Annotated in this window: 40 protein-coding genes, 1 tRNA gene and 1 pseudogene (2 of these 42 only partly in view); 19 read left to right on the top strand and 23 right to left on the bottom strand. The window is 72.1% G+C overall.

Annotation, left to right across the window (positions count from 1 at the left end; translation table 11 throughout):
* Positions 1–337 carry the end of an RNA polymerase sigma-70 factor gene (locus ACFVFH_RS27950; protein WP_383773560.1) on the top strand. It extends 590 nt beyond the left edge of the window, so only the last 337 of its 927 coding nucleotides appear in the window; the start codon falls outside the window, past its left edge; it ends in the stop codon at positions 335–337.
* 253 nt (positions 338–590) lie between these two features.
* On the opposite strand, the gene ACFVFH_RS27945 is transcribed toward ACFVFH_RS27950, so the two are convergent.
* Complete coding sequence (locus ACFVFH_RS27945; protein WP_383773558.1) at positions 591–1373, bottom strand: isoprenyl transferase; 783 nt, start codon at positions 1371–1373, stop codon at positions 591–593.
* A gap of 323 nt (positions 1374–1696) precedes the next feature.
* On the opposite strand from ACFVFH_RS27945, the gene ACFVFH_RS27940 reads away from it, so the two are divergent.
* Positions 1697–2104: a YciI family protein gene (locus ACFVFH_RS27940; RefSeq protein ID WP_383773555.1), complete on the top strand. Its 408-nt coding sequence runs from the start codon at positions 1697–1699 to the stop codon at positions 2102–2104.
* 18 nt (positions 2105–2122) lie between these two features.
* Entirely contained in the window at positions 2123–3268 is a 1146-nt protein-coding gene (locus ACFVFH_RS27935; protein WP_383773682.1) for an RNA polymerase sigma factor, read from the top strand.
* A gap of 121 nt (positions 3269–3389) precedes the next feature.
* Here the strand turns inward: ACFVFH_RS27935 and ACFVFH_RS27930 are convergent, their stop codons facing one another.
* From ACFVFH_RS27930 to eccD, 11 genes are all read right to left on the bottom strand, one after another.
* Positions 3390–3950, bottom strand: a complete 561-nt coding sequence (locus ACFVFH_RS27930; RefSeq protein ID WP_383773553.1) for a DoxX family protein — start codon at positions 3948–3950, stop codon at positions 3390–3392.
* A gap of 599 nt (positions 3951–4549) precedes the next feature.
* Positions 4550–6151, bottom strand: a complete 1602-nt coding sequence (locus ACFVFH_RS27925; protein WP_383773551.1) for a hypothetical protein — start codon at positions 6149–6151, stop codon at positions 4550–4552.
* A gap of 50 nt (positions 6152–6201) precedes the next feature.
* Complete coding sequence (locus ACFVFH_RS27920) at positions 6202–20853, bottom strand: hypothetical protein (RefSeq protein WP_383773549.1); 14652 nt, start codon at positions 20851–20853, stop codon at positions 6202–6204.
* A gap of 25 nt (positions 20854–20878) precedes the next feature.
* Positions 20879–21220: a hypothetical protein gene (locus ACFVFH_RS27915; protein WP_383773546.1), complete on the bottom strand. Its 342-nt coding sequence runs from the start codon at positions 21218–21220 to the stop codon at positions 20879–20881.
* On the bottom strand, positions 21213–21725 hold the full coding sequence (locus ACFVFH_RS27910; protein ID WP_383773544.1) for a YbaB/EbfC family nucleoid-associated protein: 513 nt from the start codon (positions 21723–21725) through the stop codon (positions 21213–21215). The genes ACFVFH_RS27915 and ACFVFH_RS27910 overlap by 8 nt, the downstream gene beginning before the upstream one ends.
* Positions 21725–23719 carry a hypothetical protein gene (locus tag ACFVFH_RS27905; RefSeq protein ID WP_383773542.1) on the bottom strand — a complete coding sequence of 665 codons (1995 nt, stop codon included), beginning with the start codon at positions 23717–23719 and terminating at the stop codon, positions 21725–21727. The genes ACFVFH_RS27910 and ACFVFH_RS27905 overlap by 1 nt, the downstream gene beginning before the upstream one ends.
* A 38-nt stretch (positions 23720–23757) precedes the next feature.
* Complete coding sequence (locus ACFVFH_RS27900; RefSeq protein WP_383773540.1) at positions 23758–24210, bottom strand: hypothetical protein; 453 nt, start codon at positions 24208–24210, stop codon at positions 23758–23760.
* Complete coding sequence (locus ACFVFH_RS27895) at positions 24210–24494, bottom strand: WXG100 family type VII secretion target (protein ID WP_383773538.1); 285 nt, start codon at positions 24492–24494, stop codon at positions 24210–24212. The genes ACFVFH_RS27900 and ACFVFH_RS27895 overlap by 1 nt, the downstream gene beginning before the upstream one ends.
* A 40-nt stretch (positions 24495–24534) precedes the next feature.
* Positions 24535–24906 carry a hypothetical protein gene (locus tag ACFVFH_RS27890; RefSeq protein WP_383773536.1) on the bottom strand — a complete coding sequence of 124 codons (372 nt, stop codon included), beginning with the start codon at positions 24904–24906 and terminating at the stop codon, positions 24535–24537.
* A gap of 126 nt (positions 24907–25032) precedes the next feature.
* The gene (eccB, locus tag ACFVFH_RS27885; protein ID WP_383773534.1) at positions 25033–26529 is read right to left on the bottom strand and encodes a type VII secretion protein EccB; all 1497 of its coding nucleotides are present in this window, start codon (positions 26527–26529) and stop codon (positions 25033–25035) included.
* A 7-nt stretch (positions 26530–26536) separates the two neighbouring features.
* Positions 26537–27919: a type VII secretion integral membrane protein EccD gene (gene eccD, locus ACFVFH_RS27880; RefSeq protein WP_383773532.1), complete on the bottom strand. Its 1383-nt coding sequence runs from the start codon at positions 27917–27919 to the stop codon at positions 26537–26539.
* A 211-nt stretch (positions 27920–28130) separates the two neighbouring features.
* On the opposite strand from eccD, the gene eccCa reads away from it, so the two are divergent.
* From eccCa to ACFVFH_RS27855, 5 genes and pseudogenes are all read left to right on the top strand, one after another.
* On the top strand, positions 28131–32021 hold the full coding sequence (gene eccCa / locus ACFVFH_RS27875; RefSeq protein ID WP_383773530.1) for a type VII secretion protein EccCa: 3891 nt from the start codon (positions 28131–28133) through the stop codon (positions 32019–32021).
* Between the two features lie 149 nt (positions 32022–32170).
* The gene (locus ACFVFH_RS27870) at positions 32171–35461 is read left to right on the top strand and encodes a right-handed parallel beta-helix repeat-containing protein (protein ID WP_383773528.1); all 3291 of its coding nucleotides are present in this window, start codon (positions 32171–32173) and stop codon (positions 35459–35461) included.
* Entirely contained in the window at positions 35458–35964 is a 507-nt protein-coding gene (locus tag ACFVFH_RS27865; RefSeq protein ID WP_383773526.1) for a hypothetical protein, read from the top strand. The genes ACFVFH_RS27870 and ACFVFH_RS27865 overlap by 4 nt, the downstream gene beginning before the upstream one ends.
* On the top strand, positions 35961–37247 hold the full coding sequence (locus ACFVFH_RS27860; RefSeq protein ID WP_383773524.1) for a S8 family serine peptidase: 1287 nt from the start codon (positions 35961–35963) through the stop codon (positions 37245–37247). The genes ACFVFH_RS27865 and ACFVFH_RS27860 overlap by 4 nt, the downstream gene beginning before the upstream one ends.
* A 40-nt stretch (positions 37248–37287) precedes the next feature.
* Positions 37288–38091, top strand: a pseudogene (locus ACFVFH_RS27855) (methyltransferase domain-containing protein).
* Between the two features lie 100 nt (positions 38092–38191).
* On the opposite strand, the gene ACFVFH_RS27850 reads toward ACFVFH_RS27855, so the two are convergent.
* A complete protein-coding gene (locus ACFVFH_RS27850) occupies positions 38192–38944 on the bottom strand; it encodes a TioE family transcriptional regulator (RefSeq protein ID WP_383773522.1) in 753 nt (250 codons plus the stop codon).
* Positions 38945–39002: 58 nt separating this feature from the next.
* Between ACFVFH_RS27850 and ACFVFH_RS27845 the strand changes: the two genes are divergently transcribed.
* On the top strand, positions 39003–40205 hold the full coding sequence (locus ACFVFH_RS27845) for an erythromycin esterase family protein (RefSeq protein WP_383773520.1): 1203 nt from the start codon (positions 39003–39005) through the stop codon (positions 40203–40205).
* 232 nt (positions 40206–40437) lie between these two features.
* Here the strand turns inward: ACFVFH_RS27845 and ACFVFH_RS27840 are convergent, their stop codons facing one another.
* Entirely contained in the window at positions 40438–41640 is a 1203-nt protein-coding gene (locus ACFVFH_RS27840; protein ID WP_383773518.1) for an MFS transporter, read from the bottom strand.
* A gap of 56 nt (positions 41641–41696) precedes the next feature.
* On the opposite strand from ACFVFH_RS27840, the gene ACFVFH_RS27835 reads away from it, so the two are divergent.
* Entirely contained in the window at positions 41697–42296 is a 600-nt protein-coding gene (locus ACFVFH_RS27835) for a CGNR zinc finger domain-containing protein (RefSeq protein ID WP_383773516.1), read from the top strand.
* Between the two features lie 250 nt (positions 42297–42546).
* Here ACFVFH_RS27835 and ACFVFH_RS27830 read toward each other — a convergent pair whose 3' ends face one another.
* The 3 genes from ACFVFH_RS27830 to ACFVFH_RS27820 all read right to left on the bottom strand — a co-directional run bounded on the left by ACFVFH_RS27830 (position 42547) and on the right by ACFVFH_RS27820 (position 45006).
* Positions 42547–43509, bottom strand: coding sequence for a nitronate monooxygenase (locus tag ACFVFH_RS27830; protein WP_383773514.1), 963 nt, complete (start codon positions 43507–43509; stop codon positions 42547–42549).
* A 125-nt stretch (positions 43510–43634) separates the two neighbouring features.
* On the bottom strand, positions 43635–44276 hold the full coding sequence (locus tag ACFVFH_RS27825; protein ID WP_383773512.1) for a DUF5701 family protein: 642 nt from the start codon (positions 44274–44276) through the stop codon (positions 43635–43637).
* Between the two features lie 136 nt (positions 44277–44412).
* Positions 44413–45006: an O-methyltransferase gene (locus tag ACFVFH_RS27820; RefSeq protein ID WP_383773510.1), complete on the bottom strand. Its 594-nt coding sequence runs from the start codon at positions 45004–45006 to the stop codon at positions 44413–44415.
* A gap of 130 nt (positions 45007–45136) precedes the next feature.
* Here ACFVFH_RS27820 and ACFVFH_RS27815 point away from each other — a divergent pair, with 130 nt between their 5' ends.
* From ACFVFH_RS27815 to ACFVFH_RS27800, 4 genes are all read left to right on the top strand, one after another.
* A complete protein-coding gene (locus ACFVFH_RS27815; RefSeq protein WP_383773508.1) occupies positions 45137–45979 on the top strand; it encodes an oxidoreductase in 843 nt (280 codons plus the stop codon).
* Between the two features lie 183 nt (positions 45980–46162).
* Complete coding sequence (locus ACFVFH_RS27810) at positions 46163–47326, top strand: hypothetical protein (RefSeq protein ID WP_383773506.1); 1164 nt, start codon at positions 46163–46165, stop codon at positions 47324–47326.
* A gap of 82 nt (positions 47327–47408) precedes the next feature.
* Positions 47409–47480: transfer RNA gene (locus tag ACFVFH_RS27805), tRNA-Pro, on the top strand.
* Between the two features lie 3 nt (positions 47481–47483).
* The gene (locus tag ACFVFH_RS27800) at positions 47484–49781 is read left to right on the top strand and encodes a hypothetical protein (protein ID WP_383773504.1); all 2298 of its coding nucleotides are present in this window, start codon (positions 47484–47486) and stop codon (positions 49779–49781) included.
* Between the two features lie 88 nt (positions 49782–49869).
* Here the strand turns inward: ACFVFH_RS27800 and ACFVFH_RS27795 are convergent, their stop codons facing one another.
* Together ACFVFH_RS27795 and ACFVFH_RS27790 are read right to left on the bottom strand one after the other, a co-directional pair.
* Positions 49870–50088 carry a DUF4287 domain-containing protein gene (locus ACFVFH_RS27795; protein ID WP_383773502.1) on the bottom strand — a complete coding sequence of 73 codons (219 nt, stop codon included), beginning with the start codon at positions 50086–50088 and terminating at the stop codon, positions 49870–49872.
* Positions 50089–50174: 86 nt separating this feature from the next.
* Entirely contained in the window at positions 50175–50864 is a 690-nt protein-coding gene (locus ACFVFH_RS27790) for a DUF998 domain-containing protein (RefSeq protein WP_383773500.1), read from the bottom strand.
* A gap of 121 nt (positions 50865–50985) precedes the next feature.
* On the opposite strand from ACFVFH_RS27790, the gene ACFVFH_RS27785 reads away from it, so the two are divergent.
* Together ACFVFH_RS27785 and ACFVFH_RS27780 are read left to right on the top strand one after the other, a co-directional pair.
* Complete coding sequence (locus tag ACFVFH_RS27785; protein ID WP_383773498.1) at positions 50986–51606, top strand: TetR/AcrR family transcriptional regulator C-terminal domain-containing protein; 621 nt, start codon at positions 50986–50988, stop codon at positions 51604–51606.
* Positions 51607–51752: 146 nt separating this feature from the next.
* A complete protein-coding gene (locus ACFVFH_RS27780) occupies positions 51753–52241 on the top strand; it encodes an HIT family protein (RefSeq protein WP_383773496.1) in 489 nt (162 codons plus the stop codon).
* Between the two features lie 166 nt (positions 52242–52407).
* Here the strand turns inward: ACFVFH_RS27780 and ACFVFH_RS27775 are convergent, their stop codons facing one another.
* Positions 52408–52749 carry a DUF5713 family protein gene (locus tag ACFVFH_RS27775; RefSeq protein WP_383773494.1) on the bottom strand — a complete coding sequence of 114 codons (342 nt, stop codon included), beginning with the start codon at positions 52747–52749 and terminating at the stop codon, positions 52408–52410.
* A 136-nt stretch (positions 52750–52885) separates the two neighbouring features.
* Positions 52886–53230 carry a hypothetical protein gene (locus ACFVFH_RS27770; protein WP_383773492.1) on the bottom strand — a complete coding sequence of 115 codons (345 nt, stop codon included), beginning with the start codon at positions 53228–53230 and terminating at the stop codon, positions 52886–52888.
* On the opposite strand from ACFVFH_RS27770, the gene ACFVFH_RS27765 reads away from it, so the two are divergent.
* Complete coding sequence (locus ACFVFH_RS27765; RefSeq protein WP_383773490.1) at positions 53204–53647, top strand: hypothetical protein; 444 nt, start codon at positions 53204–53206, stop codon at positions 53645–53647. The genes ACFVFH_RS27770 and ACFVFH_RS27765 overlap by 27 nt on opposite strands.
* 803 nt (positions 53648–54450) lie before the next feature.
* Here ACFVFH_RS27765 and ACFVFH_RS27760 read toward each other — a convergent pair.
* Positions 54451–54603 (bottom strand): hypothetical protein, encoded by a 153-nt coding sequence (locus ACFVFH_RS27760; protein ID WP_383773488.1) that lies wholly within the window; start codon positions 54601–54603, stop codon positions 54451–54453.
* A gap of 148 nt (positions 54604–54751) precedes the next feature.
* Here ACFVFH_RS27760 and ACFVFH_RS27755 point away from each other — a divergent pair, with 148 nt between their 5' ends.
* Entirely contained in the window at positions 54752–55750 is a 999-nt protein-coding gene (locus ACFVFH_RS27755) for a hypothetical protein (protein ID WP_383773486.1), read from the top strand.
* A gap of 133 nt (positions 55751–55883) precedes the next feature.
* On the opposite strand, the gene ACFVFH_RS27750 is transcribed toward ACFVFH_RS27755, so the two are convergent.
* Positions 55884–56780, bottom strand: coding sequence for a helix-turn-helix transcriptional regulator (locus ACFVFH_RS27750; protein WP_383773484.1), 897 nt, complete (start codon positions 56778–56780; stop codon positions 55884–55886).
* Between the two features lie 264 nt (positions 56781–57044).
* Between ACFVFH_RS27750 and ACFVFH_RS27745 the strand changes: the two genes are divergently transcribed.
* On the top strand, positions 57045–57671 hold the 5' portion of the coding sequence (locus ACFVFH_RS27745) for a zinc-dependent alcohol dehydrogenase family protein (protein WP_383773482.1). The gene runs 390 nt beyond the window's last position; only the first 627 of its 1017 coding nucleotides appear in the window; the start codon lies at positions 57045–57047; its stop codon lies beyond the right edge, outside the window.

The raw sequence follows: 57671 nt of genomic DNA, 5'->3' as shown, positions 1-57671 counted from the left end.
AACCGGGGACCTGCGGGGTCTTCTCGATGTGCTGGCCCCCGATGTCGTCCTCGTGGGCGACGGGGGTGGCCTCAAGCAGACCTCGCGGCGTCCGACCCTCGGTGCCGACAAGGTGGCCCGCTACATGATGGGGGCTCTCGGCAAGAACAAGCACCGGATCACGATGACTCCCACCGTGGTCAACGGCGGTCCGGCTCTCCTCGTCCGCCAGGACGGCACGATCGACGGTGTGCTGACGGTGCACGTCGAGGACGCCCGCATCACCGGCCTCTACTACGTCCGCAACCCCGAGAAACTGGACCGTGTCGGGGACGAAACGCCGCTCACGCTGCGGTGAAGGGGCGTGGGCGCGTACGGACAGGCGTGGGTGCGTACGGACAGGGGGGCCGCTCCGGTTCCCCGACACCGGTCGGGCGCGGCGGCGTCGGCCGAGCGGGGGGGAGCTCTCCACGGAACGCGATCAAGGAGTGACCGCGGGGTACCCGGGGGGAGCAGGGGGCGCGCCGGTCATCGGCGGGAGGGCCGACGCCCGGGGGCGTCGGCCCCAGGGTGCCTCGACGAGAAGCCGGACGCCCCCGTGACGGCCTCGGTCACTTGCCGAATCGCCGCTCGCGGTTCGCGTACGAGCGCAGTGCGCGCAGGAAGTCCACGTGCCGGAACGCCGGCCAGTAGCAGTCCACCCAGTGCATCTCGGCGTACGCGGACTGCCACAGGAGGAAGCCGGAGAGCCGCTGTTCCCCGGAGGTCCGGATGATGAAGTCGGTGTGGTCGGCCGTGGGCGAGTACAGGTGCCGGGAGATGTCCTCGATCTCGAACCGGTCGACCAGCTCGGCGGGGTCGCCTCCCGCGGCCATGTGCTCCGAGAAGGCGCTCTTCACCGCGTCGACGATCTCCCGTCGGCCGCCGTAGCCGACCGCGACGTCCACCTTGAGCCCGCCGCGCCCCGCCGTCGCGGCGGTCGCCTCCTTGAGCACCCGGGCAGTGGCACCGGGCAGCATGTCGAGCGATCCGATCACCTGGACCTCCCAGGGGCGGCCCTCGGCCGTGATGTCCCGGACGGTCTCCTCGATGATCTCGATCAGCGGGCCGAGCTGCTCGGCGGGGCGCCCGAGGTTGTCGTCGGAGAGCATGAAGAGGGTCACGCGCTCGATTCCGTCGGCGGAGCACCAGCCGAGGAACTCGGTCGTCTTGGCGCCGCCCGCCCGGTACCCCTCCCGGACGTCCGCGTGGCCCGCCTGCCGTGCCCAGCGCCGGTTTCCGTCGAGCATGATCCCGACGTGCTGCGGGCGTGGCAGCCCCGCCAGGGTGGTGGCCAGTCGGCGCTCGTACACCGCTTCGATCGGCCGGCGGAGGAACAGCGGGAGCAGCCTCATGAACCATCTCCATCGCGTTGCGGATACTCGTCGCGGACCTTATCAGGGCTCCGGGACGAGCCCGGCGCGCTCCCTCAACGGCCTTCACCGGAGCGGCAGTTGGAGAGGGGAGCGTGCTGCGGCGGACCGTCGGGGCGAGGGTGCGCGTACGGGTACGGTCCGCCGGGCGGAGAGGGCCCCTCCCGGCCGGCCACCGAACGTGCGCGGGCACACACGAAGAGCCGTCGAAAAAATCTCGACGGTGATGTCGAGAACGCCGGGCCTGCTCCGTCCCCACCATGAAGCGACCACAATGGGGCGCACCCGCACCGAGGAGAACCACCATGGCCAAGTACCTGTTGCTCAAGCACTACCGGGGCGCCCCGACCCCGGTCAATGACGTGCCCATGGACCGCTGGACACCGGAGGAGATCTCGGCCCATATGCGGTACATGGAGGACTTCGCATCCCGGCTCGAAGAGACCGGCGAGTTCGTCGACGGCCAGGCGCTGGCTCCCGGGGGGACCTTCGTGCGGTACGACGGCGAGGGGCGGCCGCCGGTCACCGACGGCCCGTTCGCCGAGACGAAGGATCTCATCGCGGGCTGGATGGTGATCGACGTCGACAGCTACGAGCGAGCGGTCGAGCTGGCCGGGGAGCTGTCGGCGGCCCCCGGTGCCGGTGGGAAGCCGATCCACGAGTGGCTCGAAGTGCGCCCGTTCCTGGGTGCGGCGGCCACCATCACGGAGTGATCTGCGATGCCCCTCGAAGTGGACGAGGCGCTGCTCCGGAGCATCGCCCCGGGGGTGCTCGGCATCCTCGTCCGCCGCGGAGCCGACTTCGCGGCGGCCGAGGACGCCGTGCAGGACGCGCTGGTCGAGGCGTTCCGGGTCTGGCCGTCCGGCCCTCCGCGCGATGCGAAGGGCTGGCTCGTCACCGTGGCCTGGCGCCGGTTCCTGGACGCGAGCCGGGCCGACGCCGCCCGCCGCCGTCGTGAGGAACGCGTCGACGGGGAACCGGTACCGGGGGCCGCTTCGGCGGTGGACGACACGCTCCAGCTCTATTTCCTGTGCGCCCATCCGTCGCTGACGCCGTCGTCCGCGGTGGCGCTCACGCTGCGGGCCGTCGGGGGGCTCACCACCCGCCAGATCGCGCGGGCCTACCTGGTGCCCGAGGCGACCATGGCGCAGCGCATCAGCCGGGCCAAGCGCACCGTCTCCGGGGCACGGTTCGACCGGTCCGGCGATGTCGCCACCGTGCTGCGTGTCCTCTATCTGGTGTTCAACGAGGGCTACTCGGGCGACGTCGACCTCGCGGCCGAAGCCATCCGGCTCACGCGGCAGCTCGCGGCCTTCGTCGATCACCCCGAGGTGGCGGGGCTGCTCGCCCTCATGCTGCTCCACCACGCCCGCCGCGCCGCCCGGACCGCGCCCGACGGCGGTCTGGTGCCGCTGGCCGAGCAGGACCGGGGCCTGTGGGACACCGAGTCGATCGCGGAGGGCGTCGAGATCCTGCAGAAGGCCCTCGCCCGCGACCGGCTGGGCGAATTCCAGGCGCAGGCCGCCATCGCGGCGCTCCACGCCGACGCGCCGACCGCCGGGGAGACCGACTGGGTCCAGATCGTCGAGTGGTACGACGAACTCGCTCGGCTCACCGACAGCCCGGTCGTCCGGCTCAACCGGGCGGTGGCCGTCGGCGAGGCGGACGGACCGCGCGCCGGTCTGGCGTTGCTCGGGTCGCTGGACGACTCACTGCCTCGTTACGCCGCGGTGTCGGCGTACCTCCACGAGCGGGACGGTGACCTGACGGCGGCGGCGCGGTTGTACGCCGAGGCGGCCCGAAAGGCGTTGAACTCCGCCGAGCGCGATCATCTGACGCGCCAGGCCGCCCGGCTCCATGCCGGTGGGCGCCGCTGACGGGGCGCGGGTGCGCCCGGGGCCGGCCGACGAGGGACGCGACGGGGTGGTACCGGGCCGTGCGCACGCGGCCCGTCCCCGGCCGGTCCCTCCTGTCGGCCTCCCCGCGGCCGCCCGTGTTTCACAGGGCCAGCGCGACGGCGGCACCGATGCCGCCGGCGCACAGGGCAACGGCAGCCTCCGTCCAGCCGCCCTTTCCCCAGCGGAACGGTCGGTCGAGGGCGAAGCGGCCGGGTCCGATGGCGGCGACTGCCAGCGCCACGACCGCGATGCACACATTGAGCTCGACGCCGCCTTGTGTGTCCCAGAACCCGTGCGCCGCCGTGACGGTCACCATCGCATTGATCATCACGCCGATCACGGCTGCCGATGCCAGAGGGGTGAACAGCCCGAGTGCCAGGCCGATGCCTCCGAGGAATTCGGATCCGCCGCCGATCGCGGCGTAGACCTGTCCGGGGCGGAAGCCCAGGCCCGAGAAGTACCTGCCGGTCGCGGCAAAGCCCTCACCGCCGAACAGGCCGAAGAGCTTCTGGCTTCCGTGCCCGGCCATGAGAAGGCCGAAGGTGATTCTCAGGAGGAGCAGACCGCAGTCGCCCGCGGAGACGGCGGGCGCTCCCGCCGGCCGGGCACCGCGCTCCGGCGGGGGCGGGGCGCGCAACTTCTCGTTGAGGGTGACGTTCATGGGTGGCTCCCACTCTGCGCTCTTTGTCCGGCGCTCGGGCGTCCCGGCACCATGGGCACGGAGCATCGCGGCGCTGCCGGGAGGGGCTCCGGGCCACAGGAAGCGACCGGGCCGTCGGCCTCTCGGCCGGGCTGCCCGACGTTCACGCGTGGAACCGCGTGACGTCGGCTTGCCCTTCCCATCGTTCCCCCTCTTCCGGCAGGTATCGACCCCGGAGCGGCGGAGTACACGCGCTATCTGCGGATGTGCCGGGCAATGGCCGCCTCCGGTACGGGCCCCGGACGTCGGATCTTCCGCCGGTCCTGGGCCGGGCGCGGTGGCTCCGGGCTGCTCCCCTCCGGAGACGGGAGCAGTCCGAAGCCCGTCCGCGCCGCCCGGTCGGTCGAGCCGGGTGACGTGCCGGTCCCGGGCCTGTCTTCGAGGCGCCGTCGTCCGGCCGGAGGCCGGGCCGTGCGGTGTGTCCGGTGCGTGCGAGCGCAAGGCGCGGGATCGTCCCCGTACAGGGCGTACGGGGACGACTCCGACCACGCGGCGAGCCTGCGTGCCGGACAGCTCACGGCAGGCGTCAGCCCGAAGACGGGTCCCAGGGGCGCCGGTCGTCAGCCGCAGTTCACATAGACCGCGTCCGCCGCGTGGTGCGCGTCCGTCGAGCCGTGGGAGTTCCAGTCCTTGCCTCGGTCGTGGAGCACGACCGCCACCCGGCCCCCGTTGATCTTCACGCTCGGGGCCGCCACCCACTGTCCCTGGTGGTTGACCTGGTCGATCTTGAAGCTCGCGAGCTGCGAACCGGAGGAACTGCTCCCGGCGTGCACGGTGTAGTAGGACGGGGAGCCGCCGACGTGCCGGATGTCACCGGAGCCGGGGATGTGCACGCTGATGCGGCAGGTGCCCGAGGTGACGGCACCGGTGCTGAAGGACCACGTCGCGTAGTTGCCCGCGTCGCTGCCGTCACCCGACATCGGGACGGAACGGAACCGGCCGTTGCAGCCGTTGGACGAGTAGCCGCCGGTCGCGGTCGTCCACTGGTCGTCGTCGTTGGCGACCTTCGAGGATCCGTGCTCGCTGTAGGAGACGCCGGAACCCGAGCAGTGCGGGCCCGCGTAGGCGGAGAACTGCTGGACGGCGGCGGACTTGACGGTGTTTTCGGCTGCGGCGCCCCCGCCGGTGGCCTTGGTGCCGGACCCCTTCTTCGCGGGTGCCTCGTGGCTCCCGGGGGGTGTCGGTCCGTCGGCCACGCTGTCCTTCCCGGCGGAGTCGGCGACGGCATTGTTCTCCGGCGCCGGGGGCACCTTCGCGGTGGAGCCGCCCTTGGTGGCGGGCGCCTTGCCTCCCGGTGCCTTGCCGTCGGGCGACGTAGCGCCGGGAGCCTTGTCGCCGTCCTCGGCGCTGGGGACGTACCCGGACGGGGAGGTGCTCGGACCGTCGTATCCGGCGGCGGCGTTGTGGCCCTTGCCGTCCTTCGGGTCGTCGCCCGAGTTGGCGCCGATGATGAAGGGAGTGGCGAGGAGAACCACTCCGCCGATCGCGGCGGCGGCGACCACGGGACGGGATATGCGGTTCGGGCTCCCCGCTGCCCCGGCGGCCTCTGCGTCGGGCGCCCCGTCGCCCGAACCGCCGGACGCGACGGCGGTGGCGGCCCGGCCGGACCGCAGCCAGGAGAACCGGGCGGGAGCGGCCGCGGTCGGGGCGGCGCCCGTGTCGGCTCCGGCCGCCACGGACGCGGGGGCGGGCACGGCGACCTCTCCGGGCACAGCCGCCCCCTGGGGCACGGCCGCCTCCTCGGACGCAGCGGCTTCCTCGGACGAAGGCGCCTCGGACCGCGGTGCTTCGGCCGACTCCGTCTTCGCCCCGGCGCCGGCCTCGGACCTGGCCTCGGCCTGGGGAGGCTTGGGCGCACTGCTCCCCCGTAGCGCGGAGGCGACGCCCGCCGCCGTCCCGGGCTCGGCCCCAGCCTCCGCCGTGGCAGCGACCGCGGCCTCCGCCTCTGCCTCGGCTTCTGCCGTTGCCTCGGGATCGGGCTTCGGCTGCTGTGCGGGCTTCTCCTCCGGCGCGGCCTGCGACGCGTCCGGCTCCGCACCGATCACGCCGTTGCTGACGGACGCCGTGGCGCGCGCCCGGCCCGCCGCCGGCGCCCCGGCCTCCCCGGGCCCGGACCCCTCGGCACCGCCGGGGGTACCGCCCTGCGTCTCCGTGACTGCCACTGGTGCCACTCCTTCTGCTTCGTCGTCCGTGGTGCTGATGGTCGTGCCGGTCATTCGTCCAGCCCGAGCGCCTCCATGAGGCGCTCGATCTCCTCGACGAGGGTCTCGTCCTCGTTCTCCGGTGCGCGCCGCTGCGCCACCGTTTCCAGGAAGGCTCCCCTGGTCGTGGGGCGGATGAGGCCGATCGCCCGTTCCATCTCCTGGCGGTCCGACCACAGGTCGTAGTCGGCCTCCGAGTCTTCGAGCAGCTCGCCCAGGAAGTTCTCGTGGCGGTCCTCCGCCGACTCGGTCGGATGGTCACGGACGTAGGTGCGCCAGTACCCCCCGATCCGCTGGAGTGCCGCCTCCGCGGCTGCCAGTTGCCCCGCCATGACGCTGATCCTTTCGAGATCCGCCACGGAGGGAACCGTCGCGGGTCCGTCCTCGTCGTCGCGGCGCTCGCGGAGCCAGTCCGCGAGGTCGAAGCCCGCGTTCACCTCGGCCTCGCCGATCGCGGCGAAGACTTCCAGCGGGGTCGCGCCGAGGCCGATGCCCGCCGCGGCGTAGGTCGCGAAGACGGCCGACGTCGCCGTCCGGGTGTTGCCGTCGGTGAAGTACTGGCTCGCCTTGATGTCCGAGGCGATACGGGCGGCCCGCTCGTCGACGCCTTCGGTGGCCGCGGCCCTGACCACCGCCGCGCGGAAGGACTCCAGTCGGGCGCTGCGGGCGGCCGGGCTGCTGCCCTGGAACAGGTCGGCGTCGGCCGACCCGGTCCGGTCCTCCCCTCCGGCGGATCGCAGTCGCCTGGCCACGTCCAGCAGGGCGCCGGGCAGCGATTCGTCCTGCCCGGTGAGCGGTTCGGCCCCGGCCGGGCCGTTCGTGGTGGACGAGGAGTGGTGCGCGCCGTTCCGTTCCTGCCCGGCCGGAGGCGTGGACGGGGGTGCCGCGGGCGCGGGCGCGGGTGTCGTTCCCGCCTCGTGCTCGGCCCACTTCCGCACCGCCACCGGGCCCGCTCGCCGGTCGCCGGTGAGCAGCCTGTCCAGCTCCCCGTGGGTCGCGCGGTGGTCCGCCGCGTACTGCCAGAACCGCTCGATGTCCTCGGCCGTCACCGAAAGGTTCTGGAACCACGCCAGTTCATGGGGTTCGAGGCCGAGTTCCCCGAGGCGGTCGCGCACCGAGGCCGCGAGAGCGGCGGGGGCCTCGCCCTGGAGAAGCCGTGCGGAGACGGTTTGTCCGCCGTCCGTGCCGAGGTGCGGGATGGCGCCGAGCAGTGTGGGGTCGATCCCGAGGTGGTCGGCGAGTTCGAGCACCACGAGGGGGGCCGGTGCCAGGAAGGAAGCGGGGTCGGTGAACAGCGCGGAGGTGTGGAACGCGGCCAGGTGGCGCTGTTCCAGATGGGCCGTCAGCGGGAGCTCACCGGCTTCCCTCGCCGGACCGTCGAGATAGAGCCGTGCGTGATCGGACCGCATGCCGAGGCGGTGGGCCAGGAGCGCGAGCGGGCGGGGGTCCGATCCGTCGTGGAGTGTGACGGACGGACCGCTCTGGCCGAGCCGCCACAGCGCCACGGCGTGCGTGATGTCCGCCAGGGTGAGCAGGTGCAGCGGCACCCCCTGGGAGGCGGACTCCTCGGGAACCCCGGACCAGCGGGCGAAGGCGGCCGATGCCCCTTCGGCCTGCGGCACGGCGCCGAACTGCCGGGCCATCTCGTCGAAGCTGCCGCGCCACCAGTGCCCGGCCACTTGCTCGGCCAGTTGTTCCGGAGTGAGTCCGGACGACCAGAGCTGCCGGGTGTGCTCACCGAACACCGTCGGATCGTGGATCAGCGCCGCCTCCATCACCAGTTCGAGCCGGCGTGGGTGGACTCCGAGAGCGAGGGCCTGGAGCGTGATGTCCTCGGCGACGCCCCTCGGTGTTCCGCGCTCCCAGGACGCGGCCAGCTCCCCGCCCGGTTCCTCGGCGAGCAGTTCCGCCACCGTGTGTCCGGAGCCTCGCAGATGGGAGGCGAGGTCCCACCAGTGCTCGACCCCGATGTCCAGTTCGCTCGTCCGGGCCATGAGCAGTCCCGGGTCGACGCCGCCCAGCAGGCCGGCGAGCTGCCGCACTTCGGCCGCGACGGCACGCGGGTCGCCGAGTCCACGCAGCAGCGCCGCCGCGCTGGTCACCTGGTGGTGGGGCAGGCCGAGTTCCTCCGCGAGGGCGAACAGGTGCGCGGGGTGGACACCGAACGCGGCCGCTGTCGCCGCCATGTGTGCCTCCGGCCGCCACAGCGGCGGCCGCGCACCGGGTCCTTCGGCGGAGTGGATCTCGTAGTCGGCGATCTTCCAGGTGCCGTCGTCGCCTTGCTCGTGGTGGATCTCCAAGCGGACGTCCGGCTCGGGGAACGCCTCCAGAACCAGTCGGCGCGCGTCGGACCGGCCGGGGACGGGGCGGCCGTGGGAGGAGTGCTGGAGCGCGGCCAGCCGCACCCGGTCGGCCGTCCAGCGCCCTCGCAGGTTCTCGGGGATCGTCAGGCTGCTTCCGGCGTTCTCGTGGAAGAGGTGTCCGGTGGCTCCGGCCAGGTCCCGCTCGCTGCGCTCGCGGTCGGCGTGGGGCGCGAGTTCCCGCGCGGTGTGCAGCTGCACGAGGGCGTCGGCACCGGGTTCGTGCGTCAGGGCGCCGGGGCCGTGGAGTTCGAGCGCCGCGGAGGTCATGGCTCGCCAGACGGGTGTGTCGTTCGTGCCCTCGGGCGGCTGCCAGCTCTCCGCATCGAGGATCCGCGGCGCTGAGAGGCGCAGCGCGCCGATTCCGGGGGTGACCAGCGCGGGCAGGTCGTCCGTGCCGCCGCCGGCCGCCGCCTGGTCGATCAGCTCGGTGTCGGGCCCGTGGTCCGGGCCGTCGTACTCGACCGTGAAGCCCAGATACGTCTGGCCGAGGCCCTTGGGGTCGCCGATGAAGAGTGTGGTGTTCTGCACCGCGTCGAGCAGGGGCGCGGGGCTCCGGTCGTTCGGCAGGTGCAGCACGCGGACGAGCATGGTGGTCTGTTCGCCGCTGCGGGAAAGCATCCGGTGCATCCGGTAGTGGGCGCCGTCGGCGGTGTGGAATTCTATGTCGCGCGCCACGGCCAGCAGCTCCTGGGCCCCCGGGCCTCCGTGTCCGGGCTGGTGCCAGGACGGCCGCACCCACTGGTGTTCGCCGTCGAGCACCTGGCCGTGCATCGGCACGCCCTGGATCACGGCGTGCCACAGGTGTCCGCCGGAGGGCAGCAGGGTGAAGGAGCCGGTTTCGAGTGCGTTCCGGTGGGCGGCGCGGACGACGTCGTCCATGGCCCAGTTGCCCCAGTGGTCGGGGAAGAGGGTGTTGAGGCCGGTGACGCCGTCGAGGACGGCGACGGCCGGGCCCGGGGAGGTCAGGACGCCGCGCGTGCGCTGGTTCTGCCAGGACTGGAGTTCGAGGGCGTAGGCGCCGGCGCGCAGGGTGTGGTTGGTCGCCGTTGTCCCCCCGAACTGCTGGTACTTCACCCCCGTCGGGTTCATGGCGCTCTCGTCGTTCTGCCCGCCGACGCGCACATGCCCACCGATGCCCCGGGAGCGGTCGCCGAGCGCGAGGAAGTCCCACAGCCGGTGCGTGGCCAGCGGGGCGCCCCCCTCGGCGAAGGGCGTCGGGTGCGGCTCGTCGAGCGGGTCGGCGAACAGCGCCGGGGCGAGGTCGTCCTGCCGGGGCGAGGGCTCGAAGTCGGTGATGGTGCCGTCGGCCAGGGCGTGGCCGCTGATCCGCACTCCGTGGTGGACTCCTTCGAACTCGCCGTCCGGGCCGATGCGTTGGCGCCGGACCTGTTCGCGGTGCACGTGCTCGGCGGCGGCGGCCGCCTCCTCCAGCGACCAGTGCTCGGGGAACATCATGACGGGCCGGTTCTCCCGGCCGCCCCCGGAGGCGAGGTAGGTGCCGTTGGGGTTGGTGTCGCCGAGCGGGGTGGGACGCAGACGTCCGCTGGTCCCGATGGGCGCCAGGCGGCCGGGCTCCCCGGTGGCCGGGTTGCCGCGCAGTACGCGTTCCGCGACGTCGCGCGGCAGGAGGGACGGCACGTCGTTGTGCGGGCCGGGGCCGAGTCCGGCCTTCTTCCACGCGGTGTCGATCGCCGAGCCGATCAGGCTCAGGTCGCGCGGCATCAGCCGCTGGTTGTGCAGTCGTCCGGTGGTCGTGCTCAGCGGGCTGATGGCGGGCTGCCCGTGGAGGTCACCGATGACCGGGCCGCCCATGAGGGCCCGGTCGACGTAGACGGGGCGCAGGGTGTTCGAGTGCTCGCGGTAGTAGTCCCACGGTCCGAGCAGATGGGTCAGCTCGTGGGCGAAGACGGCGGGGCTGTCGCTGGGCAGCTTCCACTGGCGCGCTTCCATGCGGCCGCCGGGGTCGAGACTGACGTCGACGAGGTGCACGCCTTTGCTGGGGCTCTTGAAGTAGCCGTCCGGGTATCTCTCGACGGGGACGTCGGCGTCGCTGAACTCCACGGTGACATGCAGCAGATCGCCGTTGGGGAGCCGGTAGCGGGGGGCGTTGAGGTAGGTGTCCACGGAACTCTGGGCGACCTGCCGGGCGGCTTGGGCGACGTGCTCCTCACCGGGCTGGTGGATCAGCTTCACGGGGAGGGTGACCTCGGCACGTACGGAGCCGTCGGGGAGCAGGACGCGGCGCGCCCGGAAGGCGCGGCTCGCGATCGGCCCCAGGTAGAAGAGGCGGCCGAACCGGTCCTGGGTCGGGGGCGCGATCTCGACGGTGCCGAGGACGTGGCTCCCGTCCTGGATGCCCGCGGTGTCGTTGGCGCGCCAGGTCTCGACGTGGGCGGCGGCCGCCGCGTCGGGAAGGTTGCGCCAGGCGCGCACGGCCGAGTGCGGTGTGCTGCCGAGCGTCTGCTGATGGACGAGGTAGTGGGCGAAGGCGTCCAGCTCTTCGGTGCCGATGGGGCCGACGGTCCGGTCCGTGGCGCCCGGCGTGGCCAGCAACGACAGGTCGGCCGTGGTGAAGCCGTGGTGCGCCAGGTCGACACGGAACGAGGCCACCGCGGCGTCGATCGCGTCGGGGGCAGCGGCGTGCCGGGCGAGGTGGTGTCCGAGGAGTCCGCCGAAGGGGCGCAGGACGGCGGCGTCGGCACCGAGACCCCGGGTGAGGGCGCGGACGTCGCCGAGACCGGCCCCGTGCCCGAGGGCGGTGGCGAGGTCGACGGCCTGCGGGAGGCTCCCCGCGGCAAGGAGCTCGGTGACGGCTTCGTGGAACGCGGCGGGGGCCGTCCCGCCCGCGGCGTCGGCGGCGCGGGCGAGCCGGGCGAGCGCGCGGGCATCGACGCCCGCGGGGAGTGTGCCGAGCCGGCGGTGGGATTCGAGGTACCAGCGGGCGGCCGCCTCGCGCAGGTGCTCGTCGCTGGTGTGGCCGAGGTGTCCGGGACCGGCGTGCCAGGCCCGGAAGTCGGTGAGGTGGGTACCGGTGGCCGGTCCGGGAACGGACCCGTGCTCGTCCCCGAGGGCGAGGCCGAGGTCGTGCACGGCGGCTGCGAACCGGGCGGCGTCCTGCCGGTCCCGGAGCCGGGCGAGGGCCTCGGGGTGGGTCGCGAACCAGTCGGCGACGGACGTCTGCGGCAGGTTGTCGCCGATCTCCTCCACCAGCCCCTCGGCGTCGTGCAGGCCGTGTCGGCGCAGGAACCGTTCCATGTGGTCCGTCGACGTCCCGTACCGGGCCGCGGCGTCGTGGACCGCGCCCGAGGGTTCGTGGACGGGTGCGGTGAGCCAGTCCACGACCGCCGCGCGGATGCGGCCCGAGTCGCCGTCGCCGGCCAGTTCGGCGAGGGAGGAGCCGTGGCGGCCCAGATGGCCGTCCAGGGCGTCCCAGTGGCTGCGGTCGACGTGCAGATCCTCCAGGTGCTGGTCGAACGCCACGAGCCCCATCACGGGCAGGTCGAACCCCTTGCCCAGCTCGGCGAGCTGCTCGTCGACCTGGAAGGTCGCGTTGAGCACCTCGAAGATGCCCTGGGAGACGGTGCGGCCACCGGTCGGGTCGCCGCCTGTCTCGCCTGTCTCCTTGTCCGTCACCGAGGAACTCTGGGAGATGGATGGGGACGGGGACGCCTCCGTGGGTACGGGGTTCGGAGCCTCGGTCGGTACGGGGTTCGGCGTCACCGTGGGTACAGGGTTCGGTGTCTCCAGCAGCACAGGATTCGGCGTCACCGTGGGAACGGGCTTCGGAGCCTCCACCGGCACGAGGTTCGGCACCTCGGTCACGGTCTCCGGGCCCGGTGTCTGCGCCACCGTTTCCGCCTGGTCCGGCTCGGGCGTCCGCGTCGGTGTCTCCGGCTCCGCCGTCGGCGTCGGCGTCGGCGTCGGCGTCGGCGTCGGCGTCGTTCCACGGTCGACGTACCGGTACGTTCCGTCCTTCAGGTGCAGCAGGACGCCCGTCTTCCACGCCTCCGGCCCCGCCTCGCCGCCCTCGGGCAGGAATGTGTGCAGCTTCCCGTTGTGCGCCACCGTCACCGGCACCTCCCACAGCGCCGCCGCCAGCGCCGGATAGAGGTCGGCCGTGCCATGGTCGGTCAGGGTCTCGCGCCCGCCGTCCCGGCCGGCGGAGATCCACGCGAGGGCCCGTCGCTGCTGCTCGGTCAGCGCCTCTCTCATCGGTGGAACGGCGCCGCGGTCCCGGAACTCCTTCCCCGCCATGGATTCCGGACGGTCGACGAGATCGGCCAGCCCCGCCTCGCGGACGTCCTCCGCGGTGAACGGGTCCGTCAGGTCGGGTGGCACCAGCGCCGCCAGCTCCGTGAAGTACGGCGGGGGCGTGGGGGCGCCGGGGGTCTCGGAGGTGTGCTGTGCCTCGGAGTCGTCGGACGTCTGCGAGGCGTGGGGCGTCCCGGCCACCTGCGGGCGCAGCAGGTCGGCCAGCTCGCGGCGGAGTGCGGGGCCGTTCGCCGGCGGTCCGGCGGGGTGGCCGGCCTGCTTGAGCCCTTCCGCCAGGGCGTTGAAGAAGCCGTGGCCGACGTTCTCCACGTCCACCAGCGGAAGGGTCGTGCCGTCGATCGTGAGCGCGGCCGGGTTGTCGTCGTCGCCCGCGACCTCGGTGAACTCGTCCTCCGGCTTCGCCTTGCCGTGGTCGTGGCGGATCTCCTCCGTGAACGTGGGGGCCGTGGCCGGGGCGTTCGGGTCGCCGCGGAACATCGGGTCGGTGAGGCGACGGATGCGGGCGTACTCCTCGCCTGCCGCGCTCACCTTCTTCGCCAGGTCCTCCAGCTTCTGGTGGCGCTCCCGGAACTCCTTCCCGCTGTCCTCCCAGGCCTTCTTGGCCCGGGTCACGTCTTCGCCCGCGCCGCCGCCCCCAAGGGGCTCGGGGGACGCGTCCGGTGTGTCGGGGTCGTACAGCGGATCGGCCTCACGACGGAGCCTGACGTAGGCGTCGCGCGCGGCGTCCGCCCTCGTCTCCAGCTCCTTCACCTGCCGCCGCTGTTCCCAGTACTCCTTGTAGTTGTCCTCCCATGCCTTCTCGGCCTTGGTCACCGCCTCGGCCGCCTTGGCCTGCTCGGTGCCGAGCTGTTCCAGTTCCAGTTCACGCACCCGCTGGTCGCTCAGCCAGACGAGGACCGTGGCCCCGGTCTTCCCGGACTGGAGGGCGTTGCGGGAGGTGAACGGGCGGCCCAGGGCGCTGTCCTTGATGTGGCGCTGCGCGCCCGCGGCGAGGTGGAAGGTGGCGGGTACGGCGTACAGGTGGCCGTGTCCGGCGGGCGGCTTGAGGTTGAGCCGGGTCTGTTCGGCCTGTCCGATCCGGTGGGTGTCACCGGCGCCGGTACCGATACCGGAGGCGGGGACGCCGGGTGTGGCGGTCAGTTTGCCCGCGCCGGAGGCGGATCCGGAGATGCCGGGTCCGCCGACCGTGGTGATGCCGGTCCCGTCGGACATCTCGGCCCCGGCTCCGGTTCCGGTCAGGTCGTCGAACTTCACCTGGCCGCTGACGGTGATGCGCCGGGCCTTCGAGAAGTCGAGGTGTGTGGCCACGACGAGCGTGGTGTCGACCCCGCCGATCACACTGTTGTCGGTGAGGGTGACGGTGTGCCGGCCGGACTGGGCGTGGCCCGAGGAGAGTGCGGAGGTGAGGGAGATGTCGTTCAGCGCGGTTTCGAGGGCGTCGGACCCGGCGCCGCCGGACTTCACCAGGTCGCTCTCGCGCGTGGCGTGGTTCACCGCTTCGGCCATCCGGCCGCCCTCGTAGGTGTGCTGCGTGGTGTGGCTGCGGTCGTTGCGGTGGGCGCGGGAGACGAGCAGCTTGCCGAGGTCCTGCACCTGGTCCGCACCGATGACCTCGTGGATGTGCAGGCCGCCGTCGCCCTTGAGGGCCGCCGCCTTGTTCAGCTTCGTGGTCCCGGTCAGAAGTTCGGCGGGGTCCGGGCCGCTCTTCGGGGCTTCGACGGTCATCGCGGCCTTGGGCCGCAGGCTCGTGGGGGTGGTCTGCTCGATGTCGCCGTCCCCGTCGGGCTCCAGCATCAGGTACGACTCCGTCGTGGTGACGGTGGCGTTCCAGGTGGCCGGTTCGATGGCGTTGCTGCCGTCGGAGTAGGTGACGGTGACCGTGGTCTTCCACTCGGTCTCCACCACCGCTTTCGGCCCGGGGACGGTGGTGACCTGGGTGACCACTCCGGAGACCGAATCGGCGGCGGTGACGGAGTCGTTGAAGCCGCCTCCGGCGGAGGAGATGAGGCCGCCGGAGCCGCCCGCGCCCCGCAGGGACTCACTGCCGTTGACGCCGTGCGAGTTGGAGTTCGACGAGCCGAAGGACGTCTCCTGGGAGGTGCTGCGGCTCGCTCCCAGCTCGTGGTCGCCGAAGAGCGTGTCGACGACTTCGGGCGTGCCGACGCGTTCGTGGCGGACGGTGATCGCGACGTCCTTGCCCAGGATGTTCAGCTTCCGGACGTGCGCGAGCGCGGAGGTGCGGCCGCGGGAGGTCAGGGTTCCCCCGGTCTGGATGGCGGACCGGGCCGAGCGGGCGGACACCATGGCGTTGATGGTCTGCCGGGTCTGTTCGGCGATGCCCGCCTTCTCCAGTGACTCCCCGAGCTTCTTCAGCCCGGCGGCGTCCTGCGGGGCGTTGTGGGCGAAGGCACCACGGCTCGCCCCGTCGAGGTCGCTACGACTGTGCCACTTCACGCCGGGCAGGGCGCCCTCCGGGACCGGGCCCAGGCCGTCGTCGATCAGGGCGGCCTTCATGGCGTCGCGTTCCCGGATCAGCCCGACCCAGCCGCCCGGCTTGCGGATCACCTGGGTCGAGTCGGAGCGGGTGCTCCCGAAGGGGCGGCCGAAGAGGCCCAGCGGCTTGTGGCGGGCACCGACCCGGTAGTCGGTGTCGGCGACGACCAGGACCCAACGGTCGTTGCCCAGGACCTGGTTGAGATCGCGTGTCGATGTGGTGGAGGAGCCGGTGCTCCGGGACCAGAACTTCTGCAGCCAGGTGTGGGAGGTTGCGCCCTGGCCGGTGAAATGTGCGGCACCGGCCGCCTCCAGCCCTGCGAACATGCCGGTGGTGCCGAGGGTGCCGCCCCACGAGCGGCCGCGCGTGTGGCCGAACGCCTGCTCCAGCGCGGTGTTCATCTCGGGCGACGCGGTGAACGGGGTGCCCACCACCTTCAGGTTGTGGCGGGTTCCGGTGAGCGAGAGGGACTCGTCCCCGCCGAACAGGGTTCCCTTGTCGTGCAGGCTGCCGATGGTGTGGCCGCCCGGCGAGAACACCTGGTCGGAGAGGGCGGTGAGGGAGTGCTGCCCGAAGATCCGCCGGATCCGCTCGGACATCAGGGCTCCGGCGTCGGTCAGCCGCCATGCGTCGCCCGAGGTCTTCCCGGCGAGGTCGAGCGCCGAATCGAGCAGCGTCCGGTCGGGGCGGGCCGAAAGGGTGACGGCTGCCAGCCCCCTGGAGGTGATCTCGTCCGTCTTCGGGTTCCCGACGTCCGGCAGCTCGCTGGATTCCAGGCTCCCGGTGAACCTGCCCCGGTCGGCGTCCGACATCCCGCCGGTCTTCGACAGGCCGTCGGGCACGCCGAAGGTGAACGCGAGCGCGTGCGGGGTGAGCTGTACGGAGGTCTTCCCGTCCGTGGTCCCGCCGATCCCGCCCAGCCCCGCGTGCTCGTACAGCCATTTCACCGCCCGGACGTGCGAGTCCCCGCCGTACCGGGCCAGGGCCCGCATCCCGCCCAGGGTGAGCGCCTGCATGAGGGGCTGCGGAAACGACGAGCGCTCGATCTCGAAGGTCAGCCGGCCGGTGAAGTCGTAGTAGTCGGTGCCCGGTGCGGGCGCGAACAGGTCCTCCCGGGTGGCGGTCCCCCCGGACTTGACCTGTCGGGTGGTTCGCAGCATGCCGCGCGCGCCGATGCCTCCGGTGCCCGTGTTGATGGGTGTGCCGAGTTCGTCCTTCGCGTTCTGCCGGGCGGCGAAGGTGGCTTCGAGGCCCACGCCCAGGGTGTGCGTGATCTGCTGGCCGGTGTCGAACCGTTCCCCACCGCCGGTCGCCTCGGTCGAGGTGCGGCGTGCGCTGCCCACGTAGGCCGGATCGTCGAGGTCGGCCCGGACCGTGAGGGCGTAGCCCCGGTCCTTCGTGAACGTCGAGCCGAGGAGAACGACCCGGATGCCCTCCGCGGTGGCTGCCTGGTGCATGCCTTCCCGCAGTCCCTGCTTGGAGAGGGCGGCCATCAGGGTGCGGGTGTTGGCCACGGCGTTGACGGAGGCCCTGCCGCGCCGGAAGAGCCTCTTGAACCAGCTCCGGTGCTGGTCGGCCGCGGCGACCTGGGCCCGGGTCGCGAGGGGCAGGCCGGGGTCGGCCTTTTTCAGGTCGTCGAGGAGTGAGTCGACGAGCTTCTGCTCGGGGGTGCGGACGTCGTTGGCCGCGGCCTCCGGGGCACGGGAAGGCGTGCCGACGTGGATCTCGCCCGGCCGCCCGGGGCCGAGCATGGTGACCTTTCCGTCGTCCCCGTTCCAGTAGGCGGGCTTCTCCGGGGCGTTGACACCGACGCGCAGTCCGTCCTGGTTGTCCCAGCCCGCCAGCCGCTGGGCCTCGCCGACCGGCATCCGGACCAGGCTGCCGACCGTGAACGTCTGGTGCGTGCCGTCCGGCATCCGTACCGTGACCAGCGATTCACGCAGGACGAGCACCGTCCGGACGTCCTTCGGGGAACGCTCGCCGTGCTTGGCGTTGGCGGCTCCGCCGAGGTTGGCCGTGTTGCGTGAGGAGTGGCTGTAGCCGAACGTCAGGCCCGCCTGGATGCGCGGTGCGGCGAAGGCCTCGGAGAAGCCGGTGGGGTCCGCCTGGCCGCCCACGAACAGGGAGGCGTCCAGGTTGTGGTCGCGGTGGACGCTGCTCTCGTTCTTCTGTGTGAACTGTCCGGTGTCACGCAGTTCGAAGTCGGCTCCGGTGTCGATCACCCAGTGGCGCTTGGGTACTGGCCGGCCGATGGTGACGGTGCCGGACGCCGAGCCGTCGGTCTTGTGCAGACGCAGCGGCGGAACGGGGTCGCGGCCGTCGATCTGGGTGAGGTGTTCGGCCGAGAAATGGTGCACGACGGCCTGGTAGTTGCCGCTGCCGACCGGGGAGTCGGTGTGCTGGAGCACCCAGTCGGTCATGGCGTCGAGGTTGAAGTACGACTCGGTGTGCTCGATGGTCGCCCGTTCGCCGGACTCCGTGGTGAACTTCAGCGGCACCCGGTCCTTGCGCGGGTCGGGCCGGGCACTGGTGGTGTGCGCCTCGGGGATCCGGACGACCATGCCGTTCGGCACCGTGTGCGTGATGGTCTGCGCGCCGTGGTGGGCGCCCGGCGGGCCGGCGGACTCGGTGACGGGGATGTCGTGGAGGGTCAGCTCGTACGTGACCTGGGTGCCCAGCTTGACGGACGCGCCGTGGCTGCGGGTCTCGCGCTGCGACAGCAGTTGGGTGTTGAGGTTGGAGTCCCGGCTGGTGGTCATTCCGGGCGTGACGGTGATCCGGCCCACCACGTTCGCCCCGATCGCGAGGGAGACCGGGGCCTGGACGGTGCTCGTATCGGAGAAGGACGGGCCTTCGGTCTGCTGGGACCGTTGGACGGTGTCGAACTTGACGGGGTCGGTGGGGGCGTCCTCGTCCTCCGGGACGACCTTCCACTCGTTCTGGTCGGGGATCGCCTTGACGCGCAGTTCGCGCTTCCGGCCGTCGGTGGTGGTGACGGTGAAGCGTCGGCCGTCGCCGAGGAAGGTGTGCGGCTGGTCCGCGAGGGCGAGTGCCAGGGTGTCCGGGGCCTGGAGGGTGACACCGGCCTTGTCCGCCAGTTCTCCGGCGAGCTGTACGGGGTCCTTGCTGCTGTGGTCGAGCTGGACGGCGAGGTGCCCGCCGACCGCGCCGCGGAAGGGGACTTGTCCGTCCGCGTCCAGGTACGTCGAGACGTCGACGAGGAAGCCGGGGACGTGGATGGGCTTCGTCGTGCCGTCGGAGTTGGTGAGGACGAGGGCGGGCGCGAGGGGCGTGGTCGGCGCGGAGCCGTCCGGTGAGCCGTTGTCGTCGCCGTTGGCGTTGTTGTCGTTGTCGTTGGCGTTGTTGTTGTCGTCGACGTGGTCGGCGGCGTTGTCGAGGGCTTGGTCGTTGTCGGTGACCGGGATCGGTCCGCCGCTGGGATCGGTCTGCTCGACGGGGCCGGGGGCCGCCTCCGGTACGGACTCCGATGTCGATGTCGGCACCAGGGTCGGTGTCGGTGGTGCCGCCGGCCCGACCGTCTCGACGACGAGCCCGTTCGTGGACGTCCCGAGGGTCTGGGTGGCCGTCGGCACGGGCATCGGGGCGCTGTGGTTGGGCGTCAGGTTCCTGAGGTCGGAGGAGACGGCATTCGATTGCGTGGGCCGCGGGACGAGGGGCGTCTGCACTGGCGCCTTCGAGCCGCTCCCGGGCGCCGGTACGGAAGGTGCGGGATTCGACACCGTCTGTGCCTGTGCCTGCGGTGTCAGCTGCGTCGTCGCCCGCGGCGGCGTCTGGACCGGGGGCGTGGTCTGCGGGACCGCCTGAGGCACTTCCTGGGCGACCGTCTGCGTCTGCGTCACGACGGGCGAGGGTGTCGGAGGCACCGTCGCCTCCGAGGAGTTCGTGGACGTCGGCGTCGGTGTGGATGTCGTGGACGACGTGGATGCGGTCGGCGTCGGCGCCGTGGCCGTCTGCGGATCCGGGGTCGTGTCCGCCTGCGGCTCCGGATCCGGTCCGGTGCTGCTTCCCGTGGTCGCCCGGTCCGCCGCGCCCTGGGCGTCCGGTACCGACGTGTCGTTCGGGGTGAGCTTCGGCCCGTACTCCCCCGGAACGTTGTCCAGGGTGTCGAGCTTCGTGTTCAGGCCCTTGAGGAAGTTGGCGATCGGCGAGTTCGAGTGGGCGAGGAACGGATGCACGACCGTGTGCCGCATCGCGTGGCTGAACGCGTTCGGCGCGACGCCGGAGACGAACGTCTCCCAGCTCGTGGTGAACGTGCCCTGCGTCATCAGGTTGTACGTACCCTCGGCCAGATTCTGGGCCCCCGCCTCGACGGCCGCCGATGTGCCGTACAGGCCCGCCGCGAAGCCGAACTTCTGCATCCTGCTCAGCGTCTCGGACATCGCCTTCGAGCTGAGGGACTTCGCGATGTCCCCGGTGATGGTGTGCGACAGAGTCGTGAGCGCCGCGTCGTCGATCTGGCCACCGATGCTCTTGCTCAGGTCGTCGGCGATGTTCTTGGACACCTGGTGCGCGGTCAGGTCCGTGGACCAGTGCTTGTTGAGGGAGCTCGCCCAGCTCTTGCCGACGTTCCGCGCCGCGTCCCCCGTCAGCCCGTTGAACCCGTGCTTGGCGAAGGCGTTCCCGACCTTGTCGACGAAACTGTCCGGGACCAGCTTCCCGGTGCCCTTGTCGAGGTTCTTCACCAGCTCCCCGTCGACCCCGCCGAGGATGTTGCCGAGGGCGTGCGCAAGCCCCTTGTTCGCGCCCGTCTTTCCGGCCAGCGTGTCGAGGTGGTGGCCGATCTGCTCGCCCAGCCACTTCGCCCCGTCGCTGCCGACGATCTTGCCGATCTTCTTGCCGAGCGCACCGCCGATCGGGTTGAAGACGCCGCCGAACACGCCCTGGAGGGCACCGAATCCGAGCGTGCTCTTGGTCGCGTCCCAGTCCCAGTCCTTGCGGTTCCCCTGTCCCTTCTGGATCAGCTGAATGGCCACGTCCATCGCGGCGCCGATGGCGACACTGATGGCGGTGTGGATCAGAATGCTTCTGATCAGCGACTTGATGACGGCCTTGGCGATCATCATGAGTGCCATCTCGGCGATCACGGTCATGGCATGGGCGACCGCGTTCAGGCCGGGGATCCAGCTCACCGCTGCCTCGAAGGCCATCTCGATCATCAGCTCGATGACCTGGGCGAGGATCATCCACTTCGCGTACTCCGCCTGGTTGGCGGTGTCCCGGGCGATCTTGGCGAGGTTCTGGGCCTGGTCGGCACAGGCGTTCAGGATCGACGTGTTGCCGCCGCCGGAGAGGTACTCGGCGTACTGGGCGAACTGGTCGGCTGCCTTGCCGGAGAAATTCGCCTTGATGTAGCTCTCGGCGCCGACGAGATAGGTCTGGAGGTCGTCGAAGTTGCCGACCAGTGCGTCGTAGTAGTCGGCGACCTCCCGCAGCAGGTCCTCGTTGATGGACGGCCACTTCTCGCCCGAGAAGACCAGAAGCAGCGTCTGCGCCTCCGGGGACGGGGTCAGCACGGGCGCCGCCCCGTGGTGGTGCGCGTCACTGGTCCCCTCCAGCCGCCTTCCAGTCCTTGGCGAGCACGGCGGCCTGCTCCTCGGCGTCGCCGAAGAGCTTCTTCACGTCCTGCCCGGTCTGGCCCAGCCGGGTGACCAGGATGTCCAGCATCTTCAGGGTGTCGGTCAGCGGCGGCATGCCCGTCGCAATCTGCTCCAGGTACTGCTTCGACGAGTCGTCCTCGCCGGTGCCGCCGCCCCGGGTGTTGAGGTCGTTGATGGTGTCGACGTTGGCATGTGCCTTGGCCAGGGCCGCGCCGAGGTTCTCGTAGTCGGCGAACCCCTTCCAGGTGGCGTCGCCGGCCTTCAGCTCGTTGCCGTCAGCCATCGCTCGCGCCTCCCCGCGGGCCGGCCGCCCCGCCCAGGTTCTTCGTCATCTCCCGGATCGGGGCGAGGAGTTCCTCGATGGGCGAGCCCGCCAGCATCGAGTGGCGCATCTCGGCGCCCTTGCCGCGCAGCGGCTCGAATGCCTCGCGCGCGGCCTCGGTGCCCTCGGCCTGTGCCCTGCCGATCAGTTCCGTCAGGGTCTTGCCGAGGCGGGCCGGGTCCATCCGCCGGTAGTCCTCGTTGTGGAACTTGATCTCGCGGACCTCTCCCTGGATGCCCACGGTGACACTGATGGCGCGGTCCTTGGAGCGCACGGTGGAGGTACGGGCGGCCAGCTCGCGCTGGACGGACGCGAGCTTCTCGGTGTGCGCGCGGACCTGTTGCTGCATCTCGCCGAACTGCTCCTGGAGCGTCGAGCCGAGGACCGATTCGAACTGCTCGCGGGCGGAGCGTGGGCGCTGTGCGGAGCCGCCGTTCCCGACGCCGCCGCCGTTCTGATCCGTCATCAGCCGATCACCCCCGTGGTGGAGCACTCCTGGGTGCCCCATGTGTCCTCGTCCTCGTCCAGGTAGCTCTTGCGTTCCCGGTGCTGTTCCTGTCCGGCCGGAGCCCCGCCACCGCCGGGCGGCGGCATGGCCGGGGACTGGGACGAGGTGCGCCGCCCGGTCGCGGCGGTCTCCTGTGCGGCCTTCACGTCGGGTTCGGTGGAGGTGGTCCTGACCCGCCCGGCGCCCGGCGCGACCTCCTCGCCGGTGAGCGGGTTGCGCCGAGTTTCGGAGAAGGTCCCGTCGGCGTTCCGCATCTTCAGCGTTCCGCCCTTGCCGGCGTTCCGCAGCAGTTCCTCGCTGCCGGAGCTGCGCACCTGCTCCCGGGCGCGTTGGAGCGACTGCTCGTACTGGCGCTGCTGGGCCAGTGCCTGTTTGCGCTCGGCCTCCTGCTGTGCGCGCTGCTGCTGGAACTGGCGCTCCTGGGCCTGGGCCTCCTGCTGGAGGTTGCGGCGCTGCTGCTGTTGCTGCCGCCGCAGCTCCTCCTCGGTGGTCCCGCCGGACGGCACCTTGGTCCCCGGTGGCACCTTGACGGTGCTGCCGTCGGGGTTCTTCAGCACCTGCCCGTTCGGGCCGGTGACGGTGCCGTCCTTGTTGACCTTGGAGCCGGGGGGCAGGTTGTCCGCGTCGTAGGTGGTGCCGAGCTGGTCGGCCTGCTTCTTGAGGTCGTCAAGCTGCTTCTGGGTGCCACCGGGCGGGGGGACCTGTGCGTTCGGGCCGTTCTTCAGCTCGTCGGCCTGCTTGTTCAGGTCGTCCGTCTGCTTCTTCAGCGCGTTCTGCTGGTCCTCGGACTGCTTCTTGAGGTCGTTCTGCTGGTCCTCGGACTGCTTCTTCAGCTCGTCCTGCTGGTCCTTCAGGTCCTGTTGCTGCTGGTCCTTCTGCTTCGTCAGCTGGTCCTGCTGGGTCTGGAGCTGCTTCTCCTGGTCCTTCGCCTGCTGTTCCAGCTTCTTCTGCTCGTCTTCGAGCTGCTTCTTCGCCTTGTCGATCTCGCTGTTGCCGGAGCCCGACCCCGAGTACGGCGTGATCCAGGTCGGCGCCTGGAGGTCACGGATCTCGTCCGCGGCCTTCTGATAGGCGCCGTCGAGCGCGTTGCCCTGCTCGCCGGCCGCCGGGTCGAGCATCTGGCCGACGTGGCCGAGCCAGCCCTGTTTCCCCGCCGCCTCCATACGGTCCCAGAACCCCTGGTCATGGGGGTCGCCGAAGGCCACGTGCGTCGGAGTGTCGGTGTCGCTGATCAGCATGTCGAGCGTCAGCATCAGCACCGCGACGAGCCAGAGCGGCCGGATGTGGTTGACCGGCATGGACTCCGGTGTGTTGAGCCACGCCTCGTGCGCCGCGCGCAGTCGCTCCGTGCTGGTCTGGAGCTGGGTGCGCGCCGCGTCGATCTCCTTCGTCCAGTCGGGCTTGGTCAGCTGCCGCACGATCTGGGTCAGCTCGCCCCCGATACCGGCCAGGATGTTCTTGAGCGACCCCGCCGCGCTGCCCTGGAACTCCGAGTCCGGGACGTCGATGCCGTCGCCCAGCTTCGCCAGCTGCTGCGCCCACTGGTCGAGCAGCTGCTGGACGCCGCGCACGGCCATGCCCGCGTCGTCGAAGCTGTGCAGCTTGATGACGTCGCTCCCGCCCTCGGTCAGGGCGGGTTCGAGGAACTGGAAGGGCTCATGGACGAACTTGTACAGCGGTGTGTCCGCGTCGTTGCTGCCGACCAGGCGGCTGAGCGTCAGGCCCATCTGGATGTGACGCTCCACCTTGGTCGCCGGCGGCGTCCAGGTGAAACTCCAGTAGAAGTCGTAGCCGTCCGGGCCGAAGTACGGGTCGTTGTCCGTGGTGTTGACCGCGTGCTTCTCGAACCAGCTGTTGTGGCCGTCGCCGCTGCCGCCGATGTCCATGCGGCTGGTCGGCGTGGCCGTGGTGTAGGTGGAGAGCACCGACTCCCAGTTGTAGTCCTTGCCCACGTGCCACGCTCACCCTTCCGTGATTCTGCCGCTGTCCGCTACAGCGTGGACGTGGATCCGCTGCCGCCCGGCGCGGAGCCGCCGAACTGGGCCAGCGCGTCCTTGGTCACCGTGTCGAACGCGGTCTTGCTGATGTCGGAGGCGCTGTCCTCGCCGCCCTTGAGCGCGAGGTCGACCTTGCCGAGGTCGAAGTAGAGCTTCGTCATGCCGACGTTGAAGTTGTCGAGCTGGGTCTTGAGCTGGCTGCTGAACGTGGCGAACCGGTCCTGGAGCAGCGCCGCGCTCGTCACGCCCTTGCCCGAACCCGCGTAGATGCGGTCGAAGGTGGCACCGCCGGCGGTCGTGTCGCCGGCGAAACCGCGGAGCATCTGGACGGCGTGATTGGTCTTCAGGTCTTCCAGGAACGCGTTGACGTGCTGATCCGCGAGCCCCTGCAGATATCCCTCGGTGACCTTGTAGGTCCCGGTCCCGCCTTGTTCGCCGTCGCCCATCAGAACTGTCCGCTGCCGTTGAGGTCCGCCTCGATCTGGGCGTCGATCATCTGCTGCAGGGCCTGCGAGCCCTGGCCGAAGGCGTGGTTCATGTCGGCGGTGGCGGTGTCGACGTAGTTCTGGAAGTCGAGCCAGGCGGTGGCGGTGGCACCGGTGAACGAGCCGGCCAGGGGGGTGATCTGGTCCTTCATGTCGTTCAGCGCCTGCACCATCGAGGTGTTGGCGGCCACCATCTCCTCGATGGCCGTGTTGGCGGCGTCCTTGATGAGCTGGACATTGGGCATGGGATCGTCTCCTCGGGGGGTGGAAGGGCCGTGGCCGCTGTCAGTTGCTGCCGCCGCCGAGCGCGGCGTACGTGGCATCGCTCGCGTTGTGGAAGCTGCCCCCGGACTGCCACGCCTGGCCATACCCCTGGGCGTCCATCTCACCGGCCGTCTGGATCTTGTCGGCCGCGGTGAGGCCCTGATGGAGCTGGTCGACCTTGGCCTTGATGTTGGTGTACGCCTGCATCCACTCGTTCAGCTTCGACGAGAAGATGCTGGAGGAGTCGGCCACGTAGGCCAGGCGCACGTCGTCGTGGATCTGCTGGACGGTGCTGCCGGCCTTGGCCATGGCGGCGACGTGGTTCTCCAGCGCGGCCCGGGCCTTGTCGATGTCCTGCTGTTCGCGAGTGTAGGTACCGCCGCCGCCGGCCATGGTGGAACTCCCTCTTCGGATCGCCGAGTTGCGCCACAAGCGCTCATTGAACAGGTCGTCAGACTATACGCACAGAGAGTACTTGTCCCGTGAAACTTTGAATTTTCTTATGCGCACAGACCATGATCACGAACCGGTATCGCATTGTTCACGCAATTGTTTCTCTTTCGACGGAACCGATCCCTCCTCTTCTGTATCCGGCCCCACAACTCTCCCCTTCGAGACCGTCGCCGGGTCCAGAACGGGACCACTCGGAAGAAGACCCAGCAATCGACCCGGAACATCGACGGCCGCACTTCCCGAATATCCGAGTTGTTTCAGCCCAGCTGCCGTGATCGGATAGGAAACGCCCGAATCCGACACCAAATACAGCGAGTTGCCGGTACCCGCCGACGACCGCGCCCTGACCAGCGCCCCCGTCCCCGGGCGCACCCAGGTCCGGTCCACCGGCACGCACGCCGCCGCCACCCCCGGCTGTGCGTCGGGGACCGATCCCGGTACCTCGGCCGCCGGGACCAGGGCCACCGTCGTCGTATGGCCGTCGGCCTGGGGCGTCACCCGGGCGCAGACCTGCTCCCGCGCCGGGTCGACCGGCGAGACCTCGGGCGCCGAGGAGGGCAGCCCGGCCGCCAGTTGCTGCGCCGCCGAGGCCGGGGCCTGGTGGGCCGCCAGGTCGGAGGGGCCGACCGGCCGTTCCGTCACCGCCCGCCCGCCGTACGCCTGGTCCTGGGTCCGGGGATCGCCGTGCACCAGGCGCTGGGCCAGGCCGGTCAGCGGCGCCAGTCCGTCCGTACGCAGCACATAGTGCTGGCCCCCGGCCGAGAACAGCTGCCCGATGCGGGTGGCGCCGCCCGCCAGCCGCGGCCCCGGGCGGCCCCGGTCGGCGATCTCCGGCGGGGCGAGCGCGGGCCCGGCGTCCAGCGCCGTCAGGAACGAGGCGCTCACGGGGACGGGCGTCACACCCGCCCATCCCAGCGCGGCGGCCGTGCCGTGCCGCGTGTCCACGCGGAAGCGGCGGCCGTTCCAGACCAGTTGCCGGCCCTCGCCGGGCGCCGTGACCAGCACGCCCCGGTCGGCGCCGAGCCCGTCCCCCGATTCGGCGGGACCGCCGACGACCACGCTGGTCAGCGGCCCCGTGCCGCCCGCGGCACCGGTCGGCTGCGCTCCGGCACACACCGCCCACATCTCGGGGCCGGGCGCCTCGGGCAGCCCGTCCGGAGCGCCCACGATCCCGATCGGGGTGCCGCGCGGGGCGTCGGCGAGCGACGCGGCCATGGCCTGCTCGACCGTCATCCGGTCCCCGGCCACCAGCCGCGCGGACGCCTCGTTGAGCACCGGGTGGAGCACCCCGCCGACGTTCAGGTAGCGGGCGCCGGTGTCCTTGACGACGACCAGCGCCCCCGGCGTCCGCCAGGACGTCCCGCCGCCCGGCTTGATCAGCCCGTACAGCACCGTCACCACGCAGGCCAGCGCCACCACGAGCGCGCCCCAGCGGATACCCCGCCAGGTCCGCGCGGTCGGGGTGTCGGGTGAGTCGGGGTCGTCCCGCAGCAGGCCGCTGGAGAGCCTGCCCATCACGTACAGATGCGCCTGCACCTGGTCCTTGCGCGACTGCACCGCCATCAGCGCCTCACCCCCGGATTCCGCGCAGCACGCCGAACACCCCGGCGAGCAGCACCGCGAGCGGCAGCAGTGCCAGCGCGCAGAAGGTGTGCAGCAGGTCGGCGCCGCGGCCCCAGTAGGGGACGAGCCGCCGTCCCGGTACCGTCCACGCGGCGATCGCGGTGACGGCGGCGGTCGCGGCGAAGGCGGCGGTGATCTCCAGCCGTCCGGGCAGCCCCAGGTCGATCGCGCGCAGCACGCCGGCCAGGGCCAGTCCGTACGCGCCGGGAATCGCCATCGCGAGCCGGTGTCGCACGGCGCCGACCACCCGTACGTGGAGCAGCAGCAGCGTGCTCAGCACCACGGCGAGCAGCGGGGCCGTCCAGCCGTCCGGGTCGGTGAGCAGTACGGTCTCGCAGGCGGCGGCCACCAGTCCGAGGGCGACGTACATCCCGGTCAGGTACTGGTCGGCCAGCTCGGCCCGCTCGCGTACCTGCTGGGCGGGGAACGGCTCGATGCCCTCCTGCAGTTCGCCCGCGTTGGACGGTAGCGGCGGCATCCGCATCCCGGCGAACCGGAAGGCGAGGCCGGGTACGAACCCGCCCGCCAGGACGACCGCGACGGCCAGCCAGCCGGCGATGTGGGCGCTCGGGATCCCGGCCAGCGCGATCGCACCGGCCGCCGCGACGAACAGGGCCACCGTGAACGCCCCGAGGAAGAGCGGTGCGAAGGCGCCGACCGCGGCCAGCGCGATGATCGCCGCGCCCGCGCCCGCGGTGCCCCCCGCCAGCAGCCGGGGGCCGAGCATGTCCTCGCCGTGCCCGGCGGCCGGGACGAGCGCCCCGGCGACGGCGAGGTAGGGGACGGCCAGCACGCCGAGCGCCGCCCCGGCGCCCGCGTCGCCGACCGCCCGGGAGGCGGCGAGGCCGCCTGCCACCAGCAGCAGCGCGACGGCGGCGGCGGCTCCTGCGCGCCACATCGCGGCGCCCGGCAGCAGGACGGTGAACAGGCCGGCGGCCAGCGCCGCCACGGTGAATCCGATGAGCAGGCGGCGCGTCAGCTCGGGCCGCCAGGTGTCGGGGCGGGCGCGCAGGGTCTCACCGATGCCGTCGACCAAGTCGTCGAAGTCGGCCTCCGGCAGGGTCTCGTGGCGCGCCCTCAGGTAGAGGGTCTCACCGTCCCGCAGCTCCAGGGAGGCCGGGGTGCGTTCCTCGTCGAGGGGGGCCGCACCGAGCCGCTGAAGGCTCCAGCCGCCGTGTTCCAGGCCCTGCTCGTCGAGATCTCCGCCGGCGTACTCGACGAGTACCGGCAGCAGATCGGCGAGCGGGACATCGGCCGGTATGCCTAGTTCGAAGGTTTTCTCCGGACTTCTGACGGTTATCCGGCAGAGCCCGGCGGTCTTGTCGCTCACGGTGCGCGATTCACTCCCGCCTGTATTTCCGATCGGGATTCGACCCGGGAACGACTGCACATTATCGTGAAGTTCGTCATGACTGTACGTTCGTCCGACCACCGATAATCGGCAGCATGAGCCGCCGATTTCGAATCGTCGACACTTCGAGTCGGGAGCCGGTTTGAGCACCGTCACTTTTCGACGGCCCCCGCGCCGGGTGGGCCCGCGCATGCCCGAGGGGGAACTGACGCTCCAGGAGCCCCCGTCCCTCCCGGAGCCCCAGGGCGCCATGAGCGGCATCATCACCTACCTGCCGATGGCGTTGAGTTCGCTCGGCATGGTGCTCATCTTCATCCGCCCCGGTGACGGCAACGGCGTGCTGATGTGGGTGTCGATCGGGATGATGGCGACCTCGGCGGTCGGCATGCTGGTCGCCCAGTTCCTCCGGGCCGCCGGGGACCGCAAGCGCAAGCTGCGCGCCGAACGGCGGGACTATCTCCGCTACCTGACGACCAGTCGGCGCCGCATCCGCAAGGTGGTCGAACAGCAGCGGCGGGCCCAGGAGTGGCGCCACCCGCTGCCACAGGCGCTGTGGTCGGTCGCCCGCACCGGCCGCCTGTGGGAACGGCGCGCCACCCATGACGACTTCGGCGAGGTCCGGATAGGGACCGGCGAGCAGCAGCTCGCCCTCACCCTCGCGCCGCTCTCCACCAAGCCGGTCGAGGACCTGGAACCGCTCTCCGCCCACGCCCTGCGCCGCTTCATCCACACCTACTCGACGGTCGGCGAGCAGCCGGTGGCCGTGCGGCTGCGGTCGTTCGCGAGGGTGCTGCTCACCGCGGCGGACGAGGACCGCCCCACCTCCCGTGCCGCGGCCCGCGCCCTGGTCGCCCAACTCGCCGTGGCACATGCCCCGGAGGACCTGGCGATCGCCGTGGTGGCGGACGGGGACGCACTGCCGTCCTGGTCGTGGGCCAAGTGGCTGCCGCACGTCCAGCACCAGGCGGATGTCGACGGGGTGGGCTCGGCCCGGCTGGTGGCCGAGACGGTCTCCGAGCTGGAACCGCTGCTCGGCGAGGAGTTCGCCGGCCGGCCGTCGTTCGAGCCCGGTGCGGAGCCGAGCCGCGACGAGCCGTTCACCGTCGTCGTCCTGGACACGGCGTCCGTGCCGCCCGGGGCCCGGCTCGCCGGGACCGGGTACCGCAACACCGTCGTCGTCGACGTCCGCGGCACCCTGGACGGGGCCTGCCAGGTACGCGGCACACTGCGGCTGCGCGTCGGGCCGGACTCCCTGGCGCTGCTGTCCACCGCCCCGGACGGCAAGCCCACCGAGACGGAGCTGGGCCGCCCGGACGCCCTCGGCCTCCACGCGTCGCGCGCGCTCGCCACCACCCTGGCCCCCTTCCGGCTGGGCGCCGCCGCACGGGCTGAACGCCCTTTGCAGGAGGACATGGAGCTGACGGACCTGCTGGGCATCCGCGACCTGCTCGGCGCCGATCCGGCCGATCTGCACCGCTCCCGCAGCTCTGCGGAGCGGATGCGGGTTCCGATCGGCATCGGCGCGGACGGTGCGCATGTGGACCTCGACCTCAAGGAGTCGGCGCAGGGCGGCATGGGCCCGCACGGCATGCTGATCGGTGCCACCGGATCCGGCAAGTCGGAGCTGCTGCGCACCCTGGTCCTCGCGCTGGCGCTCACCCACTCCTCCGAGACGCTGAACTTCGTCCTCACCGACTTCAAGGGCGGCGCCACCTTCCTGGGGCTCGACCGGCTGCCGCACACCTCCGCCGTCATCACCAACCTGGCCGACGAGGCGGCCCTGGTCGAACGGATGAAGGACGCCCTGCACGGCGAACTCGTCCGCCGCCAGGAGCTGCTGCGCCGGGCCGGCAACTACGCCTCCGTCCGTGACTACGAGGAGGCGCGGGCCAACGGCGCCGACCTCGACCCGCTGCCCACCCTGTTCGTGGTGGTCGACGAGTTCAGCGAACTGCTGGCCGCGCACCGCGACTTCCTCGACCTCTTCGTGATGATCGGGCGGCTCGGCCGCTCGCTCTCCGTACATCTGCTGCTCGCCTCGCAACGGCTGGACGAGGGCCGTATCAACCAGCTGGAGGGGCACCTCTCCTATCGCATCGCGCTGCGCACCTTCTCGGCGATGGAGAGCCGCGGCGTGCTCGGTGTCCCGGACGCGTACGAGCTGCCTCCGCAGCCCGGCAGCGGCCTGTTGAAGAACGACGTCGGCGCGCTCACCCGCTTCAAGGCCGCCTACGTGTCGGGGCTGTACCGGGCCGCGCGCCCCGCGGTCCGCCGGGCGGTGGTCGCCGGGCAGGTGGTGCCGTTCGAGGCGGGCTGGGTGGCGCCCCGGGCCCTGTCGGCCGCTCCGGAGGCCGAGCCGGACAGGGAGGAGGAGAACACCTCGGGTCCCAGCCTGCTCACCGTCGCGGTCGACAAGCTGGAGCGCTCCGGCCCGCCCGCCCATCAGGTGTGGCTGGCCCCGCTGGACGAGCCCCCGACGCTCGATCTCCTGCTGCCCCCGCCCGGCGCCCCCGAGGGAAAGTTCCTCACCGTCCCGGTGGGTGTCATCGACCGCCCCTTCGACCAGCGCCGCGACGAGCTGGTGGCCGACCTCTCCGGCGCGGGCGGCCACGTCGGCATCGCGGGCGGCCCCCAGTCCGGCAAGTCCACCCTGGTGCGCACCCTGGTCACGGCGCTCGCCCTCACCCACACCCCGCACGACGTGCAGTTCTACTGCCTGGACTTCGGCGGCGGGACGCTCACCTCGCTCGCCGGTCTGCCGCACGTCGGCGGTGTCACCGGGCGCCTCGACCCGGAGCGGATGGCCCGTACCATCGCCGAGGTCACCCAGGTCATCACCCACCGCGAGCTGCTCTTCGCCGAGCGGGGGGTGGAGTCCATGGCCGACTTCCGGCGCCGCCGTGCCGCGGGCGAGTTCCCGGACGAGGCGCACGGGGACGTCTTCCTCGTGGTGGACGGATGGAACACCATCCGCCAGGACTTCCTGGACCTCGTCTCCACCTTCAATCTGATCGCCTCACGGGGTCTCAACTTCGGGGTGCACCTGATCATCGCCTCCGGCCGCTGGATGGAGATCTCCGCCGCCCTCCGCGACCAGCTCGGCACCCGCTTCGAGCTGCGCCTCGGCGACCCCGTGGACTCGATGGTCAACATGCGGGCGGCGGCGACCGTTCCGACGGTCCCGGGCCGCGGGCTCACGGCCGACCGCATGCACTACCTCACCGCGCTCCCCCGCAACGACGGGGATCCGCGCGCCGAGAACATCGCCGACGGTGTCGCCGCGCTCGTCCGGGAGATCGCCGCCGGATGGGACGGGCCTCCGGCGCCCCGTGTCCGGATGCTCCCGGTGAACCTTCCCGCGGCCGGGCTCCCCGCCCCCGACGGCGACCTGCGCGTCCCGCTCGGCCTGGAGGACCAGCGGCTCGACGTCTTCCACCACGACTTCGAGGAGCACCCGCATCTGGTGGTCGTCGGCGACGTGGAGACCGGCAAGTCCAACCTGCTCGCCCACCTCGCCGACGGCATCCGTGCCCGCTACGCCCCCGACGAGGCCCGTATCGTGCTCGTCGACTACCGGCGTGGCCTCGCCGAGGCGGTCCCCGAGTCCCACCGTCTCGGCTACGCCACCGGCGCCGGCCTGCTGGGGCAGATGGTCGACGGGGTGGCGCGGGCGATGAAGGAGCGGGTCCCGGGACCCGACATCGCCCCGGCCCGGCTCAAGCTGCGCGACTGGTGGAGCGGGCCCCGGCTGTTCCTCCTCGTCGACGACCACGAGCTGGTCTCCACCGGGGGGATGGGCGGTGACCCGTTCGGCCCGCTCCACGAGTTCCTGGCCCAGGCGGACGAGATCGGACTGCACCTCGTCGTGGCCCGCGGCGCGAACGGCTCCGGCCGCGCGATGATGTCCGACCAGCTGCTGCGTCGCATGGTGGAGGCCAACACCCCCGTGCTGCTGATGAGCTGTCCGCCGTCGGAGGGACAGGTGGTGGCGGGAACCAAGCCGCGTGTCCTGCCCGCCGGGCGGGGGCTCTACATCACCCGCCGCCGCACGGTGCAGATCCAGACGGCACACCGGTCCTGACGGCCCGGCCCCGCTGCCGCCTCCTTCGCCCCCCCCGCATCCCGGACGCCCGCGCCGCGCGGCGGTCGTGGCGGGGCCCCGTGCCCGTCCGGGCACCCGGGCGAAGGAGCGGCGGCAGCGCCCACCACGACGACGCAGAAAGGAACGCCATGGCCCGTCAGACCATCGTCACGGACCCGTACGAGGGCATCACGCCGGCCCTCGTCGCCGCACGCCCGGGGGGCGTGGTCCGCCTCCGCCCCGGCCGCTACGACGAGTCGCTCGTCATCACCAAGATGGTCACCGTGGTCGCCGACGATCCCGACGACCCGCCGGAGATAGCCCCCCGCTCGGGGAGCGCGGTCCAGATCGTCGCCGAGGCCGTCAAGCTCTCCGGTCTGATCCTGCGCGGCAGCGACGAGGACGCCCCCGTCGTCGATGTCCCCCGTGGCCAGGCCGCACTGGAGAACTGCCGGGTGCACGCCAACTCCTGGACGGCCCTGCTCTCCCGTGAGCGCGGCTCCCTCGCCATGCGCGACTGCGTCATCGCCAACCCGGCGGGCGCCGGATTCGTCGATCTCTCGCCCGAACCCAGTGTCGTCGAGGACTGTCTCTTCGAGGACCTCGGCAGCTCCGGCCTGGTGCTCGGCGACGACTCGGCCCCCGCCATCCGCGACTGCACCGTGCGCGGGGCCCGCGGCAACGGCCTGCTCGCCAACGGACGCGCGGGCGGCACCGTCGAGCGCCTCACCGTGGAAGGCACCCCCAAGCCCGGGGTCGCCCTGGAGGAGCAGGCCGCCACCCGCCTCTCCGACGTCCGTACCGCGGGCTGCACCATCGGCTTCCACATCTCCTCCACCGCCCAGCCGGTCCTCACGGGCTGCTGCGCCGTCGACAGCGTCACCCACGGCGTGCTGCTCTCCGGTTCCGCCGCGCCCGCGCTCGACAACGTGGAGGCCCGGGGCTCGGGCGGCAACGGCATCGTCGCGATCGAACGCGCCCGCGGCACCCTCTCCGACTGTCTGGTCGAGAACTCCCTCGCCGCCGGGATCCTGGTACGCGGCAGCGCCGAACCCACCGTCCAGCGCACCCTGGTCACCGGCGGCCACGCCGAGGGCCTCCTCCTCGACTCCGACAGCGCCCCCCGCGTCGACCGGGTGACGGTGCACCGGGCGGGCGGCCACGGCATCGTGCTGGCCGGCGGCAACCGGGCCAGGCTCCGGGACGTCGAGATCGTCGAAGCCGGCGGGCACGGTCTGCACGCCCGGGACGACGCCCGCGGGCGTGTCGAGAGGACCTCGGTCGTCGATGCCGCCCAGTGCGGTGTCCGTGTCGACGGCGCGAGCCCCGCGTTGCAGGACGTCGTGGTCCGCGGCAGCGGCGCCGCCGGCTTCGCGGCCGCGGGCACATGCGCCCCCGAACTCATCGACACCCTGATCGAGGACGCCGGTGCCGACGGCGTCTCGGTCATCGACGACGGGGCCTCGCTGACCGCCGTCCGGGCCCGGGTGCTGCGCAGCCGAGGCCATGGCGCGCTCATCGGCGCGGGCGCCACCGCCGAGCTGACGGGGTGCGAGTTCACCGACGGCGGGGCCGACGGCATCCGGGTCGCGACCGAGCGCCCCGTCCGCGCCGCCGGATGCACCGTCACCGGCAACACCGGCGCCGGGGTCCGCCACACCGTCCCCGCGGGCAGCCTCGCCGCGGACGAGCTGACCAGCGACGGCAACGGCGAGCCCGATGTCGTCGGCGGACGTGACGACGGCGCCGCCGCGCCGGAGACCGGCGGCCGGGAAGGAGCGCCGCACGCCGGACCGCTCGCCCGGCTCGACGAACTCGTCGGACTGCGCGCGGTCAAGGAGCAGGTCGCCACCCTCGTCAATCTCAACAAGCTGGCCCGGCGGCGCCGCGAGATGGGGCTGCCCGTCCCGGCCACCGCCCGCCATCTGGTCTTCGCCGGTCCGCCCGGCACCGGCAAGACCACGGTCGCCCGGCTCTACGGCTCGGTCCTCGCCTCGCTCGGCGTCCTGCGCTCCGGCCACCTGGTGGAGGTGGCACGCGCCGACCTCGTCGCGAAGATCGTCGGCGGTACCGCCATCAAGACCACGGAGGTCTTCGAACAGGCCCTCGGCGGCGTGCTGTTCATCGACGAGGCCTACACCCTCACCGCGGACGGCGGCAGCGGCGCCGACTTCGGCCGGGAGGCCGTCGACACGCTGGTCAAGCTGATGGAGGACCACCGCGAGGACGTCGTCGTCATCGCCGCCGGGTACTCGCAGCAGATGCGGAGCTTCCTGGAGTCCAACCCCGGCCTCGGGTCCCGGTTCAGCCGCACCCTGGAGTTCGAGAACTACTCGGTGGACGAACTCCTCACCATCGTGCGGCGCCAGGGCGAACAGCACCGGTTCACGCTCCGCGAGGACACCGAGCGGGCGCTGGCCCACCACTTCGAGCAGATGCACCGGGACGAGTCGTTCGGCAACGCACGCGCCGCCCGCAAGGTGTTCGAGGAGATGGTGGACCGCCAGGCGGTCCGCCTCGCCGAGTCCCCCGACATCACCGAGGAGGACCTCACCGTCTTCGTCCCGACGGACGTCGGCGACGAGGCCGCCCGTGCCGTTGCGGGCGAGCACGGTGCGGACGGCGGACGCCCCGAGCGCCTCACCGAGCTGCTCGCCGAACTCGACGGCCTGATCGGTCTGGACGGTGTCAAGGCGCAGGTCCGCGCCGTCGTCAACCTGGTGTCGGCGGCGCGCCGGCGCAAGGCCGCCGGGCTGCCCGCCCCCGCCATCGCGCACCATCTGGTCTTCACCGGGCCGCCCGGCACCGGCAAGACGTCGGTGGCCCGGCTCTACGGCGAACTCCTCGGTTCGATGGGGGTGTTGCCGCGCGGCCAGCTGGTGGAGGTGTCCCGTGCCGACCTCGTCGGACGCTACGTCGGCCACACCGCCCAGCTCACCAAGGAGACGTTCGCCAGGGCCCGGGGCGGGGTGCTGTTCATCGACGAGGCGTACACCCTGACCCCCGAGGGCGGTTCGGGCTCCGACTTCGGCCGGGAGGCCGTCGACACCCTGCTCAAACTGATGGAGGACCACCGCGACGACACGGTCGTGGTGGCGGCGGGCTACGAGGGCGAGATGGCGCGCTTCCTCGGCTCCAACCCCGGTCTCGCCTCCCGCTTCGGCCGTACCGTCACATTCTCCTCCTACGACGACGAGGAGCTGGTCGAGATCGTCCGCCGCCAGAGCGCCCGGGACGGCTACGAGTGCCCCCCGGCCACGCTGGAGGCGCTGCGCCACCACTTCGCCGGGGCCGACCGCGGCCCGGGCTTCGGCAACGGGCGCTACGCCCGCACCGTGCTCGAACAGATGATGACCCACCAGGCCGGACGGCTCGCGTCCGTCCCGGACGCCGACACGGACCAGCTGCGGCTGCTTCTTCCCGAGGATGTGACGGAATGACGGACGAAGGCAGGACGACGGGGCGGCTCCAGGATGCCGGGCGGTGCGCCACCTGCTTCGAGTCCTTCAACCCCGCCTGTCCGCGGGCGGTCCTGGACGAGGCGTCGCAGATGGTTCCCCGGAAGGTGAGCGAGCCGGTGCGGCCCCTTGCCCCCGGGCCCCGCCCCCGGACCGCCTCCGGGCCCGCCGCCCCGCGGACCTCCGCCGCCCCTCCGGGGCCGCCCGCGCCGCTGCCGGGCCTCCGCGGGGCGGAGCGCCCCGCCGCCGCCTTCCGCGACCCGCGCCGCCCACGGACGGATGCGTCGGCCGCCGCGGCCCCCTGGCAGGAGCGCACCGCCCCGCGCGTGACGCCCGGCGCGGCGTCCCCGGCGCCGGGCCCCGGTTCGCCGGACCGCCCGCGCACCACCGCGTCCGGCGCCTCGCCCACCCGCGCGCCGCGCACCGGCTCCGCCGCACCCGGCAGGGCCGAGGCACCGACCACGGAGGGGGGCGCATCCCGATGACGCAGGCGTCCCGCCATCCGGATCCGCCGCTCGGGGCCGGTGGTGACCGGCGCGGCCCACGGGTCCGTGGAGGACGGCTCCCCCGGCGCACCGCCCGGGGACTCGCCGCCCTCACCGCCACCCTCGCGGTGACCGCGCTGCTCGCGGTGGCGGCCCCGGCCTCCGCCGACCCCGCCCTGCCCCGGATCTCCGCGGCCCCGCCCCGAAGCGGCGGCTGCGTCGAACCGTCCCGGCGGCACCCCGCCGACGTCCCGTGGCCGCAGCAGTACATCGCCCCGTCCCGCGCCTGGGACACCACCCGGGGCGCGGGCGCCACCGTCGCCGTCGTCGACACCGGAGTGGACGCGGCGCACAGCCCGGCGCTGGCGGGCCGCGTCACGCCCGCGTCCGCCGCCGCCGGGACCGACTGCATCGGCCACGGCACGTTCGTCGCGGGCCTGATCGCCGCCGCGCCCCGTCCCGGCACGGGATTCGCGGGGGTCGCCCCGGAGTCCCGGATCGTCGCCGTACGCGCCACCGCGTCGGACGGCACCGCCACCGCGAACAGCGTCGCCGCCGGGATCCGTGCGGCCGTCGCCCGCCGCGCACGCGTCATCGACGTCCCGATCGCCCTGGCCAAAAGCAGTCCGGCGCTCGCCGAAGCGGTCCGCGACGCGGGACGCCACGGCGCACTCGTGATCGCCCCGGCGTACGGAGCGGGCGGCGCCGTCCCGTTGTCCGGGGCCACACCCGCCCCGGCCGCCTACCCGGCCGCACTGCCCGACGTCCTGGCCGTCGCCGCCCTCGGGCCGGGCGGTGTCCCGGACCAGAAGCTCGCCCCCCGTACCGCCCCGGACCTGGCCGCGCCCGGCACCGCCGTGATGAGCGTCGGCCCCGGCGGCACGGGCGGCTTCACCGGCGACGGTGCCGACATGGCCACCGCCTTCGTCGCGGGTGCCGCGGCGCTCGCCGTCTCCGCCCATCCCGACCTGACGCCCGCTCAGCTGGCCGGCCGACTCACCGCGACCGCGTACCACATCCCGGCGGACCGGGCGCTGGTCGGCGCGGGCACGGTGGATCCCGCCGCGGCCGTCACCGCCCCGGGGCCCGGACCCGCCGCCCACGCGACGCCGCGCGCCCCGGGCGGTCTCGCGATGCCGCCCCGCGAGGCCCGCCCCGGACGCACCACGGCCGTCGCCGTCGCCTCCGCCGCCGCGGCCGCCGCCCTCATCACCGGCTACGTCGCGTTCACCCTCCCCCGGGCCCGCCGCCGGGGCTGGCGCCCGGGGGGTTCGGCACCGTAGGCAGCACACCGCCGCGTACCCCCTCTGCCAGAATCGCCCCATGGCTGAGAACAACGCGGATCAGGGCTATCTGCTGGACAACCGGCAGTCGGAGGCAGGGATCCGCTTCGGCGCCCTCGGCGAGCTGTTCGATCCGGTGACGTTCCGGCACGTCGACGCCCTGGGCATCACCCGTGGCATGCGGTGCTAGGAGGTCGGGGCGGGTTCCCCGTCCGTACCTCTCGGGCTGGCCGAGCGGGTCGGCCCGGAGGGCTCGGTGGTGGCCACCGACATCGACGTGTCGTGGACCCGGGACATCGACGGCGGCGTGGTCGAGGTGGTGCGGCACGACGTGGCGGCCGACCCGCCGCCGCCCGGTGGTTTCGACCTCGTCCACGCCCGGCTGGTCCTGGTGCACGTCACCGACCGGGCCGAGGCGCTGCGCCGGATGGTGCGGGCGCTGCGGCCGGGCGGACGGCTGCTGCTGGAGGACGCCGACCCCGGGCTGCAGCCGCTGTTGTGTCCGGACGAGTCCGGTCCGGAGCAGCGGCTCGCGAACCGGCTGCGGTCCGGCTTCCGCGACCTGATGGCGGCACGCGGCGCGGACCTCGCGTACGGGCGAACCATGCCCCGGCTGTTGCGCGAGGCCGGTCTGGAGGACGTCCGGGCCGACGCGTACTTCCCGATCACCTCGCCGGCCTGTGCCGTCCTCGAAGCCGCGACCGTGCGGCAGATCCGCGACCGGCTGGTGGCCGCGGGGCTGGCCACCGACGAGGAGATCGACCGTCATCTGGCGAACGTCGCCACGGGACGGCTCGACCTCGCCACCGCCCCCATGATCTCCGCGTGGGGACGCCGCCCGTAACCCTCACCGGTGGCCCCGCACGCGCCCACGTCGTCCGGCCCAGCCGCGAGGCGGCCGCCGCACCGGCTCCGGACGCGCGCCCGGCACCCGTGTCGCTTTCTCACCCGGTGGCCGGCGCTCGTCCGCGCTCGCGGAGATACACCTCCAACTCGGCGGCCCCGGCGAGCATCGCACGCCCCCGGGCGGACAGCCTGCCGCGCCAGTCGCACAGGGCGGACTCCAGTGGTTCCAGGCCGCCGGCCGACCGCACCTGCGTGATCAGCGGGGCGATCCGCTCCAGCGGATAGCCGCCCCGTCTGAGCTGGTGGGCCAGTTGGGCGTCCCGGACGTCGGCCCCGACGTAGACGCGATAGCCGGTCCGCGGGTCGCGCCCCGGGCTCACCAGGCCCGCGCGCTCCCATGCGCGCAGCGTCGCGGGCCGGATCCCGAGCCTCCTCGCCAATGGCCCGATGAATGTGCCGCCCGGCCCGGACGCCTTCGGGTCCGATCCGGTCGCCGGGCCGGGCGCCAGGCCACAAAGTGCGTTCTCCACCGCCCGGAGGGTCCCACGGTCGTCGAGGAGTTGGGCGTGGCTCTCGTCGATGAGCCGGAACGCCTCCTCGGTGGCGCCCTCGTTCACCGCCCGCATGATCGATGCCGCCCTCTGGTGCCCGTGACCGGGCACCAGGGCGAGGAACGCGCGTAGGGCCTGTGCGTGCAGCGGGGTGTAGGTGCGATAGCCGTGACGGGTCCGGACCGCGGCCGGAAGGATGCCCTCCGCCTCGTAGTTCCTGACCGCCTGGGTGGACAGACCGGACCCGCGCGCCAGATCGACCGGCCGGAGCCTCACACCGTTTTGAAGGTTCTGCGCCATGACCCTGTCGATATCGAGGAAAAGTTTCAACCGAGAGTTCAACGATAGCGTTGAACGCATGGCAACCGACATCAGAGACACCGCCCATGCCTTCGGGTCCACCGCCGTCATGCGACTGCTCCCCGCCCGGCCGCGGCTCCTCGCCCTGGGCGAGCCCACCCACGGCGAGGACACCCTGCTCGACCTGCGCAACGAACTCTTCCGGGACCTCGTCGAGCAGGAGGGTTACCGGACGATCGCGATCGAGAGCGACTGCCTGATGGGGCTGGTCGTCGACGACTACGTCACCGGGGGCACCGGCACGCTCGACGAGGTCATGGAGCGCGGGTTCAGTCACGGCTGGGGTGCGTCCGCGGCCAATCGTGAACTCGTACGCTGGGCAAGGGCGTACAACACCGGCCGGCCCGTGCCCGAGCGGCTCCGCTTCGCCGGCTTCGACGGCCCGCTGGAGATCACGGGCGCCGCGAGCCCCAGGCAGGCACTCACCGCACTGTACGACCACCTCGCGGCCAGGGGAGACGCGAACCTGCTCCCCTGTACCGCGGACACGCTCGACCGGCTGCTCGGCGCGGACGAGCGATGGACGGAACCCGCCGCTATGCGGGACCCGTCCCGGTCCGTGGGGCGGTCGGCCGAGGCCAGGGAGTTGCGGCTGCTCGCCGACGACCTGGTGGCGCTGCTCGACGCGTGGACCCCTGAGCTGCTCACCGCGGCCTCGCGCGAGGACTGGGACCGGGCGCGCCTGTACGGCCGCACCGCCACCGGTCTGCTGCGCTACCACTTCTGGATGGCCGACACCTCGCCGAGCCGCCTGACCCGCCTGGTGACCCTGCGGGACGCGATGATGGCCGGCAATGTCCTCGCCCTCGCCGAACGGGGCCCCGCACTGCTCCACGCCCACAACGGTCATCTCCAGCGGGCCAGGAGCTCGATGCGGATGGACGGCCTGCCGCTGGAGTGGTGGAGCGCGGGCGCGATCGTGAGCGCGCGTCTGGGCGAGGAGTACGCCTTCCTGGCCACGGCGCTCGGCACGATCCCGCACCAGGGCGTGGAGGCCCCCGCCCCGGACACCGTCGAAGGGCTCCTGTACGCGCTGCCGGAGGACCGTTGCGTCATCGACGCACGCCGGTTGGTGAAGGCCGTGGCCGACGCACCGCCGGTGCCTCGTGTGTCCCCCTACTTCGGCTACTCCCCGCTCGATCCGGCCCACCTGGCCGAGATCGACGGAATCGTGTTCGTCAAGGACGTCCCGCCGAACTAGGCCGTGTATCGAGAGTCCCGTCTGCCCGAAAGTCCCCCGGCCGAAGCCGAGTTCGGCTTCGGGATGTCAGGACGTGCTCACTCGATAGACGGTGGGCCGCAGCAGCGGTTTCCGGCCACCTTCTTCTCAGGACCGGCACCGGACCGGAACCGGCATCGCCCGGACCGGTGCCGCCACTGCCCGCAGGCGAAGGGCCGAAGTCCCTGCGGCAGATACTCGGAGGCCGGCCGCCTCAGCGGGCGGAGGTACGGATCCCCGACGAGTCGCCGGTGGACGAGGGGAGCGCGAAGCACACCAGCGCGGCGAGCACCGCCACACCCGCCGCGAGTATCAGCGCGCCGGGCAGCGACCGGTCCGCGACCGGACCGGCGACCGACGCTCCCAGGGCGAATCCGGTGATCTTCAAGCTGGCTCCGGTGGTGAAGATCTGGCCCCGCAGGTGTTCCGGGGCCTCGCGGTGGCGGATGGCGAACAAGGCGGCCAGGTGGGGCCCTTCACCGATGCCGGCCATCAGGGCCGCCACGACGAGCACGGCCGGCCGGCCGGACGCGGCCAGGGCCAATGCGGCGGCCTGGACGAGAGCACCGGCCCAGATGACCGTGTCGGGCGCCATCAAGCGCGGGAACCGTGCCAGTACGGCGTTGGCCACCAGGGCGGAGACCGCCGCGCAGGAGAGCAGCATCGCGCCACGGCCGGCGCCGCCGAGGACACGCTCGCCGAGCAGTGCGAGGCACGTCGCCAGCATGCCCTGAGCCGCACAGCACACGGTCGAGCTCAGGGTCGCGCGGGCCAGCGGCCGTTTCGCGGCGATGACCCGTGCACCGGCAGCCAGTTCGCTGATCACCGACACCGCGCGGGAGCCCTGCCCGGGGGCGGTACGGGCGGGCAGCATCCATGCGGCGGGCAGGGCCAGGCCGATGAGCCCCGCGGCGACCACCACGGCCGTCGGCGCCCCCAGCGCCTCCGCCGCGCCTCCGGCGAGGGCCGGGCCGGTCAGGCTCGCCGCGCCGAACGTCATGGCATCGAGCGCGTTCGCGCGAGGCAGACGGCCGCCCGGCGCCACCCGGGGCAGTTGGGCCGTCCAGCCGCCCGACAGGGCCGGCCCCAGCAGCCCGGTCAGCACCGCGATCAACACGGTCACGGCGAACGGCAGACGGCCCAGCCCCACGAGGATCATTCCCAGACCAGTCGCGTACAGGACCAGGGCCCCGGCCAGCAGCCGTCCGGGCCGTCCCGCCCTGTCGAGGAGGACCCCCAGCACCGGCCCGCCCACCACGGCGGAGACCGTGATGCCCGCGAGCAGCGCCGACGCTTCGGTGGCCGACCCGGCCCGTGCGAATCCCGCCAGCATCAGCGCCGGGCCCGACATCTCGTCCCCGGTGCGTGCCGCCACGGCTCCGGCGAGATAGAGGCGGAGTGGGTAACGCGTTCTCATGACCGAGAAGGTACGGAAGTAACTCAAACATCAGCAAGATGCGTTACATTGCGCGCATGTCCTCCCCCAGTGACGACTGGTCCACCCGGCACTCCGTGCTGACCACGGCCCGGCGGACCGCCGCCCTGGTCAACGCGCTCGACGGCGAACGGCCCGACCCGGCCGGCATCGCCCAGGTGCTGCGTTCCTACGGTGAGGCGGACCCCATCCGCCTCACCGCTGACGACATCGCCGGGATGCGTGCTGCGGCAGCCCTCCTCCGGGAGGTCTTCGCCGCCGAGAGCGCCGACGGTGCCGCCGCCTCCCTCAACCGTCTGCTGCGCGAACACACCGGACCGCTCCGGCTGACGTCGCACGCGGGCGGCGCCCCCTGGCACCCCCACCTCGACCAGGACGACGACGCCCCCTGGGCCGAGTGGCTCCTCGCCTCGTCCTGCATGGCCCTGACCGTCCTCGTCTGGGACCGCCAGCGTCCGCCCGGCAAGGTCTGTTCGTCGCCCAGTTGCCGAATCGTCTTCATCGCCCAGGGCAGCGGCCCGGAACGCCGCTACTGCTCGCGCCGGTGCGCGACCCGCGAACGGGTGGCGGCACACCGGCGTGCCCGCACCGCGGTGCGATCGGGCGGAGCCGAGCAGCCACCGGGCCGGTGTCCGTGACGTCCTGTGGCCCCGGTCGGTGCGTGCCCTCGGCCGGGCAGGCGACGGATGGCGCACGAAGCGCGCCGAGGTGCGGCGGCCGGGAGGGGCGGCCGCCGTGGACCCCGCGCTGGGAGCACCCGCTCCTCGGGGCATCGCCCCCGGACCGCTCCCGTGCCGGTGTCCGCCGGATGCAGTCCGGCCGCCGACGGCCGACCGCCTGCGTCCGGCCGTCGAAGCGCTCCGGAGGATCGCCTCCGCGGTTCTTCTGTCAGGGCCTTCCCGCGCGGGTCAGGGCGTCCTCGGCCTGGGCGGCCAGTGCGGCGACGAGATCGGCCGCGGGAGGGAGGTCGTCGACGAGATCGACGCCTTCCCCGGCCCACACCGGCAGCGGTGGCACGACGCCGCGCGCCACATCGGCCTGGTAGGCGTCCCGGGCCTCCGGGTCCGCGGCGAGTTCCGCCTCCCTTCCCCGCCAACGGTCGAGGTGGGGATGGCCGAGGGTGCGAGCCGTGTACTTCGCCGTCGGCCACCGGGCGCCCCTGGCGATGTCGAGGACGGCGTTGCGTTCCGTGTCCTGCGCGCGCCCGTTGACGATCGCCTCGGTGATCGCGCCGTCCGCCAGGGACTCGGGCGTGACCTGGAAGCGGGTGCCGATGAGCGCGCCGGCGGCCCCCAGCGCCAGGGCCGCGGCCACACCGCGGCCATCGGCGATCCCACCCGCCGCCAGGACCGGTACGGGGCCCGCCAGGTCCACAACCACCGGCACGAACGGCAAGGTGGCCCTGCCGCGCCGGGCCCCGTGTCCGCCGCTCTCCGTGCCTTGCGCGACGATGACGTCGGCACCCAGGTCCAGCGCCGTCCGGGCCTCCTCCAGATCGGTGACCTGGACGATCACCGCCGCGCCGGCCGCGCGGACGCGCTCGACGAACGGGCTCGGGTCCCCGAAGGAGAGCATCACGGCTCGCGGCCCGTACCCCAGGGCCTGCTCGACCACGCCGACCCCGGCCGCCCAGCTCAGGAACCCGACGCCCCACGGCTGCCCACCACCGGCCACGATGGGCAACTCCCGTGCCAGCCAGTCCGTATCGCCCTGCCCGGCGCCCAGCAAACCGAATCCGCCACCGCGGGAGACCGCCGCGGCGAGTGCGCCGCCCGCCGATCCGCCCATGGGTGCCGACGCGATCGGGTGCCGCACGCCGAACATCCTCGTGAACGCCGTGGACAATGCCATGTCCGCTGTCTTCCTTTCTGCCCGTGCGCCGGGGCACCGGCCCATGAGCGGGTCGAGCCGAGGCATGCTCACGAAATGACACCGGGTTCCGCGACGGCCTGCGGCACGGAGGTGATCGAAGGTGGTCAGGCCGCGGTCCGGCCGGTCGCGGAGGCGAAGCCGAGCCATGTGTGTCGGTTTCCCGCCCAGCACCAGCCCACCTTCGGCGCGTCGCGGTTCTCCCGGCCGTCCCGCCCGGTCCCGTTGCTGATCCACAGCGCCGGGGTCCGGGCGTCGAGCGTGCCGTTGTCCTTCCGCAGCCGGGAGCCGATGGTCATGAAGCAGCGGCCCCGCTCCAGGGTCTCCGGCTGCTGGAGCACCCAGTGGATGCCCTCGGCCAGGAGCAGGGGGGTGCGGCCTTCCGCGGCGATCGCGGGCAACGCCTCGTCGGGGCTCCAGTTCGCCATGTGGTCGCCCCGGTCGAGGCCCTCCACCACGTAGACCGGCTCGTCGGGTACGGCCAGGGTCTCGATGGGCGAGAACCGGTCGATGTCAGCCATGTCCACCACGACGAAGCCGGGCTTTCCCCGGTGCCGGAGCAGAGGCGCGAGTGCCGACGCCGGAACGCGGTCCGGGCGGATCACCAGGAGCCCGGCACGATCCCCGGTCCTCTCGGCTGCGGAGCGCAGTGCGGCGGCCGGGAGGCCGCCGAGCTCATGCACTCCGAGCCGGATCAGTCGCTCCGCCTGGTCGGTGATCGAGGGAAGAATCTGCGATGCGGTCGACATGTGACTCCATCAGGCTTCGAAGCAGGGCGAGTTGGACGTGCGCGCTCATAACGCGACCGGTCCCGGAATCGTTCCCGCCGCTCCGCCCGCGCCCGTCACCGCCACGAACCGTCCTGCGGCTCTCCCGGCGCCGGGCTCAGCCGCGACGCGTCGCAACGATCACCGAGGTGGCCGGTGTGGTGAGTACTTCGGTGGCTTCCAGGTCCGGATGCGTGAGGTAGAAGAGGCGCAGCTCGTCCACTTCGCCCTCGAACCGGGGCGGCCAGTCGAGCGAGGGAGTGAAGTCGTCCAGGACGAGAAGCCCGCCGGGGGCGAGGAGGTCGACGACCCCCTGCGGGTCGTCGCGCTTGCCGCCCCCGTCGCAGAAGAACACGTCGAAGGGGCCATGGTCCTTGAGCAGCCGCCAGTCCCCCGTGAGTACGCTGACCCGTCCGTCGTCCGCGAAGACCTCTGCCGCTCGACGGGCCAGTTCCACATCACGCTCCACGGTGACCAGGCGTGCGGCGGCGCCGAGGCCGCTGTGCAGCCAGGCGGTGCCCACCCCCGAGCCGGTCCCGCTCTCCGCGACGGCCCCATGGGGCTTGGCGGCGGCGACCAGTCCGAGGAGTCTGCCCACCTCGGGAATGCAGCTCTTCCTGAATCCCGTCTCAAAGGCCATCCGCTCCGCGGCCACCACCCGAGGCGGAATCGCGCGCTCCGTCATGGTCACCTCTCCTGTGCCCTGCATCATGGGCATGACGCTATCCCCCGGCCGGGCCCGTGGCACAGCCCGCGTCCCTCAGGTGCTCGGGCCGCTCGGAGCGGTGACGGCCGCTGGTTGCCGCTCGCCGACCGCGGCGATGCCGGGCACCATGAATCCCATGACGATCAAGACCTTCTCCCTCGGCGGCGACCTGCCCGTCAACCGGCTCGGCTTCGGCGCCATGCGCCTGGCGATGGGCACCTTCGACGGTCCGACGCGGGCCCCGGAGACCGGCATCGCCGTGCTCCGGCGCGCCGTTGAACGGGGCGTGAACCACATCGACACCGCCGGTTTCTACGGCAGAGGAGAAGTGTGGGCCAACGAACTGATCCGTACGGCGCTGTCCCCCTACCGTGACGACCTGGTCGTCGCGACGAAGGTGGGGCCCCTGCTCCAGCCCGATGGCGTGCCGAGCGGGCAGGCGACACCTGATCAGCTGCGCGGCCTGGTGGAGTCGGATCTGCGCTCGCTCGGACTGGACCGCCTCGACCTGGTCTACCTGCGCGTCGGCGGGATGACCGGGCCGGGTGGCGAGTCGATCGCCGAACGGTTCGCGGTACTGGCCGGGCTGCGGGCGGAGGGGCTGATCCGGCACCTGGGTGTCAGCAATGTCGACGCCGCCCAGTTCGCCGAGGCCCGCGCGATCGCGCCCGTGGCGGCGGTCCAGAACCAGCATGCCGACGATCCGGGGCTGCTCGCGGAGTGCGAGGGGGCGGGCATCGCGTATGTGCCGTACTTCCCGCTCGGTGGTGGCGGTGTCCCGCTCGACACCGAACGGCTCGCCGAGGTCGCCGCGCGCCTGGGCGCGACCACGGCACAGGTGCGGATCGCCGCGCTGCTGGCGGCGTCGCCCTCGGTGCTGGCGATTCCCGGCACCGGCTCGCTCGACCATCTGGAGGAGAACCTCGCGGCCGCCGATCTGGTGCTCGGCGCCGAGGACCTGTCCGCGATCCGCGGCTGACCGCCCGGTTCCGGAGGCCGCCCGGCTGCCGCGGCACCGGTCCCCGGCCGGTCCGCCGCATTCGGTCCGTCCCCGAGTGGTCCGGGCGATGGGGCGCACGGCCGTGATCCATATGTGATCAGCACCTCGTAATCTCCTCGGTCAGGGGATTCACGGGGTGAGCGGTCGAATCGGGGGCAGCACATGACATACCGACGCGCGGCGATACCGGCACTGGTGGGAGGACTCCTTCTCACGGTGCTTCTGTGGTGGGCCGGGGCGAGTGCCCAGGCACTCCATCTCCAGGGCACCGCCGACGTGTTCGGGGGCCGGACGGCCGCCGAGCTGGAACGCTGGCTCACGCCCTGGTCGTACGACCCTCCGGCCTCGGTCCGATTCGGCATCGGGGTGTCCGGCGGGATCGGGGACCCGGCCGGGGCGGACGGCGCCCGCTATCTCTCGCTCTACACAACAGGGTTGCAGATCCGGTTCGCCGCGGTCTTCGCCTGCTTCGGGCCGGGGGCGCTGCTGCTGATCCGCCGGTTGCCGCCGGTCGGCGGCCGGATGCCGGCCACACTGCTCGCGGTGTGGGCCTGGGGTCTGGTGGCCGGGACCCTGGCGGTGACCGTCTCCGCGCCATGGCTGATCGCCTCGCACGGGCGCGGCAGTTACCGCTTCCTGCCCCAGCTGGCGGGTGCGATCTCCTCCGGCCGGGAGATCCTGGTGGTGACCGCGCTGGCCGCCTCGGTGTGCACGGTGCTCGTCGCACGGGTCTCCGCCAAGGGAGCCGGTCCGCTGCCGCGGACGGTGGTGCAGGCGCGCGCCGCCCGTCTGTCCGCCACCGCCGGAACCCTGGTGATCGCGCTGTCCCTGGTGGTGCTCTCGTACCAGTCGGTCGCCGCCGCCCTCCAGCAAGTCTCTCCGGGCGTCGGGCTGTTGGCCGAACCGGGCGATCTGCTGCGCCAGTGGCTGCTGCTCGGCGCCTGGTCGGGCCCGGCGGGCACACCCGTCGGCGACTGGCTCCTGTACCGGGCCTCCGATGTGCTGCTGCTCGTCGTGGTCTGGTGGGCGCTGCGGCTGCTTCCCGGGCTGCTCACCCGGGCCACCGTCCCGGCGATGGCGGTGGGCACGGTCTGCGCGACCGTTCTCGGGCTGCTGGCGAGTCAGGTGCTGCGGGTGGTGACGGACGGGACGGGCCCGCACTGGCGGCTGGAGTCGTTCATCTCCAGCATCGGCGGCGGCGTTCCGGCCGCCCTGACCTGTGGACTGGTGGCGGGCGTAGCGGCCGCCGTGACGCTGCGGGCGGCCATGGGCCGTACGGAGAGCCTCGGTTCCTCCGGCCCGGACGAGGGGGTCACCGGACCGTGACGCGGCGCCGGTGCGACGGGGCGCCGCCCCTCGGCAAACATGGTTGCACCGGCTTCGGACCGGCACCTAGTCTCCTCTCCATCGACGTGTAGCTCAGCAGCAGAGCGCCGGGCTCGGGACCCGGAGGGCGCAGGGGCGGAACCTGCCACGTCGGCTTATGAACGACGACGCTGAGCAGCAGCACTCCGCAGGGGCCGGGCACGCACCGGCCTATCCCCGGGCGATGCGGGCCCAGGCCTTCCGGACCTGGCTGACCCATGACGACGCCGGCACCCGGGACCGCGCCGCGACCCGCGTCGACCGCTGGCAGTCCGTACTCTCCGGCATGGCCGAGGGACGCCTGACCATCGGTTCGCGCACTCCGGTGGCGGGTCTGCCCGTCTGGGTAACTCCGGAAGTCGTACGCGGCGGGTTCGCGACCTCCGCCGCGAGCGCCGAGGGCCCGCTCCAGCCGTACGAGCGGGAAGCCGCGTCCCGGGCGGGCGTGCCCGCCGAGCGCGGGGCTCTGTTCGCGTACTGCCTCACCGAGGCGGGGCTGGCGCGGCTGTACGCGTTGCTGGACAGCGGGCGCTACGAGATCGCCGTGCCCGAGGAGGCCGCGCTGCTGTTCGTGGCGTGGCTGGTGCGGGCCGGGGACGTCGCCGGTGCGCTGGAACTCGTCGAGGTCCTCGAACCGTGGGCCGACCGGCTGCGTTTCACGCCGCGCCCGTCCGACCTGCCCGCGCCGGATGCGCGGGCGGTCCACCGGCGTACGGTCGGTGACGTCGGCGCGTCCATGTCCGCCAGGCGGCCCCACTCCGGGGTGGAGACCCAGCGCGAGGCCCTCTCGGTCTGGCAGCCCTTCGGGGACGAACTGCTGGCCCACTGGCTGGAGACGGCCGGGACGGGGCGCGTGCTGGACCGGGTGCCCGACGAGGCCTGGCGGGAGCGCGGGGCGGTGCTCCTGCGGCGCTACCGGGAGCTCGCCGCGGCCCACACCCGCTGCACCAAGCACCGCGACCCGAAGGAGAATCTGGGCATCCTGCGCGGAGCGCTGGAGGAGACCGTCGCCGGTCGGCCGCTGGACGCGCGCCGGCTCGGGCTGCTGCGGCACGCGGTGGAGTCCATGGTCCGACGGCGCGGCCGTCCCGGCTCCGCGCGGCACGGCGCGCTGCGCGCCCGGCAGGCGGCGCAGGCGGCCCGGCCCTCCCACCACGCGCTCGCCCAGCTCGTCCTGCGCCGGCTGTCCGGGCTCCCGCAGCGGACCGGCACGGCGGACACCGCACCGCTGGTCTCGGACGTCTCGGCCCACGAGGCCACCGAGACCGGGCTGCCCGAGGGGGCGGTGATCCCGGCGACGGTGCGGCGCGTCGTCGAGGCCGCGCTGAGTGCGCCGATCAGCACGCTCGTGGAGCGCGGTGTGGTGCCCTCGGCCGAGGTCCTGGCCGAACTGGTGCCGCAGCTGGTCGCGGCGACCGGCTCCCAGGAGTACCAGGACCGGGCACTGCGCACCCTGGTCGCCGCGCACTACCGGGCGTTCCGCAACCGCCGTTCGCTGCTTCTGCTCCACCTCGCCCGGCAGACGCGGGTCGAGGAACTGCCCTGGATACGCGCGGTGTCCGCGTACCGCTCGGACGACCGGGGCCAGGAGGCGGTGCTCACCCTGCTGCGCCGGCTCGGCGAACTGGCCGTGCAGGCGTTTCCCGGCACGCTCCTGCCCAACCCGCTGGTGCGCGAGTTCGGTGTACTCGCCCGACGGAGCGAGGCCGGCGCACCGTTCGTCGAGGAGTTGGCCTCGGACATCTTCATGGGGACGTTCACGCCGAAGTTCCTCGCGGCGGCGCGGGTCGCCGCCGACCTGCTCGGCGGAACGCTCTACGAGCGCTACTACGCCATCGACTACGCCGCCGTCCGCAACCTCGCGGTCATCGAGGCGAGCGAGTCCCTGGGCCGTTCCCACCGGGCGCGCACCTCGCCGGGTTTCGCGAAGCTGTGTGCCGAACGGGCCGGTGAGCCGAGCGTCCGGGGCTGGTCCGTGGCGGCCAACGGCAAGGTGATCGAGCAGGCCCAGATCCTGACGACCCACAACCTGGCCACCCTGGTCGGCCGGATCGGTATCCGTCCGGAGCCCGGATGGGGCGACCTGGCCCTGCGCTGTTTCGCCACCGTGTGCCTGCTGACCGCCCGGATACACGGCAACCCTCGGCCGCTCTCCACCATCAAGGACGCGGCGTACGCATGGCGTCAGATGGTGTTCTGCCTGTCGCTCTGCGACGCCGCGGAACAGGCCCGGGTGATCGCCCGGCTCGATGAGGAGACGGCCCGTCACCCGGAGCATGTCCGGGCCCGACTGGCTCCGGCCCTGACCGGCCTCCGCCGGGCTGCGGCCGGTGCTTCCCCGGACACCGGCGGGGGGCGCCGCTTCCTCGGCTGGACAATCGGTCCCCACTGGCTCCGCCCGGCGCCCCCTGCCTGACCCGGATCTTTCCCACGGCGTACGGCCCCGGCCCCGGCAGCCGCACCGTCGGTGTTTCCGTGCCGTGCGGGCAGGAGGGCGGGGCCGTTCACCTGTTGCCACCGCTGTCCTCGGCGAGGGTGTGGGCGACAAGCGCGTTGGCATGGCCGTGGCCCAGGCCGTGCTCGGTCTTGAGCCAGGAGACCAGTTCCATGTGCTTGGTGAGGGGAGAAGACCGGATGAGATCCTTCCACTCCGTGACCGGGCGTCCGTACTTCTTCTCGATCGAGGGGAAGTAGCTGGCAGGGCCCTTGGCCGGTTCGGTCATGTCTCGATGTCCTGTTCTGTGCATGTGGTGGTCCGGGATGTTCGCTGCGTTCCCGCCGCCCGGCCCACGAGTGGTGGCGGGGAGGGCTACGGCTGAGCGGTGGGGTCGGCGGTGAGCAGCCGGGCCGACAGTACGGTGAGCCAGAGAAGGCCGAGTCCGGCTCCGAGCGTGAAGGCCAGGACGGAGGCCGAGGAGCCCGCGAAACCGGCGAGGACGCCCACCGGCACGAGGCGGCAGGCGATGGCCCAGCCGCGCCGGCGCCGGGCGGCGAACAGCCGGGCCAGCACGAAGGACGCGGCGCAGAGCGCGAGGTAGCCCACCATCCCGCTGAGCATGTGGACGGCACCGTGCGCACTCGGCGAGGAGGCCGCCCCCTCCGGGGCACCGGCCGGAAACCCGGCGCCGGGGTCGGCGGTGAACACCCCGGCGAGGAGGAACGAGGTCCCGAACACACCGACCAGGCGCGGGGCCCAGACCCCACCGGGGGCATCGCGAAGCACCCGGTGCATCCCGATCGCGCCGGCGATGGTGAGCACCCCCGTGAGCACGAAGCCGGTCACCTGGATCCAGCCCAGGTCGCCGAGGCCGAGCTGGCTGATCGCGTTGCGGGTGAAATCGAATCCTTCCCGGCCAAGGCCCTGGATCACGCCCGCACCGAGGAACAACGGGCCCGCCACGACACCGCCGGACAGCAGGGCCCGCGTCGTCCGCCGGGCCGGGACGGCTGGGCCGTCCACGGTCGGGCCGGGCGTCGGGACATGGGTCGTCCGGGTCATGGAAGCCCTCCTCCGTCGTATCCGTCGTCAGAACTAGACGGTTCAGTACTGTCGGGAACTGGACGGTACAGTACTCACAAGTGAACTGGACTGTCCAGTACTGTGGGGTCAGGGAGGCAGCGTGGAAGCGAACGAGCAGGGCAGGTCGGCACGGAAGCGGCAGGCAATCATGGAGGCCGCGACCGGGGTGTTCATGGAGAAGGGCTACTCCGGCACGAGCATGGACGACATCGCGAAACTGGCGGCCGTCTCCAAGCAGACCGTCTACAAGCACTTCTCGGACAAGGAGAAGCTGTTCTCCGAGATCGTCCTGGCCACCACCGACCGCCTCGACGGCATGATCGGTCTGGTGGCCGATGTCCCGTCCGACGCCGACACACTGGACGAGAACCTGACCCGCCTCGCCCGGCAGTTCCTCGCCGCCCTCACGCAGCCGCAGGTGCTTCAGCTGCGGCGCCTGGTCATCGCCAACGCGGACCTCTTTCCCGAGCTCGGTGCGGCCTGGTACGAGCAGGGCTTCGAGCGAGTCCTGGCCACCCTGGCGGCCACGTTCCAGCGCCTGGCCGAGGACGGACTGCTCACGGTCGACGAACCGCTCCTGGCCGCCCATCACTTCTCGGGCCTGCTGATGTGGATCCCGGTGAACCAGGCGATGTTCCACGGAGGCCCCCAGCACACCCAGGCCGACCTCGACCACTACGCCACTGCCGGTGTCCGCGCCTTCCTCGCCGCCTACCGCTGAGCCGCTTGGCCCCCGCGTCCGCCCTCGTCCGCCGGTCGCAGACCATGTGCCCTACCCTGGCCGTCCGGAACGCTCGACCGTACGCCCCCGCAACGACCGGACGTGGTCGCCGGGCGCACCGGCGACCAGGACGAAGGGGGCGGCTCATGGCGACTGACGCATGCGTCTTCTGCGCGATCGTGCGTGGTGAGGCCGAGGCGAGCATTGTCCACGAGGACGAGTCGGTGATCGCCTTCATGGATCTGCGGCCGGTCAATCCGGGCCACTTGCTCGTCGTTCCCAGGACACACGCGGTGGGCCTGGAGGACCTTCAGGAGGACATCGGCGCCCGGGTCTGGACGTCGGCCCATCGCCTCGGGCGGGCGCTGCGCCGCTCAGGACTGCGCTGCGAGGGCGTCAACCTGCTCCTCGCGGATGGCAGAGCGGCCTTCCAAGAGGTCTTCCATGTGCACCTCCACGTCATCCCGCGCTTCGAGGGCGACCCCTTCCGCATCGGCTCCGACTGGCGCGTCGATGAACGGGAGCAACTCGACAGGACATCAGCCGCGGTCCGTCACGGCCTCGCCGCGTTGGACACCTCGCACCATGGACGCCCGCCCGGTGACGGCACACGGCCATCGCCGGTCGCCGACTGACGAGCACCGAGGACGCAAGGGCGCTGCGCCGAACCGCTCGGGCCCGGACCGCTCCGGCCGGGCCCGCGGCCCGTAAGGACCCCAGCACCGGCCCACGGGAACCCGCCCACGGCGGAACCCCCTTCATGGAACGCCTACCGTGCCCCCTCCGACCCCGCCATCGCGCTCACCACTCCCTGGCGGCGATCAGCTCCTCCGGATCCGCGTCCGGGAATCCGTACGCCGTCGCCACGAACCAGAAGTCCTCGCCTATCTCCTCCCGCGCCACGGTCTCGATCCCGCTCCCCGCCGCCTCGAACTCTGCCTCCAGCAGATTGAACTGCTCGGTCGCGAACTCCGTGAGCCCGTACAGGGCCGACAGATCCGCGGGCCGCTCCGCCTCGATCCGTTCGCACAGGCTCAGCAGGATCGCCTTGCCCTTGTCGAGAACGCGGTCCGGAAAGTACTCGTCCGCGTACAGCCGATGCAGGAAGGCGCGCTCGCTGACCTGGTGGTTCGTGACCGGCATGGTGCCCCATCTCCTTCGAAGAGCCGATGCACCCGATCATGCACCACACCACTGACAACACCGGCCCGCGCTCCGGGACCGGACCCACGCACCCCGCACCGCTCCCGCGCGCTCCCCACGTCGGCCGCGGGACGCGCTACCGCCGTCCGGAGAGCGACTCCGCCATGGAGTCCATGAGCTGCGTGAGCAGTTCCAGCCGCGGCCCTCCGCGCGCCCGGCGGAATCCATGCCGACGCCCCCAGAACGCGCCCTTGACCGCATGGAACTGCGCCCAGCGCCGCACGCGTTCGGGATCCAGACCGGCCGCCTCGGCGAAAATCCCGAGGGCCCGGTGCAGCCCCGTCCGCAGGTCACCCGACGCGTGGAGCGTCGGCGCCCAGGTCTTGAGCAACAGGCCCCCGTCGTACGCGGGGTCTCCGACGTACCCCAGCCGCCGCCGTCCTTCGGTGAGGGCATGCTCGGAGGATTCGGTGATCTGCACGACCGGGCGGCGAGGAACGAAGCTCAGCATGGCACGCCGGTCCTGTTCACTGTCTCGGGCTTTGCCGATCCAGGCGTGAATCTGTTCTTTCGCGTCTCGCCGGTGAAGGGGCGCGGGGCCCGGACTTGGAAGCGGTACGCGTACACGCTGGTCGTGTGGTTGAACTCCCTACAGGTGTTCGGAAAGCGCTGGTGGGAGGTCACGGCCCGGGACGTGGAGGCGTTCAAGGACTGGCGCCTGACCGATGTACGTAATGACGACCGGATCAAGGAAGCCGGCTTCGACACGGACCGTGCCGCTCTGAATACCTTCTACACCTGGGCGTTCGGGAAGTACGGGGTCCAGAACCCGGTGTCCGGGGTCGCCCTGGCCTCGAACTCCGGCGGCCGTTCTGCACAGGAGGTCGGTCCTGGATGAGAGCGGCGCGATGGGCTCCGGCCGGCGGGTTCACATGGTCGGCAGGTGAAGTGGATGCTGCGTGCGCCCTTCGAGCAGTGGCGGGACATCGGTCTGCGCGGCTAGGGCTTCGACGGGTTGCGCAGAGCTGGCTGGTCGGGACCGAACGAGGACCGGGATGCGGCCTTCGTCGACGGGTTGTACGGCACGGGGCTGCGCCTTCAGGAGTGGGGAAGCGTCCTGGATGTAGAGATGCCACGTTCCGCTGGAGGCCGTCTTGCACGGGCCTGGCTGGCGGCGGCGTGCGTGAAGGGCGCCAAGGTGGGGCGGTGGTACCGAATACCGAGGGCAGTGCTGCGGGAGGTCGAGGGCTACGCCGACCCGTTGGAGGGGCCTCGGACGCAGGCGATACGCCGGGCCCAACGGCGAGGGACCTACGAGAAGATCCCGTATAAGCGGGCGGTACGTGGCTACAACGTCCGAAGCCGGCTGCTGTATCTGGAGAGCGGGGATCGCTCTCGGTGGACGTATTGGGCCCCGACGAGCGCCGTCTGCTGTTCCGGCGCACCACGACAGGGCTGGAGCCGCTGGCGCTGTGGCGGTCGCCGAACGGGATACCGAAGAAGTTCGAGGGCCCTTGAGTGGTATTCGCTGCTCTCGACGGTGTGGCAGCACCAGCTGGACGGGTTCACCGAGCAGGAACTTCACGACATCCGGGAGATGTTCGGCGGCGTGTGGCACGCGCTGTCCCTCATGTTGGGGCACGCGGACCCGTCCACAACGCGGGAGACGTATCCGGAGCCATTTACCGCGCTGCAAGTCGGTTACTTGATGGAGTTGCTGGACAGCGAGGAGACCCAAGAGGTCGAGGCGCTGATCCGCGCCGTGGCTGCCGTGCGGAGGATCCCGATTCCGGGGAGCTGCTGGTGCTCGGGCGCCTCGTACACCAGGCCATCGACCTTCTGGAGACGCTCCACGCAACCGACCTGCTCTTCCCGACCCGCCTGCCCGGCAGCAGCGGCCGCAAGAGTCGTCGAATGGGCACCCTGACGTGGGGCTCCAGCAAGACCATCCGTGAGCTGCAGCGGCTCCAGGACTGGGTGAACTCCACCTTCACCCCCACCGATGGCCGCCACCGGCGACGATTCCTGGCTGGACGACGTCGCCGTGGAGCGACTGGAGATGGTCCTCGAACAGTCCGAGGATGACTGGACCCGCCTTGATGAGGACAACGAGCACGTCAGCGGGCCGGCCGCAACTGAGTACCGTCGCCGCACCGCCGGCGCGGCGACCTTCCTCGGCCGCACCGTACGCGCGCGCACGAGCGTCAAGCGGCTCCTTGAGCAGAGCGACACCGATATTCATCGTAGCGAAGCCATGACCTGCGTTCATCGTGCCGAAACCGCCGAGTGCCGCGAGGAGAAGCTGCTGCTGGGCTTGCCCGCCGACGATGGGCCCGATGAATCGCGGTGTCACAGCACCTGCGCAAGCCTCGCCTGCACCGACCGGGACATCGCCGATCACCGCATGCGTCCGCTCGTCCTGGAAACCGAGGCTCGTGACCCGATGACTCCACGTCCGCACCGGGACCGAGCTGCCGCGAAGGCGGCGCAGATCTGCGCGGTGATCGAGCGGCACGAGGCGTCACGCCCCGGAAGTCACGCACGTGGAAGGCGGTCGGGTCGCATGACGCGGAAGAACCGAGACCGGGAAGCCGAGCGTCAGGAGATACGCGCCGCCGCAGAACGCCTTCTGGCTGGGACACCCCCGCGCTCGCCCGTCGGAAAGCTCACGGGGGCCGAGTTGATCGCCGAGTGTGGGCTACGGCGCGACGTCGTCTACGGCGATCACAAGGAGCTTGTGGATGAGTTCCGGGCACGGGCCAAGGCGCAGAACTTCACTCCTCAGATCGTCCAGGACATGGCCGACGAGAACATCGTGCTGCGCGAGGCCCTGGCGAAGATCAAGGCGGAACTCGCGGCGGAGCGCGAAAGGGTTCGCGCCCTGGTGCGCGCTGCCACCGAGCTGTCCCTGGAGCTGGAGCAGGCCCGCGAAGAACTCGCAGCGGCTCAGCAGGTCGCCCGGCTTCCGGGCCCGCGAGAAACCAGACGAGTGCCCGATTGAAGCTGGGCCCCTCCCATGAACACCGCCACGAGAGGAGCGCAAAGTGACGCTCGTCGTCGACCAGATCCGCGCCGAGCACCATGAGAGGTGACCACCGTGGTTCTTTGTGGCCCAGCTGCCCGGTGTGGTGTCGCTACCGGCCCGCGTTCTCCGTGGTGGAAGGGCTGTCGCTGTTCTGGGTGGCAGCCCAGGAGGCGAGCAGGCGCAGTCCTTCTTCGGAGGGTGAGCGGGGTTCGGCGGTGTAGATGGTGAGGGTAAGGCCGGGTTCGGCGGCCATTTCCAGGCCCTCGAAGGCGAGGGTGAGCTCTCCGACGGCCGAGTGGTGGAAGCGTTTGGTGCCGGTGCCGTGGTGGCGGACGTTGTGGGCGCCCCAGCGGGTGCGGAATTCCTCGCTGCGGGTGGACAGCTCGCCGACGAGGTCGTGCAGGTCCTTGTCGTGCGGATTTCGCCCGGCTTCGGTGCGCAGGATGGCCACGGCGACGTCAGCGAAGAGGTCCCAGTCGGGGTAGAAGCGGCGCGAGGCGGGGTCGAGGAAGTTGAAGCGGGCCAGGTTCGCCTGGTTGCCGGGGGTGGCGTAGACGTCGGCGTAGAAGGCGCGGGCGAGCGGGTTGGCGGCCAGGATGTCCATGCGGCCGTTGCGGACGAACGCGGGACCTGCGGTGATGGCGTCCAAGGTCCATTGCAGGCTGCGGTGCGGCCGCCACTGGTCCTTCGTACGCCGTCGGCGGGGGCGGTTGAGGACGTCGGATCCGTCGGCGGCCTGGGCCAGGTTCAGCAGGTGGGCACGTTCGGCGTCATCGAGCTGAAGAGCCCGGGCGAGAGCTTCCAGGACGGACGGTGAGACGCCGGCGAGGTTGCCGCGTTCGAGCTTGGCGTAGTACTCGACGCTCATGTCGGCCAGGGCAGCGACCTCGCTTCTGCGAAGACCGGGAACCCGGCGTCGGGGGCCTGCCGGCAGTCCGGCCTTCTCGGGGGTGATCTTGGCTCGCCGCGAGGTGAGGAACTCGCGGACCTCCTCGCGGTTGTCCATGCCTTCGACGGTACGGCCTGCCCGGGATAGGAGGGATGTACTGCTGGTACACCCCTCGTCAGTGACTCGCTGTCCGGGCGGGATGGGGGTTACCTGGTTGACGTGGCGCTCGCCGTCAGCCCGTCACAACGGGCGGGCCGGGCGCCGAGCCCCCCGGGCCCGCAGGCGGCGGAATCGCTTTCTGCGCCGGGGCCCTCACTCATTCGGTGGCCTGCCGGAACCCTCCCGGCGTCGGCAGGCTTCAGCAGGCAAGGAGTCTTTCTCATGCGCGGAGCAGTGATCCACGCCCCCCGTGACATCCGGTTCGAGACCGTGGACGATGCCAAGATCCTCAAGCCGACCGACGCCGTCATCCGGACGGCCGTGACCTGCGTGTGCGGTTCCGACCTGTGGCCCTATCGCGGCGCGGAGCCGACGGAGCACGCACATCCCATGGGCCACGAGTACGTCGGCTTCGTCGAAGAGGTCGGATCCGAGGTCACCTCGGTGAAGCCGGGCCAGTTCGTCGTCGGCTCGTTCGCCACCTCGGACAACACCTGCGCGAACTGCCGCAACGGCTTCCAGTCGAACTGCCTGAACCGCGAGTTCATGTCCACCTGCCAGGCCGAGTACGTCCGCATCCCCAACGCCCAGGGAACCCTAGTCGCCACCGAGGACGTGCCGGGTGAGGATCTGTGGCCCGGTCTGCTGGCCGTCTCGGACGTGATGGGCACCGGCTGGTGGGCAGCGGAGGCCGCCGAGGTCAGGCCGGGCTCGACCGCTGTGGTCGTCGGTGACGGCGCGGTCGGCCTGTGCGCGGTGATCGCGGCGAAGGAGATGGGCGCCGAGCGGATCATCGCCATGTCCCGCCACGAGAGCCGGCAGAAGCTCGCCCGGGAGTTCGGCGCCACC

Origin of the sequence: Streptomyces sp. NPDC057697, assembly GCF_042799335.1 — a bacterium.
In the GTDB taxonomy this organism is placed as follows: Bacteria; Actinomycetota; Actinomycetes; order Streptomycetales; family Streptomycetaceae; genus Streptomyces.
This window is presented reverse-complemented; position numbering and strand designations above follow the sequence as displayed.

Coding starts and splice junctions, on each gene's coding strand:
- ACFVFH_RS27945 (WP_383773558.1), bottom strand. CDS start 1,373: ATGAGGCTGCTCCCGCTGTTCCTCCGCCGGCCGATCGAAGCGGTGTAC.
- ACFVFH_RS27940 (WP_383773555.1), top strand. CDS start 1,697: ATGGCCAAGTACCTGTTGCTCAAGCACTACCGGGGCGCCCCGACCCCG.
- ACFVFH_RS27930 (WP_383773553.1), bottom strand. CDS start 3,950: ATGAACGTCACCCTCAACGAGAAGTTGCGCGCCCCGCCCCCGCCGGAG.
- ACFVFH_RS27915 (WP_383773546.1), bottom strand. CDS start 21,220: ATGGCTGACGGCAACGAGCTGAAGGCCGGCGACGCCACCTGGAAGGGG.
- ACFVFH_RS27910 (WP_383773544.1), bottom strand. CDS start 21,725: ATGACGGATCAGAACGGCGGCGGCGTCGGGAACGGCGGCTCCGCACAG.
- ACFVFH_RS27900 (WP_383773540.1), bottom strand. CDS start 24,210: ATGGGCGACGGCGAACAAGGCGGGACCGGGACCTACAAGGTCACCGAG.
- ACFVFH_RS27895 (WP_383773538.1), bottom strand. CDS start 24,494: ATGCCCAATGTCCAGCTCATCAAGGACGCCGCCAACACGGCCATCGAG.
- ACFVFH_RS27890 (WP_383773536.1), bottom strand. CDS start 24,906: ATGGCCGGCGGCGGCGGTACCTACACTCGCGAACAGCAGGACATCGAC.
- eccB (WP_383773534.1), bottom strand. CDS start 26,529: ATGGCGGTGCAGTCGCGCAAGGACCAGGTGCAGGCGCATCTGTACGTG.
- eccCa (WP_383773530.1), top strand. CDS start 28,131: ATGCCCGAGGGGGAACTGACGCTCCAGGAGCCCCCGTCCCTCCCGGAG.
- ACFVFH_RS27870 (WP_383773528.1), top strand. CDS start 32,171: ATGGCCCGTCAGACCATCGTCACGGACCCGTACGAGGGCATCACGCCG.
- ACFVFH_RS27865 (WP_383773526.1), top strand. CDS start 35,458: ATGACGGACGAAGGCAGGACGACGGGGCGGCTCCAGGATGCCGGGCGG.
- ACFVFH_RS27860 (WP_383773524.1), top strand. CDS start 35,961: ATGACGCAGGCGTCCCGCCATCCGGATCCGCCGCTCGGGGCCGGTGGT.
- ACFVFH_RS27850 (WP_383773522.1), bottom strand. CDS start 38,944: ATGGCGCAGAACCTTCAAAACGGTGTGAGGCTCCGGCCGGTCGATCTG.
- ACFVFH_RS27845 (WP_383773520.1), top strand. CDS start 39,003: ATGGCAACCGACATCAGAGACACCGCCCATGCCTTCGGGTCCACCGCC.
- ACFVFH_RS27840 (WP_383773518.1), bottom strand. CDS start 41,640: ATGAGAACGCGTTACCCACTCCGCCTCTATCTCGCCGGAGCCGTGGCG.
- ACFVFH_RS27835 (WP_383773516.1), top strand. CDS start 41,697: ATGTCCTCCCCCAGTGACGACTGGTCCACCCGGCACTCCGTGCTGACC.
- ACFVFH_RS27830 (WP_383773514.1), bottom strand. CDS start 43,509: ATGGCATTGTCCACGGCGTTCACGAGGATGTTCGGCGTGCGGCACCCG.
- ACFVFH_RS27825 (WP_383773512.1), bottom strand. CDS start 44,276: ATGTCGACCGCATCGCAGATTCTTCCCTCGATCACCGACCAGGCGGAG.
- ACFVFH_RS27820 (WP_383773510.1), bottom strand. CDS start 45,006: ATGATGCAGGGCACAGGAGAGGTGACCATGACGGAGCGCGCGATTCCG.
- ACFVFH_RS27815 (WP_383773508.1), top strand. CDS start 45,137: ATGACGATCAAGACCTTCTCCCTCGGCGGCGACCTGCCCGTCAACCGG.
- ACFVFH_RS27810 (WP_383773506.1), top strand. CDS start 46,163: ATGACATACCGACGCGCGGCGATACCGGCACTGGTGGGAGGACTCCTT.
- ACFVFH_RS27800 (WP_383773504.1), top strand. CDS start 47,484: ATGAACGACGACGCTGAGCAGCAGCACTCCGCAGGGGCCGGGCACGCA.
- ACFVFH_RS27795 (WP_383773502.1), bottom strand. CDS start 50,088: ATGACCGAACCGGCCAAGGGCCCTGCCAGCTACTTCCCCTCGATCGAG.
- ACFVFH_RS27790 (WP_383773500.1), bottom strand. CDS start 50,864: ATGACCCGGACGACCCATGTCCCGACGCCCGGCCCGACCGTGGACGGC.
- ACFVFH_RS27780 (WP_383773496.1), top strand. CDS start 51,753: ATGGCGACTGACGCATGCGTCTTCTGCGCGATCGTGCGTGGTGAGGCC.
- ACFVFH_RS27775 (WP_383773494.1), bottom strand. CDS start 52,749: ATGCCGGTCACGAACCACCAGGTCAGCGAGCGCGCCTTCCTGCATCGG.
- ACFVFH_RS27765 (WP_383773490.1), top strand. CDS start 53,204: ATGCTCGGAGGATTCGGTGATCTGCACGACCGGGCGGCGAGGAACGAA.
- ACFVFH_RS27755 (WP_383773486.1), top strand. CDS start 54,752: ATGGCCGCCACCGGCGACGATTCCTGGCTGGACGACGTCGCCGTGGAG.
- ACFVFH_RS27750 (WP_383773484.1), bottom strand. CDS start 56,780: ATGGACAACCGCGAGGAGGTCCGCGAGTTCCTCACCTCGCGGCGAGCC.